The organism is Sinomonas sp. T428B, from assembly GCF_056780155.1.
The window spans coordinates 3,763,194-3,818,249 of the sequence record NZ_JBRAZR010000001.1 but is presented as its reverse complement, the minus strand read 5'-3'; the positions used below and the strand labels follow the sequence as shown (position 1 = coordinate 3,818,249).

Below are 55,056 nucleotides of genomic sequence, written 5' to 3'. Positions count from 1 at the left end.
GGTGCAGCATGACTTCACAGTCGTATCTCCTTCAGTGGCCGGGCTCGGCGAGGTAGGACGCCGGCGCGGGAGTGTGGTGCCGTTCGGCGTTGCGCCCTTCGGCGTAGTGCCACTCGACGGCGCGTCCCTCGAGCGGCGGCATGAGCTCCCCCCGCCGAAGGACAACGGGCGCCGAGGGCATGAACGTGGACAACCAGACCCCGGTCGTAGGGCAGTGTCCCCCGGTCACGGCGACGCGGTCCTCGCGACGCAGGACCACGGGCACGGACGGCAGACGGACGGAACGGGCGGGGGGAAGCTCGTCGAGCAGCAGTGTGGACATGGCTCTCCTGGACTGGAGCCGAAGCGTCATTGCCCCGGCAAAAGGAGCTGAGAGAGCGCCGTTCTTACGGCGCTCTCTCAGTGTGCTTCCGTTATGGTCCTATTGTCAACAATCTGCAATCAGCTACTTTTGCGGATCAAGGAGCTCCGCGAGGTGCTTGCTCTCGCGCTCGGGGTCGAGCTGCCTGACCTGCATCGAGCAGCTGAACCCGTCGGCCAGGACCGGGGTCTCGGCGCCCGTGCGGGCGAGGGCGGGGGCGAGGGCCTGTTCGGCGACCTTCATCGAGACGTCGTAGTGCTCGGCCTCGAAGCCGAAGTTGCCGGCGACGCCGCAGCACCCGGTGGCCTCGGCGACCTCGGCGACGCCGAGGGAGGCGAGGGCCTTGCGCTGGACGGTGGCCCCGAAGGTCGAGTACTCGTGGCAGTGCGTCTGGACCGTGACGGACGGGGGGACGTGGCGGGGCTTCCAGCCGGCGGCGGCCCAGTCGGTGACGGCCTCGGCGAAGCTGCGGATCCGGTGGGAGACCCGTTCGGCGGCCTCGGTGCCGAGGAGCTCGGGGGCCTCCTTCTTCAGGGCGGCGGCGCAGCTGGGCTCGATGACGACGATGGGGGCGTCGGACCCGTCGTCGAGCTTCGCCACGGCCCTGGCGAGCGAGGCCTTGGCGGTGTCGAGCTGGCCTGTGGAGATCCAGGTCAGGCCGCAGCACGCGTCGGCCTCGCACGCGACCGTGCGGCCGGTGTCGGCGACGACGCGGGCGGCGGCGCCGGCGACCTCGGGGCGGAAGCCCCTGGTGAAGGAGTCGACGAAGAGCACGACGTCGGCCTCGCCCGCCGTCGTCCGCTCGACTCCGGCGAGCTCCTTGCGCAGCGCGCGGCGGGAGGCGAACTTGGGCAGTGCGCGCTCGGTCGTGAGGCCGCCGAGCTTCGCGATGACCGTGCCCAGGGGCGTGGCGAGGACGGCGTTGACGAGCGGGCTCACGTGCACGGTGATCTTGAGCCAGAACGGCAGCCAGCCGAGGGAGTAGTGCGACATGGGCCGCACGCGCCCCTCGTAGTAGTGCGAGAAGAACTCGGACTTGTAGGTGGCCATGTCCACGCCGGCGGGGCAGTCGTTCGAGCAGGCCTTGCAGGCCAGGCACAGGTCCAGGGCCTCGCGGACGTCCTGGGACTTCCAGCCCTCGTCGATGCTGCGGGCGCCGCGGACCATGTCCTGCAGGACGCGGGAGCGGCCGCGGGTGGAGTCCTTCTCGTCCCCGGTCGCGCGGAAGCTCGGGCACATGACCCCGCCGGCGTCGGAGCGGCAGCGGCCGACGCCGATGCAGGCCTGGACCGCGTGCACCCAGGGGTCGGCCCCGGCGCGCTCGGCCTCGACGGGCCGCAGCTCGAAGTGGGTGCGCCACTGACGGTCCGGTACGCCCTCGAGGGCCAGGTTCGCGTCGATCGGGTCGGGGTCGGTGAGCGAGCCGGGGTTGAGCAGGCCCGTGGGGTCCCAGATCCGGCGGTACTCCTCGAAGGCCTCGATGATCGTGGGGGAGTACATGGCGGGGAGGAACTCGCTGCGGGCGCGGCCGTCGCCGTGCTCGCCAGAGAGCGAGCCGCCGTGGCGGACGACGAGCTCGGCGGCCGCGGCGGTGAACTTCCGGTAGACCCGCCGGCCCTCGTCGCTGCGGAGGTCGTAGGTGATGCGGATGTGCATGCAGCCGGCGCCGAAGTGGCCGTACATGATCCCGGTCAGGCCGTGCTCGTCGAGCAGGCGCCGGAAGTCGGCGAGGTAGTCGGCGAGGTTCTCGGGGGCGACGGCGGAGTCCTCCCACCCGGCGAGGGACTCGCCGCCGCTGGCCGGCCGCGAGGACAGGCCGGCGCCGTCCTCGCGCACGCGCCAGAGCGTGGCCCGCTCGAGCGTGTCGGGCACGGCCCGGCCGTCGAGCATCCGGCCGTTGGCCCGCAGCCGCTCGAGCAGCCGCGCCGCTTCGGCGGCCACCTCCTCAGGCCGGTCGCCGTCGAGGTCGACGTAGAGGAAGGCCTTCCCCTGGGGCAGCCCCAGCACCGAGTCGTCCCCGCGGCGAAGCCGCATCGTGTCCACGATGGCCTCGTCGATGCCCTCGACGGCGGCCGGCTCGAACTCGAGGATCGTCGTGATGTCCCGCGCGGCGTCGACGACGTCCGCGTAGCCCAGGCACACGAGCAGCGCGCTCGGGGACTTCGGCGCGAGCTTCATCCTGGCCCGGACGACGATCGCGCACGTGCCCTCGGACCCCACGAGCGCCCGTGCGGCGTTGAAGCCGTTCTCCGGGAGCAGGTGCCCGAGATGGTAGCCGGACACCTGGCGCTGGATCCGCCCGAGCTCGGTGCGGAACGGCCCCAGGTTCCTCTTCGCGAGCCCCGTGAGCTCCTCGGTCAGCTCGAAGGCGCGGGTGACCGAGGAGGCGTCTGCGGGATCGGTGGCGCGCAGGCCGCCGTCGTACGCGGTGAGCCGGGCGCCGTCGAGCGTGACGACGTCGAGCTCGGCCACGTGGTCCGAGGTGCGCCCGTAGCGCACGGAGTGGTTCCCGCAGGCGTCGTTGCCGACGGCGCCGCCCACGGTTGCGCGGTTCTTCGAGGACGGGTCGGGGGCGAAGGTCAGCGCCCCGTCCGTGGCCCGCTCGACCTCGCGGGAGAGCACGGCGAGCACGACGCCGGGGTCGACGTCGGCCGTCCCGGACTCCTCGTCGATCGCATGGATCCTGTCCATGTGCCGCGAGAAGTCCAGGACGATGCCGGGGCCGACGGCGTTGCCGGCCATTGACGTTCCCCCGCCGCGGCTCACCACGGGCACGCCCATCTCGCGGCACGCCCGCACGACGGCGACGACATCGTCGACGCTGCGCGGGAAGACCACACCGACCGGGGGAACCCGATAGTTGGACGCGTCGTAGGAGTAGGCGGCCAGCCGATGCCCGGCGGCCTCGACGGGCACGCCCGCGGCTTCGAGCACGGGAAGGATGGCCCCCGGATCCACGGCGGGGAGAACGTCAGCGGTCATCGATTCAGGCCCCGACTCCCGCGGTGGCCGGCCGAGCCGCAACGCCGACGACCGCGCCCACGGCCGCCTCGAACCGCTCGAGGCCCGCGGCGATCTCGTCCTCGGTCACGACGAGGGCGGGGATGAGGCGCACGACGTTGCCCTCCGGGCCGCAGGTCAGGGTCAGGAGGCGCTCAGAGATGGCGGCCTGCTGCACGGCGGCGGCGGTGGCGGCGTCGGCGGCGCCGTCCGGCGCGGTGAACTCGATGCCGGCCATGAGGCCGATGCCGCGGACGTTCCCGATCACCGGGAAGCGCGTCTGGATGTCCGCCAGGCCGGCCAGGAGCTGGTTGCCGCGGAGGCGGGCGTTCTCGACGAGGCCCTCCTCCTTGATGACCTGGAGCGTCGCGACACCAGCGGCCGCGGAGACGGCGTTGCCGCCGTAGGTGCCGCCCTGGGAGCCGGGCCAGGCCTTCGACATCGTCTCGGTGGAGGCGGCGATGGCGGAGATCGGGAAGCCCGAGGCGATGCCCTTGGCCGTGATGATGATGTCCGGGGAGGAGTTCGAGTGCTGGTGGCCCCAGAACTTTCCGGTGCGGCCCACGCCCGCCTGGACCTCGTCGAAGATGAGCTTGATGCCGTGACGGTCGGCGCGCTCGCGCAGGCCGTCCATGAAGGCGGGAGGCGTCGGGAGGTAGCCGCCGTCGCCGAGGGCCGGCTCGATGAGGAACGCCGCCGTGTCCTCGGGGGCCGTGCGGGTCTTGAGGAGGTAGTCGAGCTCCTTGAGCGCGAACTCGACGGCGGTGGCCTCGTCCATGCCATAGCGGTAGGCGTAGGGGAAGGCGGCCATGTGCACGCCGGCCATGAGCGGGGCGAAGCCCGCGGCGAACTTGGTGCCCGCCGTCGTGAGGGAGGCGGCCGCGACGGTGCGGCCATGGAACCCGCCCTGGAAGACGACGATGTTCGGGCGGCCAGTGGCCATGCGGGCGAGACGGATGGCCGCCTCAACGGCCTCCGAGCCGGAGTTGGCGTAGAACACCGAGTCGAGGCCGGCCGGGAGGACCTCGCCGAGCTTCTCGGTGAGCTCGAGGAGGGGCTTGTGCATCACGGTCGTGTACTGGGCGTGGATGATCTGGCCGACCTGCTCGCGGGCCGCGGCCACGACCTTCGGGTGGCAGTGGCCCGTGCTGGTCACGCCGATGCCCGTGGTGAAGTCGAGGTACTGCTCGCCGTCGGTGCCGAAGATCCAGCTGCCGAGGGCGTGGTCGACGACGACCGGGGTCGCCTGCTTGAGGATGGGGCTGAGAGTGGCCATAGTTCTACCTACTTTGGGGTCAGAGGGGTTGTGTCAGAGGTGGGTGCGGCCAGCACCTCGGGGACGCTCCGGCAGGGAGGGTCGGAGGCGGCGGAGGTGCTGGCCGCGGCTTGTGGGGTCCGTCTCAGCCGGCGGTGGCCGGCTGCGGGACCGCGGCGATGGCGAAGTCTGCCATCGAGTTGAAGGTCCACTCGGGGTGGATGTCCGTGCCTGGGTCGGGGGTCGCGCCCCAGCCCGGCCGGTCGTGGCGGCGGTTGATCCACACGCCCTTGAGTCCGGCCTGCTGGGCCGGGACGTGGTCGTGGAACAGGCTCTGGGCCACGTGCAGGACCTTGAGGCCCTGCCCGTCCGCGTACTCCTTGAGCGCGTCGAAGTTCCTCTGAGACGGCTTGTAGCTGCCCACCTCCTCGGCCGTGATGATGCGGTCGAAGTCGACGCCGAGGCGGGCGTTGCTGCCCTCGAAGCTCTTCTTGTCGACGTTGGAGAGGATGATGAGCTTGAAGCGGGTGCTGAGCCTCTTCAGGGCCTCAGCCGAGTCGGGGAAGGCCGGCCAGTCGGGGACCGACGAGCCCAGCCGCGCGGCGTCGTCGTCCGAGACGGGGATGCCGAGCTTGGCGCCCGTGGCGCGGAAGGCCTCGGCGAGGACCTGGGGGTAGAGGGCCGTCGGGTTCTCCCGCTCCACGCGGGCCTCCTCGTCCGCGTAGGCCAGGAGGAGATCCTCGTCGGTCAGCTCGGGACGTGTGGCGCGGCCCCACGGGGCCAGGACGGCCGCGATGCCGGCCTCCCAGTCGATGAGCGTGCCGTAGCAGTCGAAGCTGAGGGCATCGAATTCTTCGAACATGTGCTTCCCTTCGGCTTGTGCGTTCGTGTCGGACGGGGCTCGTTATCCGTGGAGCGGGAGCAGCCGTCCCAAGGCATCCGCCTTGTGCAGTTCCAGCTGCTGCATCGCGAGTTCCCCGTTCCCCTCGCGGATCGCCTCGGCGATTGCGCGGTGCTCGGCGACACGGATTGACTCGTCGTCGTACCGCCCCTCGAGCCGGTTGAGGCACATCCGCGTCTCGGTGAGCAGGGTGGCGTGCATGCGCGAGAGCCTCGGGCTGGCCGCCATCTCGACAAGCTTCTCGTGGAAGGCGATGTCCGCCTCCGACATGGCCCCGAGGTCCTCGGCCGCGTTGGCCTCCGCCATCCGCTCCACGCAGCGCAGCAGCTCGTCGCCAGCCCGGACGTGGTCACGGGAGAAGAGAAGCCAGGCCGCAGACTTCTCCACGGCGGTCCGGGCCTCATAGATGTCGAGGAGGTCATCCGTCTCGAACTCCGAGACGAAGACCCCCTTGTTCCGGATGCTGACGACGAGGCCTTCCTGGGTCAGGCGCTGGATCGCCTCGCGGACCGGCCCTCGGCTCACGCCCAGCTCATGGGCGATCTCCATCTCGACGAGCTGCTCTCCCGGCGCGAGGGTCCCCTCGGCGATGTGCTGCCTGAGCTGGGCCGCGATGAGCGACGGCGTGGACTCCTGGGCGATGGGCTGGAGGGCCTGACGAGCGTTCATGCTGCCCTTCCTGACGGCAGATCAAGGTTGTCTACAATCATACAGTAGACGGGCGGCGCTTCTGCAAGAGCGGCCCCGGACATTTGTCCGGGGCCGCGGGGTGAGGTCGAGTGGTCAGACGGTGAGGTGGCGGTGGAAGGCGGAGCGGACCTCGTCCATCGATCCGCTGCCGATCATCTCGGCCATCATGAGGTGCGTGGTCACGGAGCTCGAGGCGGGGTAGGACTGCTCGAGGTTCCGCATGCACATCAAGGTCTCGGCGGCCAGGGTGGTGTAGGCGCGCAGCAGACGGGAATTCCGAGATTCCGAGACCAGTGTCGTGTGGAATTCCAGATCGAGCCTGAAGACGTTTTCCCAATCGTCTTCTCCTGCGGCTTCTGTGAGCCGCACGGCGACCTTCCTGAGCTCCTCGGCGACTTCCTCTCGCCGCTCGGCAGGCTGGGCCATGATGATCTGGGCTGCACCGAGCTCGAGGATCTCGCGGACGCCATAGATCTCGTCCACGTCTTTCGGCGTCAGCTCGACGACGAACACGCCGCGGTTGGGCTTGCTGACGAGCAGTCCCTCCTGGGTCAGTCGCTGCAGGGCCTCCCGGACGGGACCCCGGGAGAGGTTCAGCTGGCTAGAGACGAGCGATTCGTTGATCTGCTGGCCAGGGGCGAAATAACCGTCGATAATGCGTTCGCGCAATTGATCCGCGACTCTGGCGGAGGTCGATTGGGGCGCCAAGGCGATGAGGCCAACTGATTCCTTCATTCCGCTCACTCTCCCTTCCTCGGACGATGGCCGCGAGCTTGAGCCCTTAGAAGGTAACTACGGGCACTGGACAAATATATCACTATTGTAAATAGTTGACAATGATCTGGCGCGATCTCTTTCTCAACCGGGTTGGTGAACGCGGAAGAGGCCCTGGCGCCTGCGCAGCAGGTGCCAGGGCCTCGCCGGTGCCCGGAGCGTCAGATGGCGTTGCGCGAGAGGTTGTTCGGGGTGCCGAACCGGTGGGCGGTGATGGAGACCGCCTGCTCCCGGAGGAAGGTGAGCAGCTCGACGCGGCCCGCGGCGACGACGTCGTTCGCGTAGACCGCGACGTCGGGCTTGCCGTTCGCGGCCTCCGCGGTGGCGAGCGCCGAGCCGCCGATGAGGCGGATGCGGGCGCCGGAGTCGGGGCCGGTCTGGGCCGCGAGGCGCGCGGCGCGCTTGGCCCAGGCCGCGGCGTCCTCGACGACCGGGGCGAGCCCGGCGGCGCGGAGGGCATGGTCGACGTCGGCCGGGAGCGGTGCCGCGGTGCTGACGACCGCGCCCTGCGGGACGCTCTGGCCCCACGCGGTGAGGGCGGCGGACGCGACGCGGAGCAGCTCGGCCACGCCGTGCCCGCTCGTCGGGGCCTCGTAGCGTATCACCGCGGGGACGGGCGCGTAGCGGAACACGTTGCGCTCGGCCTCGAGGCCGGAGACGTCCCGGGCGGCGCCGAACTCGGCGCGCCACGCCTCGGCGTCGGAGGCGAGGGCGGCCTCGAGCCAGGCGAGGTCGGCCGGCGTCGTGCCCGCCGCGCGGGCGGCGGCGAGCAGCTGCCTGGCCTGCGGTGCGAGCGACGCCGGGCGGGCCTCGCGGACCGGGGCGTCCTTCCAGGAGCCGAGCCCGACGAGATAGTTCGGGCCGCCGGCCTTGGTGCCCGCGCCGACCGCGGACTTCTTCCACCCGCCGAAGGGCTGGCGGCGCACGATCGCGCCCGTGATGCCACGGTTGACGTAGAGGTTGCCGGCCTGGACGTTCTCGAGCCAGTACTTCAGTTCGGCCGGGTCGAGGGAGTGCAGGCCGGAGGTGAGGCCGTAGTCGATCTCGTTGACGATCGCCACCGCCTCTTCGAGCGTCGCGGCGGTCATGATGCCCAGGATCGGGCCGAAGTACTCGGTCTTGTGGTACTCGCTCCCGCGGCGGACGCCGGCGCGCACGCCCGGGCTCCAGAGCTGGCCGCTCTCGTCGAGCTTGCGAGGCTCGAGGACCCAGTTCTCCCCGGCGCCCAGCGTCGTGAGGCCGCGCAGGAGCTTGCCCTCCGCGGGCTCGATGATCGGGCCCATCTGCGTCTGCGGATCGACCGGGTAGCCGACCTTGAGCGAGCGGGCCGCGTCGACGAGCTGCTGGTTGAAGCGGCGGGAGGTCGCGACCGAGCCGACGAGGATGACGAGCGACGAGGCGGAGCACTTCTGCCCAGCGTGGCCGAAGGCGGACTGGACCACGTCCCGCGCGGCGAGATCGAGGTCCGCGCTCGGCGTGACGATGATGGCGTTCTTGCCGGACGTCTCGGCCAGGAGCGGCAGGTCCTTGCGGAAGGAGCGGAACAGCTCGGCGGTCTCGTAGCCGCCGGTGAGGATGACGCGGTCGACGGCGGGGTGCGAGACGAGGCGGGTGCCCAGCTTCCGCTCCGAGACCTGCACGTACTGCAGGACGCCGCGGTCGACGCCGGCCTCGTCGAAGGCCTCCCACAGGGCCTCGACCATGACGGCGCCCGAGCGGCGCGCCTGCCGCGCGGGCTTGATGACGACGGCGGAGCCCGCGGCGAGGGCGGCGAGGGCCGAGCCGGCCGGGATGGCGACCGGGAAGTTCCACGGCGGGGTCACCACGGTGAGCTTCGACGGGACGAACTGCGCGCCGTCGACCGCGTCGAGCTCCTTGGCGAGCTCGGCGTAGTAGTGGGCGAAGTCGATGGCCTCGGAGACCTCGGGGTCGCCCTGGTCGAGGGTCTTGCCGCATTCCGACGCCATGACCTCGAGCAGCTCGGCGCGGCGCGCCTCGAGGCGGACGCCGGCGAGGTGCAGCACGGCGGCGCGCTCGGCGCCGCTCAGGGCGCCCCACTCGGTGCCGCGGGCGACGGCGGTGTCCAGGACGGCGTCGAGCTCGGCCTGGGTGCCGAGTTCGTGGGAGTCGGCGGTGGCCTGGCCCAGCGTCGAGGACGGGACCCGGGCGAGGATCGACCGGCCCCACGCGAGGTTGGCCGGGAGGTCCGGGTCGGTGTCCGGGGTGTTGGCGAAGCTCGCCGTCGGGCCGCCGTAGGCGTTCACGCCGATCTGGCGGGTCAGCTCGGCCCGGCGGGTCTCCTCGGCGAGGGCGGCCGCGGCGTCGAACGCCGTCCGGTCCTGGTTCCGGTTCGGGCCGGGGACCTGCCCGGTGAGCGCGTCGAGGGAGGCGAGGAAGCGCTGCTTCTCGCGCTCGAAGAGGGGCTCGTTCTTGTCCAGCTCGAACACCGCGGACATGAAGTTCTCCTGGCTCGCGCCCTCCTCGAGGCGGCGGATCAGGTAGGCGATCGCGACGTCGAACTCGCCCGGGTGGACCACCGGCGTGTAGAGGAGGAGGGAGCCGACGTCCTTCTTCACGGCCTCGGCCTGGCCCGTGGCCATGCCGAGGAGCATCTCGAAGTCGAGGCCAGAGCCGATGCCGCGGGCCTGGGCGAGGAGGTGGGCGAGGGCGACGTCGAAGAGGTTGTGGCCGGCGACGCCGATGCGCACGTTCGCGATCCGCTCGGGGGTCAGAGAGTAGTCCAGCACGGCCTTGTAGGAGGTGTCGGAGTCCTGCTTGGTGCCCCACGTGGCCAGCGGCCAGCCGTGCAGGTCGGCGTCGACCCGCTCCATCGGCAGGTTGGCGCCCTTGACGACGCGGACCTTGATCGGTGCGCCGCCGGCGGCGACGCGGGCCTCGGCCCACTCCTGGAGGCGGATCATCGCGCCGAGCGCGTCCGGCAGGTAGGCCTGGAGCACGATCCCGGCCTCGAGGTTCCGGAACTCGGGGCGGTCCAGGAGCCGCGTGAAGACCGCGATGGTCAGCTCGAGGTCCTTGTACTCCTCCATATCCAGGTTGATGAACTTCTGCGGGCTGGAGGATGCCGCGAGCCGGTAGAGCGGGGCGAGCTTGGCGATGATGTGCTCGACGGCCTCGTGGAAGGCCCAGTGGTTGTGCGGGGCCACGGTCGAGGAGACCTTGATCGAGACGTAGTCGACGTCGTCGCGCGCGAGCAGGCGCCGGGTGCCCTCGAGCCGGCGGGAGGCCTCGCCCTCGCCGAGGATCGCCTCGCCGAGGAGGTTGACGTTGAGGCGGACGCCGTCCTTCTTGATCTTGGCGATCGAGCGGCCGAGCTTGGCGTCCGTCGCGTCGACGATGAGGTGGCCGACCATGTCCCGCAGCACGCGGCGGGCCACGGGGATGACGACGCCGGGGATCACCGGCGCGAGCGTCCCGCCGAGGGCGACGGCGGACTTCATGTACCAGGGCAGGAAGGCCGGGACCTTGGGCGCGAGCGCCTTGAGGTTGCGGGCCGCGACGGACAGGTCCTCGGGGCGGACGACGCCGTCGACGAACCCGACCGTGAAGTCGAGCCCGTTCGCGTCCTGCAGCACGCCGGCGAGCTGCGCGGCGGAGGCGTCGACGGGGACCTTGGCGCCCTCGGCGAGCCAACGGCGGACCAGGGCGACGGCGTCGTCCGCGAGGTCCTGCGGCCGCACGAGTCGGCTGCCGCCCGGGGCACTGGTGATCGTCATGGGTACTCCTCGAAACAGGCACAGCGCAGAGACGACTGACCCATGCACGGGTGCTGGGTCGCCGCCTGGCTGGCACGTGAAAGCCGCTCCCCGAGGGGCCGTCGAGCGGCGAGTTGATGCCCGGATGCGCTTCCGGGCCGGCCCAACTGATCCCAGTATGGCCAAACAGGCGATTAACGAAAAGCGATGATTCCCGGACGATATTCTTCGGGTTTGGCGATGTATTGGAGGGCCGGGCCGCGAGCCGCTGCTAGGTAGCCAGTGCTACGCGAGGCGCCTGAGCGCCGCCTGGGGATCCTGCCCGGCGTCGGCCGCCGCGAGCAGCACGAGCGAACGGGCCTCCTCCGCGCACGCCGCGCACGCGCCGAGGTGGGCGCGCATCCCGGGGAAGGTGTCCGGCCGGCCGGCCAGGAGCCGCTCGACGTAGAGGTCGACCTGCTCGAAGCACGCGTCGCAGGAGAGCCAGGGCTCGGCGGCGACCGTGAGCCGCTCGAGGGTCTCGGGGGTGATGTCCCGGTGGGGCGTGGTCATGGCGTTGCCTTCTGCTGGGGAGCGATGGGGAATCCGGCGGCGCCGAGGTGCTGGCGCAGGCGCGCCCGGGCGTCGTGGAGGGTCTTGTAGAGCGCGTTGCGCGTCGTGCCCAGGCGCTCGGCGAGGACGTCGATGGGCACCTCGTCGACGAGGAGGGCGACGACGACGCGCTGCTGGTGCGTGGTCAGCGCGTCACGGATGGCGGCGTGCACGGCGGCCGAGAGCTCGAGCCCCTCGGCCGCCTGCTCGGGCGAGGTTCCGCGGGCCTGCGGCTCGGGCACCGACGTGAGATCTACGTCCCGGTGCCGCCACAGGTTCCGCCGGACCTCGACGGCGGCATACAGGATGCCGAACTTGTAGGCCCACGTCGTGAAGCGGCTGCGGCCCTCGAAGGTGGGCAGCTTCGCGAGCACCGCGACCATCGCCTCGTCCGCGGCCTCGTTGACGAGCTCCTCGACGCGCACCCGCCCGATCGGCGGCAGGTGCGAGGCCATGAGGGAGATCTGGTGGCGGCATGCCTTCGTCAGGAGCTCGTGCAGGCGGGCCAGCGCCTCGGCGTGCCCCGGCCCGGGCGAGCTGAGCAGCGTGACCCAGTCCCCGCCGTCGTGCGCCGCGTGCGCGGGCGAGGTCCCCGCGCTCGGGGAGCCCATGCCGTCCACGCCCTCACCTCCCGGGCTCGAGCGGCCCGGCGATGCGGACCGCGAGTTCCGGCGGGCAGCCCCGGTCCACGAGGTTGAGGAGCTCGTGGATGTCCACGCCCCGCGTGGCCGCCATCCGTGCCGCGAGAGTAGCAGGGAACCCGGCGTCGCGGAGCAGGCGGGCGCGCCACGCCACGATCCGTTCCCCTTCGTCGCGGGGCGCCTCGGCCCCGCTGCGCGTTTCCGCGTCCCACTGGATGCTCATACCCCATGAGTGTCCGCCGAGGCGCGGTTCTTACCTCCGGTAAGACCGCAGTTCTGCGCGCCACTAAGGAGGCACGGGCGAGCGCCCGCAACGAGAAAGGAGGCCATCATGGAACACCGGGCTTCGGACGGGCGGCTGGCCGCCGCCGCGCTCATCGCCTCGCTCGCCGTCGGCGGCGGGCTCGCCGGCTGCGCAGCGCAGCCGACGGCGACGGGTCACCACGGGCAGCACGCGGTCGCCGCTGCGGTGGGGAGGTCGGCGACGCCTCCGTGCCGGCGGCGCAGATGCGGCTCCGGATGGACATGCGGCTGCTGTGGAACCAGCACATGGAGTGGACGCGCATGGCCATCACGGACTTCGCCGCGGGCTCGCCGGGGTTCGGGGCCACCGTGGACCGGCTGCTCGAGAACCAGGCCGACATCGGCGCCGCGATCGCGCCGTTCTACGGCGACTCGGCGGCGAACCGCCTGACCGCGCTCCTGCAGGAGCACATCGCGGGCTTCGTCACCCTCCTGCAGGCCGCCAGGGCAGGCGACACCGCCGGGGTGGCGGCCGCGGCGTCGGCTGCGTATGCCAACGCCGACGCGATCGCGGACTTCCTGTCCTCGGCCAACCCGAAGAACTGGCCGCAGGCGGAGATGCGGGACATGATGAAGGGCCACATCGACCAGACGACCGTGTACGCGGCTGACGAGCTCACCGGCAACTACGCCCACGGCATCGACGTCTACGACGAGGCCGAGGCGCACATGCTCATGCTCGCGGACGACCTGAGTGGCGGGATCATCGCGCAGTTCCCGGGGGCCTTCCGCTGATCCGCGTGCCGCCTGCTATCGGCGGGGCCGGGTCATCCAGCCTGCAGAGAGGCCCCCGCCGCCGAGCGTCATGAGGCCCAGCCCGCCGGCGAGGGCGAGGTGGGTCTCCGACAGCAGCGTGCAGGCCACTCCCGCTGCCAGGATCAGGACCATCGCGGTCATGTAGACGTGGAACATGGGGGTGTCCGCCGAGTTCTCTTGTGCTGCTGCTCTGCGCGGCTAATCCGTCTCGGGTCCTGAGCAGTACACGCAGGAGGCGTCCTCGCAGTGGAACGTGCCTCGGGAGGCCGCGTTCATCGGCGCCGAGATGACGCTCTCCTGGCCGATCAGGGGGAGCGAGATGGTGGAGGTATCTGACTGCTTCATTGCATCAGCCTCTCGTGAGGGGTGGGGCGAGCCGTTGGAGGGAAGGGGAGCAAGGCGGGCAGCCGCCCTGGGGAGAGAAGCGGGCGGTCAGCCGAAGGACGGGGCGTCGCCCGGTCCGAGGGCGAGCATGGTCACGTCCCTGTCCGCGCCGCGGTCGATGGCCACGCAGCCCTCGCTGTTGAGGAACATCCAGTCCTCCCCGGAAATGCGGGAAGTGGGAGTGTGGATGCCGTGGCTGTGTCCCAGCGGGAGTCGCTGGGCCATCTTCCGTTGTGCGCAGAGGGATCGCGATTTCATGATGCCGCTCCTTTGTTTCCTCAAGTATCTCGCGCCAACAGTTGATTGTCAACAATTTACTGTTGGCTAGATCACATCCGAACGAGTGCCGCTGGACAGTGCTGTGTCAAGGGAGGTGGGAATCTCGGGCTCTTCGTCTCGGCGCAAGCGCCATCGAGGGAGCCGCTGGTGTGCCGGGGAAGGTGTCTCGGTGTCTACGGGAGCGCCAGGAACGTGAAGCTGGACTTAACGGTATGGCCAAGGCGATTCGCGTTCCTCTTGCAGGTAGGAGTTCCTAGCGTGGGTGACGAAAATCACTTCGGCTTCAGGAGGTACCTTGATCAGGCTCACGCCAACACTCCGCCTCGCACGGCGAGGGACCACGACGACACGAAACAAGCTTCACATCGCTGCCGCGGCCTTGGCCCTCCTCCTGACCCTGACCGGCTGCGGCAACGCTGCCGGCGCCACGGCTGCGAACCCCAGCTCCACCGAACGCGGCCTGAGGGACATCTCCGAGGGCGTCCAGCCGGACCCGAAGGCTGTGAGCCTGGTCCCGCAGTCGATCAGGGACAAGGGCGAGCTCACGGTTGCAACAGACCTGCACGACCCGCCGACTGACTTCCTCGCCGAGGACAACCAGACCCCCATCGGTCTCAACCCGGACATCGCGCGGCTCATCGCCAAGAAGCTCGACCTCAAGCTCAGGTTCGTGGACACGAAGTTCGACTCGATCATCCCGGGCCTTGATGGCGGCCGTTTCGACTTCACCGTCTCGACCATGGCGAAGACCGAGGAGCGGCTCAAGGTCCTGGACATGATCGACTACTTCAAGGGCGGCACCTCCATCGGAGTGAACGCGGGCAACCCGCAGAAATTCACCAACGAGACCCTGTGTGGGAAGAACGTTGCCGTCACCCAGGGCTCCACCGGGCAGCTGCTGCGGCTCCCCGCCCTGAGCGAGAAGACCTGCACCTCCCAGGGCAAGCCGGCCATCAACCCCGTGACCCTGCCGAACGTCCAAGAGGCCCTGGTCCAGCTGCATGCCAAGCGGATCGACGCGATCCTGTACGACACGACTGCACTCGCCTGGGCGCAGAAGCAGCAGCCGGGCTCGTTCCAGATGCTCACCCCGCCGCTCAACGTCGGTGGCACCGGTATCACGGCCGTGGGCTTGAAGAAGGGCTCGCCGCTGACCCCCGCCATGCAGGCCGCCATCCAGTCGATCCTGGGAACCCCGGAGTACAAGGAGGCCCTCGAGACCTGGGGTCTTGAGTTCGGGGCCGTCGCCGACGCCAAGCTCAACTAGCGCGCAGGTCACCGGTCCCCGCCCACGGCCGCAGCGTCGTGGGCGGGGAGGCCCACCTCGTCACCCTCCCGGCGCGCGCCCTCAAGGGGCGGAAGGAGCCTGGAGATACCCGAGCACCGCGGCCACGGCTGGTCGGTTCTGGGCTCCCGGGCGAACTACTGCATAGACGTCTCGGTGGAGTTCAGTGACGGAGCTCTGCGGCCAGTCGAAGCGGTACGTCGGTTCCTGGAGTGGGACGCTCGAGCCGCCGAACAGCATGTCGGGAAGCAGGGCTGCGGCCATCCCTGCCACCGCGAGGCCATGGTGGAGGCGCAGATCGGGTGATTCGAATCGGACAAGGGGCTCGAATCCGGCCTCCCGGCACAGACGCCTCGCCCAGTGTGCCGCATCGGTCTCGGCGGGCTCGAACACCCAAGGCAGCCGGGCCAGCTCGTGCAACGAGCCCACCTCGTGGGGGACGAAGGCAGTGAAGCCGTCTCGCAGAAGGTGGAAGCGCCTCACTTCTGAAGCGACACGATGCGGGGAGTGCGGGTACTCGTCGATCACCGCGATGTCCGCGCGTCTCCCGGTCACCACGTCGAGGGCCGCAGCGGGTTCCAGCTGGTCGAACTCCAGGACGACATCGGGGTGCGTCTCGGCCAAGCGACGCACCACGTCCGGCAGATATCGCAGTGCGAAGGTGCTGAATGCAGCAAGCCGCACGACGCCCTGCACGCGGCTCCGCCGCCCTTCGAGCTCTGCTTCAGCGTCCTCGAGGACAGCGACAACCTGATCGGCGGTGCGGGCGAGCTGACGTCCGGCCTGGGTGAGATGCACGTGCCGGCCGACCTGCTCGAGCAGGCGCAGGCCGACCTCGTCTTCGAGCTTGGCAAGCTGTTGTGAGATGGCTGAGGAGCTGATGCCTACGGAGCGGGAAACAGCCGCGATGCTCCCGCGTGCTCCCAGTTCCCGCAGCAGCACCAGCCGCCGAACATCAAGCATGATCTGTCCATCCTCGTGAGCCCTTGGCATACCCGCATCGTGAACTTTGGCTTAAGGATATCGCCAAGACGATGCCCGTTCCTCTTACGGGTTGGTGTTCGTAGCGTTGGTGAGGAATCACTTCGGCTCCAGGAGGTACCTTGACCACGCCAACACTTCGCCTCGCCTCGCGGGCCAGCCTGCTCGGGGGCTCCGTGATCGATTCCTCCACGTCGCTGCTCGCGAGCCAGACGCACGACATCGTGCGCTTTGCGATGGGCGCCCCCAACGCAGAGCTCGTCCCCGAGGCGGACTTCGCGCGTCTCTTCGCGGCCGCTCCCGCCGGCAGTTTCGACTACGGGGCGACCGAGGGGGAGCCCGAGCTCCTTGCCCAGGTGCAGTCCTACCTGCAGCGCCAGGGCCTCGAGGCTGATGCAGGCCGTCTGCTGATCACGACCGGCGGCATGCAGGGTCTCGACATCGCCTTCAAGCTGCTGGTTGATCCGGGCGACCTCGTGGTGGTCGAGGCGCCGACCTACACGAATGGCATCGGCACTGCGCTGAGCTACGAGGCCAGCCTGCTGGAGGCGCCGATCGACGACGACGGGATGATCGTCGAGGCGCTCCCAGACCTCGTCGCCCGCACGGGCAAGACCCCCCGGGTCATCTACACCATCCCGAACTTCCAGAATCCCTCGGGGGCCACGCTCTCTGAGCCCCGCCGTCGGCTCCTGCTCGACCTCGCCGAGGAATGGGACGCCGTCATCATCGACGACGACCCGTACGGGGCCCTGCGCTTCGACGGCACGGACGTTCCCGGCTTTGGGGAACTGAGTCCCGGCAATCCGCGCGTCGTGCAGGTCCGCACCTTCTCGAAGATCCTGGCCCCCGGCCTGAGGATCGGCTGGATGGACCTGGACCCTGCGCTGCGACAGCTCGCGGTCAACGCCAAGCAGGCCATGGACACCTGCACGAACGTGCCGCTGCAGCACGTCGTGGCGGCCTACCTGGCCGAGGGGGCCCTGGATGCCCACCTTTTGCGCCTGCGCGCCGTCTACCGCGACCGGAAGGAAGCGCTCCTGGGGTCTCTGGGCGAGCGATTCGGCAGCGAGGTCGTCGCCACCCATCCCGAAGGCGGCTTCTTCCTCTGGCTCACCCTTGACGGCCGCTACCGGGACATTGACACAGAGAAGCTCTTCCCCAGGGCGCTGGCCCATGGCGTGGCCTATATCCCCGGGCCCGCGTTCGCGGCTTCAGGCGGTTTCCACAACGCCCTCCGGGTGTGCTTTGCCACCTCGACGCCCGAGCGGATCAGGGAGGGCGTCGAGCGGCTGGGTGCGGCCCTCGATGAGGAGCTGCTTGTCGCCGCGGGGGAGGCCGCCCGATGACCGCGGCAGCCCAGCCGGCGCGGACCGCACTCGTCACCGGCGCCACCTCAGGCATCGGGATCGCGATCGCGAAGCGGCTGGCGGCCGACGGGCTCACCGTCGTCGTCAGCGGCCGCTCCACAGAGCGCGGCGAAAGCGTCGCCCGCGAACTCGGGCGGGACGCGCACTTCCTTCGGGCCGACCTCGCAGAGCCAGATGCCGCAGACGCCCTCATCGAGAAGACTCTGAAGCTCGCCGGCCGTCTCGACGTCCTCGTCAACAACGCGGCGATCGACCATGTCGGCCCCCTGCTGGACGTCCCGGCACACGAGATCGTGCAGACCTTTGAGACGAACACGTTCGGTGCGATCTCCTGCCTCCAGGCGGCAGGCCGCGCGATGAGGGACAGGGGCGACGGCGGGGCGATCATCAACATCACCTCGCGGCTGGCGAGCATCGGCGTGCCGACGATGTCGATCTACAGCGCCAGCAAGGGGGCCATGCTCGCTCTGACGAGGGCCGCTGCCGTGGAACTCGCCCCGCATAACATCCGCGTCAACGCGATCGCACCGGGAATGACCAACACCCCCCTCTATGCCGAGTGGGTGTCGAACCAGGAGGACCCCGAATCGACCATGCGCCGCGTGGCTGACGCCATCCCGCTCAAGCGCATCGCGGAGCCGGACGACGTCGCCGCCGCGGTCGCCTATCTGGCCAGCCCGGAGGCCTCCTATGTCACCGGAGTCTCGATTCCGGTCGACGGCGGATATCTCGCGCAGTAGTCGAGGACGCTACTGCTCTACTGCTCGGCCGGGACGAGCCTCATGAGGGCGTCGTCCTTGTGGGCGTCCAGCCGCTTCATCACGAGAGCCTCCTCGCCGTCCCGGATGGCCTCGGCGATGCCTCGATGCTCGGCCACCCGAGCCGCCTCGTCCTCGTAGCTGCCCTCGAGCCGATTGAGGCAGATGCGTGTCTCCGTGAGCAGGGTGGCGTGCATCCTCGAGAGCCTCGGGCTGGCGGCCAGAGCCACGAGCCGCTCATGGAAGGCGAGGTCCGCCTCGGAGATGGCCTCGAGGTCGTCTGCCTTCCTGGCCTCGTCCATGCGCTCGACGCAGAGGAGCAGCTCCACGCCCGCGGCCGCGTGGTCGCCGGCGAGGAGGATCTCCGAGGCGCCCTTCTCCAGGGACGTCCGAACGTGATAGATGTCCCGCAGATCGTCGGGGCCGAAATCGCGGACGAAGACCCCCTTGTTGCGGATGCTCTCGACGAGGCCCTCTTGGGCGAGGCGCTGGATCGCCTCACGGACGGGCCCCCGGCTCACCCCGAGCTCGCCCGCAATGTCCATCTCCACGAGCTGAGACCCGGGAGCCAGCGTCCCGTTGGCGATGAACTTCCTCAACTGGTTGGCGATGAGGGTCGGCGTGGACTCTTGTTTGATCGGCTGGAAGGCCTGCTGCGCTGTCATGTTCCCCTGACCTCAACGAGATACAACCTTGTCAACAATCATAGGAGACGGGATACCGGCAGCTCATCCGGCCACGAGCACCGCCCGCGGCGCCTGGAAGGACAGCAGGCGCACCCACTCCGGCTCGGGATCCGCGAGCCGGACGGCGGGCAGGGCTGCGGCGGTCTCCTGGACGACGACGGCGGCCTCCAGTTCCGCGAGCTTCGCGCCGAGGCAGCGGTGGACGCCCGAGCCGAACGCGAGGGAGTAGTCGGTGGCCCGAGCGCCGCTGGCTGCCCCGTCGCTGGCCGTATGGTTTCCGGTCAGCTCGAGGAGGATCTCGGCCCCGGCCGGGACCGCCTGCCCGCCGATCGTCGTCTCGTGCGCGGCGACGCGGCGCCACGTGGGCACCGAGGACTCGATGGCCAGGATGTGCCGCACGGCCCGCCGCGCGCCGTCAGCCCCCGCGCCGTCAGCCCCCGCGGCCTCGGCCCACGTGACCGGGCACGACCCCTCGGCCAGCCGGAACAGCACGGTGCTGATGAGCTGCGTCGTCGTCTCCTGCCCCGCGATGAGCAGGAAGTAGCCCAGCGAGCAGATCTCCGGGGTTGAGAGCCCGTGCCTGTCCAGCGCCGCGAACAGGTTCCGCTCGGGGGAGGCCACGGACGCCTTCACGAGGTCCCGGAGCCAGCGGTAGAAGTCCGCAGCGCCGCGGGCGAGCTCGAGCTGCCGCGCGTCGTCGGGCCAGCCCCAGAACAGCTCGAGCGAATCCCGGCTCCAGGCCTTGAGCGCCGAGAGCTCGTCGTCGGGGACCCGGAGCCCGAGCAGCTCGAGCATGACCTGGGCGGGCGGGAGCGCCGCGACGGCCTCGACGAGGTCCACATGTCCCCGCGCCGCGAGCCGCGCCGCGGCCGCGCTCGCGGACTCCCGGGCGAGCTCCCGGATGCGCGGCTCGATCCCGGCGACGGTCGCGGGCGTGAAGAACCCCGCCACGACCTTCCGGATGCCCGCGTGCGTGGGCGAGTCGTTGCTCGCGAGGATCGGCGGCAGCGCGAACCGCGCCCCCTGCAGGACCCGCAGCGACGGCCCCGTGAGCGGCGTGACCGCGACGAGGGCGTTGGCCGGGCTGAAGTCCTGCGGCCGGTGCAGGACTTCGCGCACCAGATGCGGCTCGCGGACGACGACGAAGCCCGCCGGGGCGCTCACGCCGGCACCTCTTCATCGATGAGCGGCCCCTCGGCCAGCTCATCCACCAGCCCCCCGAGCCACGTGGACGCCTCGGCCCGGAAGCGATCCGGCTCGAGCTCCGAGGCCCGCTCCGGGATCGCCCCGAGCAGGGGGACGATTCCGCTGGAGAGGGTCGCGAGGTTCCCGCGCTCGGCCAGGCCGGGCTCGCCGGGCCGGGAACCCACGACGAGCCCCACGACGGGGAGGCCCCTTCGCTCGAGCGCCTCGAGCGTGAGCGCCGTGTGGTTGAGCGTGCCGAGGGCCGCGCGGGTGACGAGGACGAAGCCGTGGGCGCCGACGCCGGCCCCCAGCGCGAAGGCGAGGTCCGCGAGGGTGGCGCCGTCGTCGTCGAGCTCGACGAGGAGCCCGCCCGCGCCCTCGACGAGAACGTGGTCGTGGGCGGCGGCGAGCTCGGCGATGCGCGCGGCGTGCTCGACGGCGGCCGGCAGCCGCGCGGCGTCGAGCACCGCGGCGGGGCGCGGGGCGAGGGGCTCGCCGAGCACGGCGCCCGCCTCCGCCGTCGCGATCCCGGAGAGGCGGAGCACCTCGGCGATGTCCGAGTCGCCGTGGCGGGCGCCGGTCTGGCACGGCTTGTAGACGGCCACGGCGCGGCCGCGGGCCGTGAGCGCGGCGGCGAGGGCCGCCGTCGTGATCGTCTTGCCGACGCCGGTGTCCGTCCCGGTGACGAACAGGATGCGGGGGAGGGTCATGCCGGTGTCCTCGCGCTCTCAGAGACGGCACTGCCCAGGACGGAACAGGCCTCCTCGATGTCTTCGGGGGTGAGCCCGGCGTGTGCCGTGAGGCGGAGCCGGGAGATGCCGTCCGGGACCGACGGCGGGCGGAAGCAGCCCACGCGCACGCCGGCGTCGGCGGCCGCGCGGGCGGCGGCGGCCGCGGCCTCGGCCGAGGGCATCGCGAGCGACTGGACAGCGCCAGCCCCCGCCGAGACCGGCCCGAGCCCCGCGAGGCCGGACGCGATGAGGCCCGCGTTCGCGCGGACGCGCTCGGCCCGCCACGGCTCGTCGCGGACGATGCGAAGGGCGGCCAGCGCGGCCGCGGCCGAGGCGGGGGCGAGCGCGGTGTCGAAGATGAAACTCCGCGAGCGGTTGACGAGGTGCTCGCGCACGAGCGCCGAGCCGAGGACGGCGCCGCCCTGGCTGCCGAGGGCCTTGGAGAGCGTCGCGGTCACGATCACGTGCGGGCTCCCGGCCAGCCGCGTGCCGGCCACCGCGCCGCGGCCGCGGAACGCCCCCGTTCCGGCCACGCCGAGGCTGTGCGCCTCGTCGACGAGCAGCACGGCGTCATGCTCCTCGGCCACCGCGAGCAGCCGCTCGAGGGGCGCCGCGTCCCCGCCGACGCTGTAGATGGACTCGACGGCGATGAGAGCGCGCGGTTCGCCCCGCTCGGCGAGGAGGCGCGCGACGTCGTCCGCGTCATTGTGCGCGAACGTCACCACCCGTGAGCGGGAGAGCCGGCAGCCGTCGACGAGGGAGGCATGGCAGTGCTCGTCGGCGAGGATGAGCGTCCCGGGCCCGCCAAGCGCGGTGACGACACCGAGGTTGGCCAAGTACCCCGAGGAGTAGACGAGACCGGCCTCCAGCCCCGTGGCCGCGGCGAGCCCGGCCTCGAGCGCGAGGTGCAGCTCGGTGGTGCCGGCGACGAGCCGGGACGCGGTCGAGCCGGCGCCCCATGTGCGGGCGGCGTCGGCGGCGGCCTGGGCGAGGCGCGGGTCCCGGGCGAGGCCGAGGTAGTCGTTGCTCGCGAGGTCGATGCTGCGCTCGCCGGCCCGCCGGGCCACGGGGCGGCGGACGAGCCCGCGGCGCTCGCGGACGTGGGACTGCTGCTCGAGCCAGCGGTTCATCGAGTGGCTCATGCGGTGACCCTCTCGTGGACCTCTTCCACGGCCCCGATGATCCCGGCGGCGATCGTCGCGACGTCCTCCGCCGTGCTGATGTACGGCGGCATCGTATAGACGAGGTTCCGGAACGGGCGCACCCACACCCCGCGCCGGAGGGCCGCGCGCGTGACGGCGGGGACGTCGACGTCGTGCGCGAGCTCGACGACGCCCACGGCGCCGATCGTGCGGACGTCGGCGACGGCGTCGAGCGCCTGTGCGGGGGCGAGCCGGCAGGCGAGGCCCGATTCGATCCGGCGGACGTCCTCGCGCCACGCGCCGCCCCCGATGATGCCGAGGCTCGCGTTCGCGACGGCGCACGCGAGTGGGTTGGCCATGAACGTGGGCCCGTGGAGGAGCGCGCCGGCCGAGGAGACGGCGGCCGCGACCTCGCCCGTGCACAGCATCGCGGCGAGCGTGAGGTAGCCGCCCGTGAGCGCCTTGCCGACGCACAGGATGTCCGGCACGACGCGGGCGTGGCCCGCGGCGAAGAGCTCGCCCGTGCGGCCGAAGCCGGTCGCGATCTCGTCGAGGATGAGCAGGAGGCCGTGCCGGTCCGCGACCTCGCGCAGGATCCGGACGCACTCCGGCGGGTAGGCGTGCATGCCACCGGCGCCCTGCAGCACGGGCTCGGCGACGATCGCCGCGAGCCCGTCCGCGTGGGCCGCGGCGAGGCGCTCGACGGCGTCGCGCCAGGCGGCGACGTCCTCCGGCGTCGCGGTGGCCGCGGCAGGCGGTCGGGGCGCGAAGACATTCGCGGGCACGAGGCCGCCGAAGGCCGCGTGCATGCCGTCCACGGGGTCGCACACGGACATCGCACCGACGGTGTCGCCGTGGTAGCCCCCGCGCAGGGCGAGGAACTTCTGCCTGTTCGGCCGGCCCGCCGCGGCCTGGTACTGGACCGCGAGCTTGAGCGCGACCTCGACGGACACCGAACCCGAGTCGGCGAGGAAGACGCGCTCGAGCGCGGGCCGCCCCGGGTCTGCGGGCGCCATCGCGACGAGCCGCTCGGCGAGCTCGACGGCCGGATCGTGCGTCAGTCCGCCGAACATGACGTGGCTGAAGCGCGAGAGCTGGCGCTTGGCCGCGGCGTCCAGGAGGGGGTTGCGGTAGCCGTGGATGATGGACCACCACGAGGACATCGCGTCGACCGCCTCGTGGCGCGCCCCGCCGTCGTCCCTCAGCCGGAGGGTCACGCCCTCGGCGTCCTCGACCTCCCACAGCGGCAGCGTCGGCGAGGCCGCGGCGTACGGGTGCCAGAGGGCGGCGCGGTCGCGGGCAATGAGGCTGGTCACGAGACTGCCCCCGGTGCGGTTCCCGCGGTGAGCGTCCCGTGCCGCGAGCACTCGGCCGTCCAGCCCATCGGCGTGACCTGGACCTTCATTCGGCGCCGGCAGGACGCACAGTAGCGCGGCGGCTCCATCGCGAGGCGCTGCTTGCAGCGCTCGTGGCCAGGAGACGGCGGGTTGGCAGACGACGGCGGGTTGGCAGACGACGGCGGGTGCGCGCCCGGCGTCGTGCGCTCGCCGCAGTGCCCGCAATACAGCTGGGTGGAGGCCTCCTGCATCAGAGCGACTTCTGGAGTTCCCGGATGGGCATGTTGAGCTCGACGAGGAGGTCGAGGTCGGCGTCGGCGGGGCGGCCCAGGGTCGTGAGGTAGTTGCCGACGATCACGGCGTTGATGCCTCCGAGCAGGCCCTCGCGTGTGCCGAGGTCCCCGAGGGTGAGCTCGCGGCCGCCGGCGTAGCGGAGCACGGTGCGGGGCATGGCGAGCCGGAAGGCCGCGATCGCGCGTAGGGCGTCCTTGCCGTCCATGACGGACAAGTCCTCGAGCGGGGTGCCGGGGCGGGGGTTGAGGAAGTTGAGCGGGACCTCGTGGGGCTCGAGGGCGGCGAGTTGGGCCGCGAGCTCGGCGCGCTGCTCGACGGTCTCGCCCATGCCGATGAGGGCGCCGCAGCACAGCTCCATGCCCGCGTCCTTGACCATGCGGCACGTCTCGAGGCGCTCCTCGTAGGTGTGCGTCGTGACGACTTCGGGGAAGTAGCTGCGGGCCGTCTCGAGGTTGTGGTTGTAGCGGTGCACGCCCCATTCCGCGAGCTGGTCGACCTGACGCTGCGTGAGCATGCCGAGAGAGCAGGCGATGTTGATGTCCACCTCCTCGTTGATCCGGTCGATGGCGAACTTGATCTGGTTCATGAGCTTGATGTCCGGGCCGCGGACGGCGGCGACGATGCAGAACTCGGTCGCGCCCGTGGCGGCGGTCTCCTTGGCCGCCTTGACGAGCTCGGGGATGTCGAGCCACACGCCGCGCACAGGGGAGTCGAAGAGGCCGGACTGGCTGCAGAAGTGGCAGTCCTCGGGGCAGCCGCCGGTCTTGATCGAGATGATGCCCTCGACCTCGACGTCCTCGCCGCAGTGCTCGATCCGGACCTCGTGCGCGAGCTGGAGGGCCGCGGGGATGGCCTCGTCGGGGAGGCGGAGGACCTCGAGGATCTGCGCCTCGCTGAGCCCGAGGCCCTCGTGCAGAACCTGCTTCCGGGCCGTCTCGAGAATGGCGTAGCCGCTGGTCATCGTTGATCCTCCAGGTCCGTCGCTTCCGCCGGCGGCCGATCTGGCTGCCGGTCACAAGCGAAGGTAGCCGCGCGCGGGGAGGGCGATTTTGTGGGGGGTCTACAAGAGGACTGGCGTGGTTTTGACCGTGGGCAGCAGTTGCGCTCAGAGGTGCATCAGCGGATGCCGGTGTCGCAAGAGATGTCCGCGCGGGTCGAGGAGCCCGGTTGCACGGTGACCGGGGTGTCAGGGCAGAGCGGCCAGCCGGAGGAGGTGACGACCACCAGCGCGTAGCTTCCCGGCGACAGGTCGAGAACGTAGCGACCGGAGGAATCGCTGTGGGCTGACGCCACGGTGATGCCGCTGGAGTTCCGGGCGTCAATGCCTGCCGAAACAGGCTGCGGAGGGCAGGGCTGGTCTGGCCTCTCGACGGGGCAGGTGGGGCCCGCCGTCACGTAGCCGTACGCGCCTTGGCCTGATGGGGGCGTGATGGGAGGGGCCGAGGCTGTCCCTGTGGGGCTCGGTGGGAGGGACGTGGCCGAATGCGGCGGCGTGGGCGAGGACGAGCCGGAACCGTTAGTGCCCGCGCTAGCCGTCCCTGAACCAGCCGTGCCCGAGCTAGCGGTGCCGGAACCGGCCCCCGACGAGCTGCTGCCGGTCGCTCCCGAGAGGCCCCCGCTGCCGCACGACGCCAGGAACAGGGCCGCCGCGATGACTGGGGCGGCCAGTGCCGTTCCGGGTCTCATGGCGCCCCATCGTTTCACTGCGTGGTCAGCGCGTCGAGGATTGCCGGGCAGCTCAGAACGGTGGTGGTGGGTCGGCGTGGGGGCAGGTGATGTAGCGCTTGCCCGAGGGGCCGGTCCATTCGAGGGTTCCGGGTGGGGCGCCTGGCGGATCGACTCCGGTCGGTTGGTCGTTCGTCTCGTCCGTCCCGGTCGAGGCTGCCTCGTTCTCGGTCGGGGTCCCCGCCACGGCGTCCGCCCCGATGTGGCGGACGGTCCAGAGGCCGAGGGTCTTGAGGCGGTGGTGCTCGGGGCACAGGAGGGCGAGGTTGCCGACGTCGGTCTCCCCGCCCTGGGACCATTCGTGGGTGTGGTCGGCCTCGGTCGCGGCGGCGGGCTTGTCGCAGCCCGGGAAGCGGCAGGTGCCGTCGCGCAGGGCCAGGAAGCGGCGCATCGCCGCGGTGGGGGCGTAGCGGACCCGCCCGATCGCCAGCGGCGCCCCGGTGAGGGGCGCGACGACGAGCCGGGTCCAGAGCTGGGTCTGCGCGGCGAGCCGGCGGGCGGCCTCGGGGTCGATGGGGCCGTAGCCGAGGATCTCCCCCGGCGCCTCCGAGGCCCCGGCCAGGGTCGCGGCCGGCACGGTCACGACAAGCTCCATGCGCACCCCGCCGGCCGGCGTCGGGACACCCGCGGCACCGTCGCCGACGGACCCAGGGCCGCCGACGGCGGCAGGGAAAACGGGCGAGCCGGTTCCGGTGCCGGTGAGGAGGTCGATGAGGGCGTCGGCGCGGAGCTGGTTGACAGTCCGCGCCTCCCCGGGGGCCTGGAGGGAGCGGGCGATCGCGGTCAGGCGGGTGTCGATCAGCGCGCCGGTCTCCAGCGGCAGGTAGGCGGTGAGGTGGCACATGCCGTCCCCGGCCGGGACGAGGTCCACGCGCCGGTCGGCGGCGGCCTTGGCCTTCCGCACGGCCAGGGGCTCGTCGGCGTAGTCCTCGGCCAGGCGCCGCAGCCGCCGCCCCAGCGCCGGGACGGTGGGGACCCGGTCGGGGTCCTGCGGGGCGGCGATCGGGGCCGCGGCCGCGGCGAAGTCGGCCAGCCGGGACGCCGGGACCGGGATCGCGGCGTCAAGGACCACGGCGGCGCGGCGGCGGGTCAGCCGGCCGGCCTGCATGGCCTCGAACACCGGGGCGTACGCCGGGGCGGTCAGGGCCGGGGATTCCTCGACCAGGGCCCGGGCGCTGCGCTGGGAGGTCCTGAGCCGGGCGGCGATCTCGGACGCGGCCAGCCCCGGGGCCTCGAGCCGCTCCCCGGGGTCCTCGGAGTCCCCGCCGTAGGCGTGCACGAGCCCGGCGATGCCGAACGCCCGCCGGCCTCCAGCCGGGCGACGGCGGCCTCGGTCCCGGCGATGGAGTCGACCAGGGATGCCGCGTGCAGGACCCTGGCCCGCGGCATCGCGCCCAGGGCCGGGCTGGTCAGGGTGCACTCCATCAGGTCCGCGTCCGGGTCGAAGTCCGGCACGTCCCGGGTAAGGACCGCCAGCTCCGCCTCGTCCCGGGCCTCCATCATCCGCTCGTACCCCGGCTCCCCCGGGTCCATCCGGTCCGGATCGACATACCGGGCCGGGTCCTCGTCCCACGGCGCCGGATCCGGCGGCACGGACGCCAGCCACCCATCCGGATCCTCCCGGCCCGGCCCTTCGTCGAAGACGTCTTCCCCTCCCATGGACCAACCCTCGCACGCACCTCCGACAATTCTCGCCGGAGGCCATGGACTCCTGGGTGGACCGGGAGCGCAACCCGGCCCACCGCCGTCGTGCGCATGCTGCCCCGCCAGGACGGAGCTCAGCGCCGCATGAAGGTGCGTTCGGCGCTGCCCCCCGGCCCCGGCCTCGGCGTCCCCGCCTGCGCGTCGAACCCGGCGACCGATTCACGCAGAAGCCGGGCGACGGTGTCGACGGGCATGCTGATGGGCCGCCGCCGGGCGAACCGGCGCAGGACGATGCGCCGCGTGCCGAGGCCGGGGACGTCGAGGACGTCGACGCCGTCCTGCACGACGCCGATCAGGGCCAGCGCGGGGACGACGGCCGCACCCTCCCCGGCCGCGACCAGCGCCAGCGCTGTCAGCGTCTCCTGGTACTGGTGGACGGTCTCGATGCGGGCACCCGTCGCGCGCCACAGCCTGCCGAGGACCGACGTGCTGGCGGACTCCGCCACGACGCCGAGCCACGGAATCGGCAGGCGGGCCAGGTCGACGTTCTCCGTGTCGAGGAGGGCGCCGGACGGGACGACAAGCTTCCACGGCTCGTCCAGCAGGGGCTCCTCCGACATCCCGGCGGGAAGTGAGCGCTGCTCGGCAGCCATGGAATCGAGCTCGACGACGACGGCGTCGAGCTCGCGCTGGCGGAGCTGCCGCGTCAGTGACGCAAAGTTGTCCTCGATGACCTGGATCCGCAGCTGCGGGTACTGGACGCGCCACTCGGGCAGGCGTGGGATGACCATCGTGCGGACGAAGCTCGTGAAGCCGCCCAGCCGCACGACTCCCGCAAGCTCCGCCCCTCCCTCCATGCGGGAGCGGGCGGTGTTGAGCGCGCGCTCGATCTCCTCGGCGGCCTCGGCCATGGCCAGGCCGGCGGCAGTCAGGACCGAGCCGCGCGGAGTCCGCACGACCAGGGCATGGCCCGTCTCCTCCTCCAGCCTGTTGAGCTGCTGGGACACGGCCGACGGCGTGATCCCCAGCTCGTCGGCGGCGGCGAGAACGCCTCCGGTGCGGGCTATGGCGAGCAGGATGCGCAGCCGGCGAGGGTCGATCTCCATATTCAGTAGTGATAAACCATGTCTGCAGCAGAGTGCAATTGATCTAAACGCCTGATCTCGCGATCATTGCTGCTGGAACCACTGTGCGAGGAGGGAGACGCGATGCTGGCCGCAGCTCTGGGCTGGATGGGGACGGCCGGGACGTTCATGGCATACGTGATGCTCTCGAGAGGGCGGCTCGCGGCGGAATCCCGGATGTACGCGACTCTGAACATGGTCGGCGGCCTGCTTGGCGGGACCGCGTGCGTGCTCTACGGCGCCTGGCCGAGCGCCGCGGCGAACTTCGCCTGGGCGGGCCTTGGTCTTCACGGCATGGTCAAGGCCTTTCGCCGCGTGAGTCCAGCTGAGGCTGAACCGAGCCCGGCACCGAGCCATGCCGGTTCGCCAGACGCCCGTCTCTCGCAGGCCTGAACGCCAAGTGCCTCTGATCTGGCCTTTCTAACGCTCCGCGTCGCGGTTGCCCTCCATGTAGGCCTTGACCGCCTCAAGCTCCTTGCGGATGCCGCGCTTGAACTCGCCCTCCATGAGCGGCTGCATCAGGCGCCACCAGCCTTTGAGTTGGGCGGTGCCGGCCATGGTGAATTCCGAGCCGCCGCTGGCCGGAGCGAGGGTGAAGCGGCCTTGGTAGTCCATGGCCGGGGACGTAGCCGTGAATCCCATCATGGAGCCAGGGGCAAACTCGGTGACCTCGCAGTTCGCCGTGGTGCGGCGCGGCCCCATCTTCACGTCTTCGGTGAAGCGCGTGCCCACCCTGGTCGGTCCCGGCGTGACGACCGTGGAGGTGACGACCTCGGACTGCCACTTGCGGATGTTGTTGAGATCGGCGATGAAGGCAAAGACGTCCTCCGCTGGCCGCGCGATCGTGATGCGGTCCTCGATGCTGATCACGGAAGCATCTTCCGGCAAGGGCACACTCGGGGCCATAGTTCGATGTGAGGTTCTTCGATGTCGTCACCTGCCCCACACCCGAGGTCCACATAGAGTGGTCGGCATGGCGGAGGATCTGGCAGCAGGGCCGCTCGAGGAGCTGGCCGCAGCACATCGCGTGAGCACGTCCTTCTATGGCTGGGACGGGGTCCAGCGGAGGGTCTCCCCGGAGACCCTGCGCTCGGTCCTGGCGGCGCTCGGGGTGCCAGCGGAGTCGCCGGCGGAGGTGCGGGCGTCCCTCGACGACGTCGCGCTCGCGCCGTGGCGGCGCACTCTGCCGCCGGTCGTCGTCGTGCGCGAGGGCGAGGCTCGCACCGTCCCGGTCCACGTCCCGCACGGCAGCCGGGTGCGGGTGTGGATCGAGGCTGAGGACGGCTCGCGCCACGAGATTGCGCAGGTCGACAGCTGGGACGCGCCGCGAGAGGTCGACGGCGTCGTGACCGGCCGCGCGCTCTTCGCCGTCCCCGAGCGCCTGCCGCTGGGCTGGCACACGCTGAACGCGGCGCACGACGGCGGGGCGGCGGCGTGCGCGCTCGTCGTCACCCCCGCGCGGCTCGCCACGACGGACGCGCTCCGCGACGAGCGGCACTGGGGCCTCATGGCCCAGCTCTACTCGGTCCGCTCCGAGCGCTCGTGGGGGATCGGCGACTTCGCCGACCTCGCGGACCTGGCCGCCATCTCGGCCGCCGAGGGCGCGGGCTTCGTGCTCGTCAACCCGCTGCACGCCGCCGAGCCGGCGCCGCCGCTCGAGGACTCGCCCTACCTGCCCACCACGCGGCGCTTCGTCAACCCGATCTACGTCCGCCCCGAGGAGATCCCCGAGTACGGCTACCTCGACCCGGCCGAGCGCGCCGCCGTCGCGGACCTCGCGAGCCGCCTCCACGCGGCCAACCGGGCGCCTGGGCTGCTCGAGCGGAACGAGGCCTACGCGGCGAAGCTCGCCGCCCTCGAGCTCATCCACGCCGTCCCGCGCAGCCCCGCGCGGCAGCGGGCGTACGAGCGGTTCACTGCCGAGCTCGGCAAGGGGCTCGAGGACTTCGCGCTGTGGTGCGCGCTCACGGAACGGGCTTCGGCGGAGCGCGTGGGCGGAGCCGGCGCGCACGACGGCGCCGCAGCCGCTGAAGCGCTCGCCGCCGGCCCGGCGTCGGACGCCGCGCGCGGCCAGCGGGCCGAGCTCGCGGACCGCGTCGAGTTCCACATGTGGCTGCAGTGGATCTGCGACACCCAGCTCGAGGCCGCCCAGGCCGCCGCGCACAGCGCGGGGATGGGGCTCGGCGTCGTGCACGACCTCGCCGTGGGCGTCAACGCGGCGGGGGCCGACGCGTGGACGCTCTCCGACGTACTCGCCAAGGGCGTCACGGTCGGCGCGCCGCCGGACATGTTCAACCAGCAGGGCCAGAACTGGAGCCAGCCGCCCTGGCACCCGGGCCGGCTCGAGGCCTCCGGCTACGCCGCGTACCGGGACATGCTGCGCACGATCCTCCGGCACGCGGGCGGGCTGCGCATCGACCACATCCTCGGCCTGTTCCGGCTGTGGTGGATCCCCGTGGGGGCGGGGCCGCAGGACGGCACGTACGTCTACTACGACCACGAGGCGCTCATCGGCATCCTCGCGCTCGAGGCGCAGCGCGCGGGCGCCATCATTGTCGGCGAGGACCTCGGCGTCTTCGAGCCCTGGGTGCGCGACTACCTCTCAGAGCGGGCCATCTTCGGCACCTCGATCCTGTGGTTCGAGCACGACGCCGGCGGCCCCCTCGCGCCCGAGGTGTACCGGCAGGCGTGCCTCACCTCGGTCAACACGCACGACCTGCCGCCGACGGCGGGCTACCTCGCCGGGGAGCACGTGCGGCTCCGGGAGTCGCTCGGCCTGCTCCGCCGGCCTGTCGAGGAGGAGCTCGCCGCGGCGCTCGCCGAGCAGGAGGCGGTGCTCGAGCGTCTCCGGGAGCGCGGGCTCCTGCCGGCGTCCACGGACCCCCACGCCGGGTTCGCGGACCGCAGCCCCGAGGAGGTCCAGCGGATCGTCGAGGCGCTCTACGCATACACGGCCCTCACGCCGTCGTCCCTGCTCGGCGTTGCGCTCGTCGACGCAGTGGGTGAGACGCGCACGCAGAACCAGCCCGGGACCTCGGACGAGTACCCGAACTGGCGCATCCCGCTCGCCGGGCCGGACGGGAAGCCCGTGCTGCTCGACGAGCTCGCGGGGAACCCGCGGTTCGGCTCGCTCCTCGCTGTGGTGCGGGAGGCGATGGGGGAGCGGCGGGGCTAGGGCGTGCCCGCCTGGATCTGGACCTGGTGTTGCCCTTGGATCATGACGTATCACTGACCGAAACGTGTGTATTCCCCGCTCGGATGCTGAGCCACAGCGATCGCTGTCAACTAGCCAGTTACTTCCCATGCTGGGGGAATGGCGAGAGATGCAGAAGCAACCAGGCAGCGGATCCTGAAGGCGGCAGAGGGGGAGTTCGCCCGCTATGGAATAGCGGGGCGCGGGTGGACCGCATTGCTGAGGCGGCGCTGGCCACCAAGGCCATGCTGTACCGGTACTTCGGCAGCAAGGAGCGGTTGTTCGACGAGCTCTTCTCCCAGCGGGTGGTTGCAGTCGTGCAGGAGACCGAATTCGATGCGCTGGACCTGCCGGCCTATGCGGCCAGGACCTTCGATCTCTGCCAGAAGGACCTCAATGTCCTGAGGCTCACCAACTGGTACATCCTTGAACGCCAGGCGGCCGACCTCGAAGCCCTCGTGGCCTCACACAGGGAAAGCCTCTCCCGGATCGAAAGCGCCCAGAAGGCCGGCCACCTTCGCGCGGACCTCACGCCCATCGCGCTGCTGACCAGCGTGCGCGCCCTGGCCATGACCTGGCACACCCTCACGCCAGAGATGGCGCGGTCAAAACTTCCCAGCGTCGAGCGCCGCCGCGAAACCATCAAGGAGAACGTACGGAGGCTCCTTGACTAGGGCGTCGAGCACGTTGCGGCTCCAGCAGCACGCGCCGAGGCCGAGCGCATGCCGCCCCGGACTGCCACCCGCCGTCGTCCGCGAAGAGGAAGCAGAGCCGCCGTGACCACCGTCCCAACCCTCACTGCCGTCGATCCCGCCTCCGCCCAGGAGCGGGAGAGCGCCCTGGCCGACCCCGGCTTCGGGAGGTACTTCACCGACCATATGTTGTTCCTCGCAACGGAAGCTAGAATCGCTGGTCCTACGAGGATTGCAGGAGGGCTTCCGTGGACCTCGAATCCGTCCTGAAGGAGTACGACGTGAGTCTGGACGCCTTTGCCAGGGGTGACGCTGACCCTCTCAAACGCCTTTGTTCCCGCGCAGATGATGTCGTCCTGGCCAACCCGTTCGGTCCTGCAGTCCGAGGCTGGACGGACGTCGATGCCCGGCTCGACTTCGCCGCCGCACGGTTTCGCGACGGAGCGATGGCTCCTTCCAGCATGGTTTCGTCCTTCACCTCCGGAAATCTGGCGGTCGTTCACACTGTCGAGGACTGGTCAGCCAAGGTCTCGGGACGCGCGAATGCCGACAGCTTCCGGCTCCGCGTGACGACCGTGTTCCGCCTGGAGGACGGGGCTTGGCGCGTCGTGCTCCGTCACGCGGATCCGATCAGCAATGAAAACGAGGACGGGCCGATCAGGGGCCGGCTGGGTTAATCAGTGTCAGTCGAAGGGCGAGACGCGGATCAGGTTGCCGTCCGGGTCGGAGATGACGAAGGTGCGTCCGAAGACCTCGTCGTGCGGCTCCTCGACGATGTCGACGCCCTTCTCGACCCATTGCTCGAAGAGGCCGTCGACTGAGGCGGACGATCTCGGCAGCATCAGGCCGACCTCGGAGGAGCGCGGCGTCTCCTGCGTGACGGCCTCCCCTCGGCCGTTCCACAGCGCGAATAGGACCCCCGGGGCTACCTCGAAGGGCACGTAGCGCGGGGTCAGCATGAGCGGGGCGATCTCGAACAGGCTGCTGTAGAAGTTTGTGGCCCGCTCGATGTCGGTCACGTAGACGAGGAAGAGGTTCGGAGCTGGCATCGGTTCTCCTGGGGATAGGGGGGAGTGCAGATTCGAAGCTCACGTGCGTGTTGTCCCTCACCCTAGCCAGTCGCGCAGGCTTCGCGGCCGTACGCAACGGGTAGAGTCACGTCCCGTGACCAGTTCCCTCGGCCGTCGCTCCATGGCCCTCCTGCTGGTCCACTCGGCGCTCATCCAGGCAGCCACGTTCCTGATCCGCCCGGCCACCACCTACCGGGCCCTCGAGCTCGACGTCCCGGACTTCGCGCTCGGCGCGCTCGCGGCCACCTACGCCCTGTTCCCGCTCCTGCTGGCCATCCCCACGGGGGCGCTCGTGGACCGGCTGGGGGAGAAGCGGCTCATGGTGTTCGGCTCCCTCGTGGTCCTCGCGTGCTCTGCGTTCCTCCTGCTCTGGGGGCAGTCCGTGCCCGCGCTCATCGTGGGGAACGCCCTCCTCGGGGCCGGACAGCTCGCGTGCGTCGTGGGCCAGCAGGCGGCGATCGCGAACAACACCGCCCCCTCGCGGCTCGACGCCGCGTTCGGGTACCTGACCTTCGCCGCGTCCCTGGGCCAGGCGCTGGGCCCGCTGGCCATCGCCGCCGCCGGAGGGGCATCCGTCCGCCCCGACACCCAGGCGATCTTCGTGCTGGGGGCCGCGATGGGAGTCGTCCTCACCGCCACGGCGCTGGGCGTCTCCGGCAAGGCCACGAGGAGGCGCGCCCTCGCCGGAGGCACGCCGCTCAACGGAAGCGCCCTCTCGCTCCTCAAGACGCCGGGCGTCGCGAAGGCCCTCGTGACGAGCTCGGTCGTGCTCGCCGTCGTGGACCTGACGGTGGTCTACCTGCCGGCACTGGGCGAGGAGCGGGGCATCAGCGCCGGAACGATCGGCCTCATGCTCGCCGTCCGCGCCGCCTTCTCCATGGTGTCCCGGCTGGGCCTGGGAGCGCTCACGCGGCGCATAGGACGCACGCGGCTCCTCGTCTCAAGCCTCGTGCTGGCCACCCTCACCCTCGCCGCGGCCGCCGTTCCCATGCCGACGTGGCTGCTCTTCATCGTGCTGGCCGGCCTCGGCCTGGGCCTCGGGATCGGCCAGCCCCTGACCATGTCCTGGCTCTCGGGCAAGGCCCCGGAGGGCCAGCGCGGGCGGGCCCTGGCCCTGAGGCTCGCCGGAAACCGTGTCGGCCAGCTCATCCTGCCGACCGCCGTCGGGGCGATCGCCGCCTCCCTCGGGGCCGCTGGAGTCCTGCTCGCCTCGGCCGTCGTCGTCGGCGCGACCCTCCTGACGGTCAGGGGAGTGCGGCTCGACGAACCGTGACGGGCTACTCCCCGTCCCGCCAGAGGTACCGCCGCTCGGGCCGTCCGACGCCGCCGTAGCGCAGCTGGACGGCGACCTGGCCCTCCTCGGTCAGGTACTCGAGGTACCGGCGCGCGCTCACCCGGGAGGTTCCGAGCTGCTCGGCGGCCTCCGTCGCGGACACGTCGCCGGGCGCCTCGCGCAGCATCGCCTTCACGAGCTGGAGCGTCTCCGGGCTGCAGCCCTTGGGCAGCGGCCGCGCGGCCCGCTTGATCCCGAAGACCTCGTTGACGTCCTCCTGCTCGGCCTGCCCCTCGGACTCCGCGAGCGAGTGGTACGTGCGCCGGTAGTGCTCGAGCCGCTCCTTGAGGTCCTCCCCGGAGAACGGCTTCATGAGGTAGTGCACGATCCCGCCGCGCAGCGCGCGCCGCACGGTGTCCACCTCGCGGGCGGCGCTGATCACGAGCGCGTCGAGGTCCGGCTGGGCCTCGCGCAGCTGCTGCAGGAGGTCGAGCCCGCTGATGTCCGGCAGGTGGATGTCCAGGAGCACGAGGTCCGGCGTGAGCCGCCGGGCCTCCTCGAGCGCCTTGGCGCCGCTGTGCGCGACGCCGACGACGGCGAAGCCCGGCGTCTGCCGCACGAACCCGGCGTGGACCTTGGCCACCATGAAGTCGTCCTCGACGATGAGGATCCTGATCATGACGTGCGCGCTCCGCTGTGGTTGGTAGGGCCGCGGTCGGTCGCGGTGCGTTCGAGCCGGGCCGTGAAGACGGCCCCGCCGTCATTGTGCACCTCGACCCCGCCCCCGCGGCGCAGGCACACGAGCCGGGTGAGGGCCAGGCCGAAGCCGCGCCCGCCGTCGTTCGCCGAGGACTTGGTGCTGAACCCCTGCCGGAAGATGTCCTCGAGCCGTTCCACCTGGACCCCCGGCCCGGAGTCGCGGACAGTCACCCGGATCTCCCCGCCCCGCTCGGCGAGGGCGACGGCGACCGCCGCGCGCGGGAGCCCGGAGACGGCGTCGATCGCGTTGTCCACGAGGTTGCCGACGACGGTCGTGAGGTCCCGGGACAGCGCGTCGTCGTCCGTCCGGCCCAGGTGGGACCCCTCGTCGAGGCTCAGGGCGACGCCGCGCTCGGCCGCGAGGCTCGCCTTGGCGATGAGCAGTGCCGAGACCGCCGGGTCCTCGACCTTGCTCGTGACGTCGTCGTAGAGCTGGGTCCGGCTCAGGCTCACGCCGTCGACGAACTTCACGACGTCGTCGTACTCGCCGAGCTGGATCAGCCCCGAGATCGTGTGCAGCTGGTTGGCGAACTCGTGGGTCTGCGCGCGCAGGGTGTCCGTGGTGCTGCGGGTGGCGCCGAGCTCCTTCTCGAGCGTGGACAGCTCGGTGCGGTCGCGCAGCGTCGTGACCGAGCCGATCACGCGCCCCCGGGAGCGCATGGGCCGCCGGTTGGCGACGACGACGCGCTCGCCGACGAGCACGAGCCGGTCCGGCTCGGCCTGGTCCATCGTGAGGACTTCGCGCAGGGCCGGGTCCACGCGCAGCTCGTCGAGGCTGCGCCCCACGCAGTCCGGGGGCAGGTGCAGGAGGTCGCGCGCGGCGTCGTTCGCGACAGTGACCCGCTGCTGCGGGTCCAGCGCGATGACGCCCTCCTTGACCCCGTGCAGGATCGCCTCGCGGTGCTCGACGAGGTTAGCGATCTCGTCCGGCTCCATGCCGAGCGTCTGCCGCTTGACCCGCCGTGAGAGCAGCAGCGAGCCCGCGGCGCCGAGGGCGAGCGAGACGCTGAGGTAGGTCAGCAGGTTCGGGGTCGCGGCGACGAGCCGCTCGAGCGCGGAGGGGTAGTGGCGGCCGACGGCGGCGATCCCCGCCATGCGCCCGTTGTCGTCGAGCACCGGGACGTGGGCGACAAGGTACTCGACGCCCTCCATGACGACGACGCCCGTCCACGCGCGCTCCTGGCGGATCGTGCTCTCGCCGACCGCGAGCGGGGTGCCGATCTGGTCCGGGTCGGCGGAGGTCACGACCGTCAGGTCGGGTTTGGCGAGGATGGCGAAGCTCGAGCCGGAGACGCCGCGGACGGACTCCGTTGCGGCGGGCAGCGCCGCGCCGAGGCGGGGCTCGGCGTCGGGCATGAGCGAACGCACGACCGGCATCGCGGCCAGCGACTCGGCGGCGGAGAGGACGCGGCGGCCCTCCTCGCGCTGGAAGGCCTGGGCGGACTGGGCGAGGGAGATGGCGACGACGCCGACCAGCACTGCGAGCACGATGAGCAGCTGCAGCACGAGGTACTGCCCGGCCAGCGACAGCCGGCGCCGGTGGGGGCTGCGCTGCCCTCCGCTGTGCGTGCTCACGAATGAACCCTTTCCTCGTGTCGCGTCCATTATCTGGCTCCCCGCAGCCCGGGGGCGTGAACTCAATGAACACAACGTCCTTTGCGAACACAAGAGTGACGGGCGTCACGGGCGGTCCTACCGTGAAATCACTCGCACCCCAACTTTTGAGACGAGGAAAGCAACGATGCTTCGCAAGAATTTCAAGGCCCTCCGCCTGGCCGCGGCCGCCGTCGGCCTGGTCCTCGCGGCGACCGGCTGCGGCGTCACCAGCGGTGGAGGGGGCGGCACGACCTCCGCCGCCGCCGACCAGCCGCTGACCGGCCTGAGGATCATGGTCCCCAACACCGCGGGCGGCGGCTACGACACGACGGCCCGCACGGCCGCGAAGGTCATGGAGGAGACCAAGGTCGCCAAGGGCGTCGAGGTGTTCAACCTCGCCGGGGCCGGCGGCACCGTGGGCCTGGCACGCACGGTCAACGAGAAGGGCAACGGCAACCTCGCGATGCTCATGGGCCTGGGCGTGGTGGGCGCGAGTTACACCAACAAGTCCGAGGCCAAGCTGACGCAGACGACGCCGCTCGCGCGCCTCATCGAGGAGCCCGGCGCCATCATGGTCTCCAAGGACTCGCCCTACAAGACCATCACCGAGCTCGTCGACGCCTGGAAGAAGGACCCGTCCAAGGTCGCCGTCGGGGGCGGCTCCTCCCCGGGCGGCCCGGACCACCTCCTGCCGATGCAGCTCGCCCAGGCCGTCGGCCTGGACCCAAAGCAGGTCAACTACGTGGCGTTCGACGGCGGCGGCGACCTGCTCCCGGCGATCCTCGGCAACAAGCTCGGCTTCGCCGCCTCCGGCGCCGGCGAGTACCTGGACCAGATCAAGACCGGCGAGGTCCGTGTGCTGGCCATGAGCGGCGACGAGCGGCTCGAGGGCGTGGACGCCCCGACGCTCAAGGAGTCCAACATCGACCTGGTCTTCACCAACTGGCGCGGCATCGTGGCCCCTCCGGAGGTCTCCGACGCCGACCGCGACCGGATCGTGGCGGCCCTGACGAAGATGCACGGCACCCAGGAGTGGAAGGACGCCCTCGCCAAGAACGGCTGGAGCGACGCCTTCATCACGGGAGACGAGTTCGCCTCCTTCCTCAAGGACCAGGACAAGCGCGTCGCTGACGTGCTGACGAAGCTCGGCCTGGCATGACCACCCTCGCCTCCCGGCTCAAGGGCCGCGCCGAGCTGGGCTTCGCCGCCCTGCTCGGCGCGGTCGGGACGGCCGTCCTGATCGATGCCGCCCGCCTGTCCGTCCCGTACTCGCAGTCGGACCCGGTGGGCCCGAAGACGGTCCCGTTCATCGTGGGAAGCCTGCTCGTGGCCTGCGCGGTGCTGCTCGTCATCGACGTCCTGCGCGGCGGCCGCGGCGAGGCCGAGGGGGGCGAGGACGTGGACCTCACGCACCCGACTGACTGGCGGACGGTCCTGCCGCTCATCGCGGCCTTCGTGGTGAACATCCTCATCATCAACATCGCCGGCTGGGTCATCTCCGGGGCCCTGCTGTTCTACGGCAGCGTCTGGGCCCTCGGCAGCCGGCGGTACGTCCGCGATGCCATCATCTCCCTCGCCCTGTCCCTCGCGACCTTCTACGGCTTCTACCTCGGCCTGGGCATCAAGCTTCCGGCCGGCCTCCTGACGGGGGTTCTCTGACATGGACACTCTGAACCTGCTCATGCAGGGCTTCGCCACCGCGGCGACGCCCATGAACCTGCTCTACGCCTTCCTCGGCGTGCTGCTCGGCACCGCCGTCGGCGTGCTGCCGGGCATCGGCCCCGCCATGGCCGTGGCCCTCCTGCTGCCGCTGACCTACGGGCTCGAGCCCACGAGCGCGTTCATCATGTTCGCCGGCATCTACTACGGCGGCATGTACGGCGGCTCGACGACCTCGATCCTGCTCAACACCCCCGGCGAGTCCGCCACGGTCATCACGGCGATCGAGGGCCACAAGATGGCCAGGGCCGGGCGCGCCGCCCAGGCGCTCGCGACCGCGGCCATCGGCTCGTTCGTCGCCGGCACCATCGGCACGGCCCTGCTCGTGGCGTTCGCTCCGCCGGTCGTGGACTTCGCGGTGAGCCTCGGCCCGTCGAGCTACCTCGCGATCATGGTGCTGGCCTTCATCGCCGTCACAGCGGTCCTCGGCTCCTCCAAGCTGCGCGGCTTCGCCTCGCTCGGCCTCGGCCTGGCCATCGGCCTGGTCGGCATCGATCCGGTCACCGGCCAGCAGCGCCTCGTCTTCGGCCAGCCCCTGCTCGCGGACGGGCTCGACATCATCGTCGTCGCCGTGGCGATCTTCGCCATCGGCGAGGCGCTCTGGATCGCCGCCCATCTCCGCCGCAACCCGCTCTCGACCATCCCGGTCGGGCGGCCCTGGATGGGCAAGCAGGACTGGAAGCGCTCGTGGAAGCCGTGGCTGCGCGGCACCGCCTTCGGCTTCCCGTTCGGCGCCCTCCCCGCCGGCGGCGCCGAGGTCCCGACCTTCCTCTCCTACGTCACCGAGAAGAGGCTCTCGAAGCACAAGGAGGAGTTCGGCCACGGTGCGATCGAGGGCGTGGCCGGGCCCGAGGCGGCGAACAACGCCTCGGCCGCCGGGACCCTGACCCCGATGCTGGCCCTCGGCCTGCCCACCAACGCCACGGCCGCCGTCATGCTCGCCGCGTTCACGCAGTACGGCATCCAGCCCGGGCCGCTGCTGTTCGAGAGCGAGCCGGAGCTCGTGTGGGGGCTCATCGCGAGCCTGTTCATCGGCAACACCCTGCTGCTCCTGATCAACCTGCCGCTCGCGCCGATGTGGGCCAAGCTGCTGCAGATCCCCCGCCCGTACCTGTACGCCGGGATCCTGTTCTTCGCCACGCTCGGCGCCTACGCGGTGAACCTGCAGGCGTTCGACCTCGTGATCCTGCTGGTCCTCGGGCTGCTGGGCTTCGCGATGCGGCGCTTCGGCCTGCCGATCCTGCCGCTCATCATCGGCCTCATCCTCGGCCCCCGCGCCGAGGGCCAGCTGCGCAAGGCCCTGCAGCTGTCCGGCGGCGATGTCTCCGGGCTCTGGAGCGAGCCGATCGCGGTCGGCGTGTACATCGCCGTCGTCCTCCTGCTCGCCGTGCCACTCATCCTCGCGCTGCTGCGCCGGCGTCGTCCGGAGGCCGCCGCGGTGCTCGCCGCCGCGGAGGGCCCGACGGCGGCCGCGGCCCACGTCTCGGAGGAGCCGCCCGCTGATGGCACTCGGGAGGGGCGGCACGCCTGGCACGAGCGGCCAGCGCACGACGGCGTCGGGGAACCGCCCGCGCAGGGCGCACCGGCCGCTCCCGCCCCGCCTGAAGACGAGCACAAGCACCGCAACAACGACGGCCCCCACCGTGAGAAGGAGACCCTGTGAGCATCGTCGTGGGCTACATCCCCACCCCGGAGGGCGAGGCCGCCCTCGACCGGGCCATCGTCGAGGCCGCGAAGGGCCCCGCGAAGCTCGTCGTCATCAACTCCTCGCGCGGGGACGCCGTCGTCGACCAGCGCTTCGCCCAGGAGGAGCAGGTCGCCGAGCTCGAGCGGCGGCTCGATGCGGCCGGCGTCGAGCACGTGCTGCTGCAGCCGCTGCGCGGGCACGACGCCGCGGAGGAGGTGCTCGATGCGGCTGAGTCCCACGGCGCGGAGCTCATCGTGATCGGCCTGCGCAAGCGGACCCCGGTGGGGAAGCTCATCATGGGCAGCACCGCGCAGCGGATCCTCCTCGAGGCCCGCTGCCCGGTGCTGGCGGTGAAGGCGGGGTAGGTTTCTGCAGGGAGTGCCGGAGCGTCAGGGAGGACTGCAGATGCGCAGCGTGACCTATTCGATGAACGTCTCGCTCGACGGCTACATCGTCGGGCCGGACGGCGAGTTCGACTGGACGACGCCCGATGCCGAGGTCTTCCGCTTCTGGATCGACGAGATCCGCGGGGTCGACGTGCATCTGCTGGGGCGGCGGCTGTACGAGACGATGCTGTACTGGGAGACCGCCGACCAGGACCCGTCGCTCGACGACGCGGACCGCGAGTGGATCGCGCTCTGGAACCCGCTCCCGAAGGTGGTCTTCTCCACGACGCTCTCGGAGGTGCAGGGGCATGCCCGCCTCGCCTCCGGCGGCCTGGCGGAGGAGATCGAGCGGCTGCGGGCCGAGCCGGGGGACGGCGAGATCGCGATCGGCGGCGCGAACCTCGCCGCCCAGGCCGCTGAATTGGGTCTCATCGACGAGTACCGGGCCATGGTCTACCCGGTGCTCGTGGGCGGCGGGACTCCCTTCTTCCCCCAGCACGAGCGCCGGGTGGACCTGGACCTCGTCGAGACCCGCACCTTCGGCTCGAAGGTCGTGTACCTCCGGTACCGGGTGGCGCGGTAGGGGGAACCCGATCTCCAGGCTCTTCAGGGGCGACGGCATTGAGCCGTCGCCCCTGTTTGCTGTTCCGGGAAAGAATGAGCGGCGGAGTCGATTTATGACAACTATGTCAAATAGCGTGACCCGCAAATGATAGTGTTGCCCCCTAGTTTGGAGAACCCGCGTCGAGCCCGACCTCTGGTGGCCTCGCGGGAAGCAAGGGGGGCAACGTGGCCGAAATGACTGGAACCGGAGAAGAGGAATTCCTGAACCTGCTCTTGGAGAGTCCGGACCTCGCCGGATTCCTTCAACGCCTCGCGGAGGCGTGTGCGCGGGAGCTCTCCGGGCCGAGCGAGGCACACTGCAGCATCAGGGTCGAAGGGGAGCGCCGGAAGGCCGTCCTGGCCAGCAGCAGCGTGACGGCCGCCAGAATGGACGAGGTCAAGTACTCGGCCGGCGAGGGCCCCTGCCAGGACGCCCTCGTGACCGGGCAGGCCGTGTACGTCGCGGACCTGCTCACAGACACCCGCTACCCGCGCTATAGCAAGGCCATGGCCGGGAGCCAGGTCCGCTCGGTGATCGGAATCCCCATCCCCCTGCCGGCGTCGGCCCAGGCCATGGCGGTCCTCGGCTGCTACTCCGAAGGCTCGGCCGGCTTTTCGGACGAGCACCGCGCCAAGGCGAAGGAGCTCGCGCGGCACGCCAGCAGGCCAGTGCTCCTGGCGGTGAGGGTCGCCGAGAAGTCGGGCAGGACCGCCGAGCTCGCGTCGTCGCTGAGCCGCTCCCTGCGGCAGGCCCTGCACTGGAAGTGACCCGCCGCCCGGCGGCCATCGGCGCGCCGTCGCCCGCCGCCCCTATGCCAGCGGGACCCGCAGCGCCTGGCCGGGGTAGATGAGGTCGGGGTCGAAGACCGTGTCCCGGTTGGCCGTGAAGATGCGGCCGTGCTGGCTCGGGTCGCCGTAGTACTGCTGCGCGATGCCCGAGAGCGTGTTGCCCGGGATCACCGTGTGGACGAGGAACCCCGAATACGTCCCGCCCATGAGCACCGTCCCGAACGTGATCGGCACCGTGACCGACACGGCGTTCTCAGGGAGCCCGCTCGGGTTGGTGGCCTCGACCGTCACGGTGCCCTCCGGCGTCGTGGGCGAGCCGATGCCGAAGGCGGCGTGGAAGAGCGAGAAGCCGTTGCCGCCGCCGACCAGGTTCGAGGTCGCGACGACGGTCCCGGTCGCGTCGCGGACCGCGACCGATCCGTAGACGGCCTCGAACGCGGCGCCCAGGCCCGCGACGGCGATCTGGGCGCCGAGGATGTCGAAGGGGACCGGCGAGCGGAGGCCGATCGTGGGCAGGTGCGACATGGGTCCAGTCTCGGCAGGTGTGACCCGCGCCACAAGGCTGCAACCAGCCCGCAACCCCCACGCTCCTACGCTCGACTCAGAGCCGGGATGACCGGCACAAGAGACGAAGGAGTTTCGCCATGACCGTCTACGCATTCCCCGGGACCGAGGGCGCCAAGGTCACCTTCAAGGACCGGTACGAGAACTTCATCGGCGGCGAGTGGGTCGCCCCCGTCGGCGGGCAGTACTTCGAGAACATCACCCCCGTCACGGGCAAGGTCTTCTGCGAGGTGGCGCGCTCGCAGGCCGAGGACATCGAGCTCGCCCTCGACGCCGCGCACAAGGCCGCCCCCGGCTGGGGCAAGACGTCCGTGGCCGAGCGCGCGCTCGTCCTGCATCGCATCGCGGACCGCATCGAGGAGAACCTCGAGCTGCTCGCCATCGCCGAGACCTGGGACAACGGCAAGCCCGTCCGCGAGACCCTCGCCGCGGACCTGCCGCTCGCCGTCGACCACTTCCGCTACTACGCCGGCGCGATCCGCGCCCAGGAGGGCTCGCTCTCCCAGATCGACGAGAACACCACGGCGTACCACTTCCACGAGCCGCTCGGCGTCGTCGGGCAGATCATCCCGTGGAACTTCCCACTGCTGATGGCAACGTGGAAGCTCGCCCCCGCGCTCGCGGCGGGCAACGCCGTCGTCCTCAAGCCCGCCGAGCAGACCCCGGCCTCGGTGCTGGTGCTCGCCGAGCTCATCCAGGACCTGCTCCCGGCCGGCGTGCTGAACATCGTCAACGGCTTCGGCGTCGAGGCCGGCAAGCCGCTCGCCTCGAGCCCGCGGATCCGCAAGATCGCGTTCACGGGGGAGACGACGACGGGCCGGCTCATCATGCAGTACGCCTCGCAGAACCTCATCCCGGTCACGCTCGAGCTCGGCGGGAAGAGCCCGAACATCTTCTTCGAGGACATCGCCGCCGCGGACGACGCGTTCTATGACAAGGCCCAGGAGGGCTTCACGCTCTTCGCGCTCAACCAGGGCGAGGTGTGCACGTGCCCGTCCCGGGCCCTGATCCAGGAGGGCATCTACGAGCGGTTCCTGGGCGACGTCGTCGAGCGCACGAAGGCGATCAAGCAGGGCAACCCGCTCGACACCGAGACCATGATCGGCGCGCAGGCCTCGAACGACCAGCTCGAGAAGATCCTCTCCTACATCGAGATCGGCAAGGCCGAGGGCGCCAAAGTCCTCACCGGCGGCAAGCGCGCCCAGCTGCCCGGCGAGCTCGCCGGCGGGTTCTACGTCGAACCGACCATCTTCGAGGGCCACAACAGGATGCGCATCTTCCAGGAGGAGATCTTCGGCCCCGTCGTGTCCGTCGCGAAGTTCTCCGACTACGACGAGGCGCTCGAGATCGCCAACGACACGCTCTACGGCCTCGGCGCCGGCGTCTGGAGCCGCAACGGCAACGTGGCCTACCGGGCCGGGCGCGAGATCCAGGCCGGGCGCGTGTGGGTGAACAACTACCACGCCTACCCCGCGCACGCGGCGTTCGGCGGGTACAAGTCCTCCGGCATCGGCCGCGAGACGCACCTCATGATGCTCGAGCACTACCAGCAGACCAAGAACCTGCTCGTCTCCTACGCCGAGTCCAAGCTCGGCTTCTTCTAAACCCGGTTGTCCCAGCACGTCCGTCCCATGCAAAGGAGCATGTCCATGACCGCCACCGCTACCTCAACCACCAGCCCGACCGCAGCCGCGAGCGGGACCTTCAAGGCCGCCGTCGTCCGCACCCTCGGCGAGCAGCTGAGCGTCGACGACCTCGAGATCCCCACGCCGGGCCCCGGCCAGGCGCTCGTCAAGCTCATCGCCTCCGGCGTGTGCCACACCGACCTCCATGCCGCCCAGGGCGACTGGCCGGTCAAGCCCAAACTCCCGCTCGTGCCGGGGCACGAGGGCGTCGGGACGGTCGTCGCCGTCGGCGAGGGCGTGACCGATCTGACTGATATTGCAGTGGGTGACCTCGTCGGCAACGCGTGGCTCTGGAGCGCGTGCGGCACGTGCGAGCACTGCCGCACGGGCTGGGAGACCCTGTGCGAGTCGCAGTCCAACGGCGGCTACGGCGTCGACGGCTCCTTTGGGCAGTACATGCTCGTCGACGCGAGATTCGCCGCGCGCATCCCCGAGGGCGCGGACCCGTACGAGATCGCGCCCGTGCTGTGCGCCGGCGTCACCGTCTACAAGGGGCTCAAGCAGACCGAGGTGCGGCCCGGGCAGTGGGTCGTCATCTCGGGCATCGGCGGGCTCGGGCACATCGCGGTCCAGTACGCCGTCGCGATGGGCATGCGGGTCGCCGCCGTCGACGTCGCCGACGAGAAGCTCGCGCTCGCGCGCAAGCACGGCGCCGAGGTGACCGTCAACGCGTTCGCCGAGGACCCGGTCGAGGCCATCCAGAAGGCCACCGGCGGCGCTCACGGCGTCCTCGTCACGGCCGTCCACCCGGCCGCGTTCGGGCAGGCGATCGGGATGACGCGCCGCGGCGGGACCATCGTGTTCAACGGCCTCCCGCCGGGTGACTTCCCGGCGCCGATCTTCGACATCGTGCTCAAGGGCCTCACGATCCGCGGCTCGATCGTCGGCACGCGGCAGGACATGGAGGAGGCGCTCGACTTCTACGCCCGCGGCCACATCCACCCGACCTTCCACACCCGCGACCTGGAGGAGATCAACCAGGTCTTCGACGAGATGCACCACGCCAAGATCGACGGCCGCGTGGTCATCAAGTTCTGATGGACGCTCCCGCTGGGGCGGCGCTCCACGCGCGGCCGGTGCGGCCCGGGGAGGACTTCTCCCGGGTCGCGCTGGCCGCGCCGGCGCTCGCGCTCCTCGACTCCCTGTGGGACCGCCATGGGCCTCTCATGTTCCACCAGTCCGGCGGCTGCTGCGACGGGTCCGCGCCGATGTGCTACCCGGCGGGGGAGCTCGTGACGGGCGACGCCGACGTGCAGCTCGGCGTCTTCGACCTCCCCGGGCGGGGCGAGCTGCCGTTCTGGATGTCGCGCGAGCAGTTCGGGTACTGGTCGCACACGCACCTGACGGTCGACGTCGTCGTGGGCCGGGGGAGCGGGTTCTCCCTCGAGGCGCCGGAGGGCAAGAGGTTCCTGATCAGGAGCGAGATCCTCGACATCCCGTAGCGCCCCGGCCCCACCAGTTGCGGGGTCACCTCTCAACGTTCCGGGGTCACGTCCCAACGTTGCGGGGTCAGCTCCCTGCGATGCGAGGTCACGTCCCTGGGGCCCGAGGTCACCTCCCGCGTGCAGGTTTCCCCAGCATTGGCGCTCCGAGACCGCGACATGCCGCGACAATCGTCCGACACGCCACGGGTTGAAGGCTGAAGCTGGGGAAACCTGCACGCGAATGTCGACCTCCCGGCCGCCTCCGCAGTGGAGGCCTTTGCGTGAGTGGTGGGCCAACGCGACCCGACCCGCCGCCGTCGTCCGCCAAGCGAAAGTGACCCCGGATCGCAGGGAGGTGACCTCGCGTGGTCCGGGATGTGGCCACTCAACGTGAAGGATCTGCCACTCAGCCAAGGGGGATGTGACCCCTCGACCAGGGGGATGTGACCCCTCGACCAGGAAGGTTGAGGGGTCACATCCCTGTCGTTGAGGGGTCACATCCCCTTGATCGCGTGGCAGTCTTCTGGACGCAGGCTCCTACTTCGAGCCGTGGACCTTGTTGCCCAGCTCGTGGATCGGGGTCCGGTAGGTCTCCCTCGCCCAGAGGGCGCCGATGACCGCGAGGACCGTCGAGCCGGCCACGATCCAGGCCGCCGGGCCCCAGTTCGCCTTGTCCGCGCCGACGAGGGCGGTGCCGAGCAGCGGGGTGAAGCCGGCGCAGAGGATGCCGATCTGCAGGCCGATGGCCATGCCGGAGTAGCGGACCTTGACGTTGAACAGCTCGGAGAACCAGGCCGGGTAGATCGCGTTGGACGCGGCGTACGTGCCGGCGGTGATGAGCGTGCTGACGAGGAAGATCAGCGGGATCTGGGCCGTGGAGATGGCCCAGAAGTACACGAAGATCAGCACCGTCGAGCCTGAGACGCCCGCGATGAAGACCGGGCGTCGGCCGAACTTGTCCGAAAGGAAGGCGAAGAACGGCTGCGAGCCGATCGCGATGACGTTGCCGAGGATGCTGACCCACAGCATGGTCTGCGCGGGGACGCCCACCGAGACCGCGTATGCGAGGCCAAAGGCCTGCATGAACGTGTTCGTGACGGTCTCGAAGGACATGAGCGCGACCTGGAGGAACTGCGCGGGGTGCGTCTTGAGCATGTCCATGAACGGCAGCTTGACGAGCTCGTGCTGCTCGGCCTTCTCCTCGAAGACCTCGGGCTCCTCGAGCGAGCGGCGCACGAGGTACGCGACGACGAGGACGAGCAGCGAGGACCAGAACGGGATGCGCCAGCCCCACGAGAGGCGGTCGGCCTCGCCCATCGCCGCGACCGGGAGGAACACGAGCGAGGCCATGACGATGCCGGCGGAGATGCCGCTCATCGCGAACGAGGGGAAGAAGGCGCGCCGGCCCACGGGGGACTCCTCCATGGTCAGCGCCGAGGCGCCGGCCGTCTCCGCGCCGGCGGAGAGGCCCTGCATGAGGCGCAGCACCACGAGGAGGATCGGGGCGAGGTAGCCCGCGGTCTGGAAGTCCGGCAGGACGCCGATGAGGAACGTCGCCGCGCCCATGAGCACGAGGGTCATGACGAGCGTGTTCTTGCGGCCGATCCGGTCGCCGAGGTGGCCGAAGAAGATCGCGCCGAACGGGCGGGCCACGTAGGCGACGCCGAAGGTCGCGAAGGAGGCGATGAGCGCGATCGTCGCGTCGCCGGACGGGAAGAAGATCTTCGAGAACACGAGCGAGGCGGCGGTCGCGTAGACGAAGAAGTCGTAGTATTCGAGCGCGCCGCCGAGGAACGCCGCGAGGGCGGCCTTCTTGGCGCGGCGCAGCCGTCTGGCCTCGTCCTCGGGGGACCGGAAGTCGGGATCCAGGCTCGAGAGCTGGGCCTCGGAGGGCTTGGTCATGGCATGCCTTTCGGGCAGAACGGAACTACAAGGGGGGAGGGACGGGACGTCTTAGTCCCGTGCGGGCGCGGGCCCGGTGCTCGCGCGGACCACGAGGTCCCCGGAGAGGTGGACGGTGCTGGCCGGGCGGTCCGGGTCGCCGATGCGCTCGGTCAGCATGCGGAGGGCGACGGCGCCGCCCCGGTCGTACGGAGTGGTCACCGTGGTCAGGGCCGGCCGGGAGGCCGACGCGAGCCAGTTGTTGTCGAACCCGACGACGCTCATGTCCTTGCCGACGTCGACCCCGCGCTCCGCGAGCCGGTTCATGCACCCGAAGGCCATGAGGTCGTTGTGCGCGATCACCGCGGTGACCGGCTCGGCGAGGACAAGGTCCGCGCCCCGGACGCCGGCCGCGTAGGTCGGCTCGGCGTGGGCGAGGATCCTGAGGGTGACGCCGAGGTGGTCGGCGGCCTCCTCTGCGGCGGCGATGCGGACCTGGCTCGAGTAGTTGTCCTCGCGCCCCGCGAGGTACGCGATGGACGTGTGGCCGAGGGCCGCGAGGTGCTCGACCGCCTGCCGCGCGCCCTCGGGGGCCGAGAGCACGACCGAGGGGAGCCCGTCGGTGAGGTGGTTGATGAGCACGACCGGCGAGACGGCGTCGAGCGCCCGCAGGCGCCCGGCACCGAGCCGGGGGGCGAAGATGAGCGCACCGTCGACGCGGCCGATGATCCGCTCGAGCTCCTCGGCGTCCGCCTCGGGATCGTCCTCGCCGTCGACGATGAGCAGCGAGATCGACTGCCGCCGGCAGGCCGCCTGGACGGCCTTGACGAGCGGCGGGTAGTAGGGGTTGGCGATGTCCGGGATGAACAGGGCGATCGTGCCCGTCGTCTCGGCCTTCGCGGGGGCGGGGGTGTAGCCCAGCGAGGCGGCGACGGCGAGGATGCGCTCGCGGGTCTCGGCGTTGACCGAGTCGGGGCGCGTAAAGGAGCGGGACACCGTGGACTTGGAGACGCCAGCGACCCGCGCGATCTCGGCAATGGTCGCCATGCGAACCTCCTCGTCCGGTGTGTCCAGGGGTCTATCAAACCCGATCCTGTGGCCGCTGTCACAGCGACTGCATCAAGACTGACATTTTTTCTGCAACACGTCAACGCGTTGCAGAAACACGTGTACTCTGGATCACATGAGCCTCACCTCCGAGTCCTATCTGGTCGGCCTGATCGGCGACGGCGTCACGCCCTCCCTCACCCCGGCGCTGCACGAGCGCGAGGGCTCCGAGCACGGCCTCCTCTACCTCTACCGGCCCATCGACATCGCCGTCCTGGGCCTCGCCCCCGAGTCCGTCGGCGAGCTCCTCCGGGCCGCGCAGACCCTCGGCTTCAACGGCCTCAACATCACGCACCCGTGCAAGCAGCTCGTGCTCGAGCACCTCGACGAGGTCGACGCCGACGCCGCCCGCCTCGGCGCCGTGAACACCGTCGTCATCCGCCCCGACGGCGCCACGGTGGGCCACAACACCGACTGGTCAGGCTTCCTCTCCGCCTTCCACGCGGGCCTGCCCGGCGCCGCGCTCGGCCGCGTCGTCCAGCTCGGGGCGGGCGGGGCTGGCTCGGCCGTCGCGTACGCGCTGCTCACGGCCGGCGTCGAGCACCTCTCGATCGTCGACGTCGCCCCCGAGCGCGCGCGGGAGCGCGCCGCGGAGCTCGCCCGGCTCTTCCCCGCGGCGTCCGTCGAGGCGCGCCCGACGGCGGAGCTCGCCTCGCTGCTCGGGGACGCCGACGGCGTCGTGCACTGCACCCCAATCGGGATGGCCGCACACCCGGGCACGCCCTTCGACACCGCGCTCCTGACGCCGCGGCACTGGGTCGCGGACATCGTCTACCGGCCGATCGAGACGCAGCTCGTGCGCGAGGCCCGAGCGGCTGGCTGCCGCGTGCTCGACGGCGGGCGCATGGCCGTGGGCCAGGCGGTGGACGCGTTCCGCATCTTCACGGGCCTCGAGCCGGATCCCGAGCGCATGCGGGAGCACTTCCTTGCGCTGATCGACAGGGAGCACGCGGCTGCGCCCCATCCCGAGCGGGCTGGGGCGCGCTGATGCGCACCGGGATCGCGACGGTCTGCCTGTCCGGGACGCTCGAGGAGAAGCTGCGCGCGGCGGCGAAGGCGGGCTTCGGCGGCGTCGAGATCTTCGAGCAGGACCTCGTCACTTCGCCGCTGAGCCCCGAGGACGTGCGCTCTCTCGCCGCGGACCTCGGCCTGGGCCTGGACCTCTACCAGCCGTTCCGGGACCTCGACTCCGTTCCCGCGGAGCTCTACCGCGCCAACCTGCGCCGCGCCGAGGCGAAGTTCCGGCTCATGGGGCGGCTCGGGATCGACACGATGCTCGTGTGCAGCAACGTTGCGACCGCGAGCATCGATGATGACGCCCTCCGCGCCGAGCAGCTCAAGGGCCTCGCCGAGCTCGCCGCGGACCATGGCGTCAGGGTCGCCTACGAGGCGCTCGCGTGGGGCACGTACGTCAACGACTACGAGCACGCGTGGCGCCTCGTCGCCGACGCCGACCACCCGAACCTCGGCACGTGCCTCGACACGTTCCACATCCTCGCGCGCCTTGCCTCGGGCGGACCCGACCCCGCCGGCATCGAGAAGATCCCCGCCGAGAAGATCTTCTTCGTCCAAGTCGCCGACGCCCCCAAGCTCTCCCTGGACGTGCTCTCCTGGAGCCGCCACTACCGCGTGTTCCCGGGCGAGGGGCAGTTCGACCTGCCCACCTTCCTGGGCCATGTAGCACGTACGGGCTACAACGGGCCCGTCTCGCTCGAGGTCTTCAACGACACGTTCCGGCAGGCCGACGTCGAGCGCACCGCCGTGGACGCGATGCGCTCGCTCATCTGGCTCGAGGAGCGCACGGCGCAGCGCGTCGGGAGGGAGGGGCTCGCCATGCCCCTGCGCACCCTGCCCGAGGTCGCCCCGCCCGCGGGGGTGAACTTCGCCGAGGTCAAGGCCGAAGGCACAGCCGAGCTCGCCCGGCTCCTGGCCCAGCTCGGCTTCGAGTCCCGCGGCGAGCACCGCACCAAGCCCGTCTCGCTCTGGACGCTCGGCGACGCGCGGATCGTGCTCAACCGGCAGCAGGCCCGCGGCGTCGCCCCGGCGATCTCAGCGCTCGGCTTCGATGTCGCGAAGGCGGTCTCCGCCGTCGCCCGCGCCGTGCAGCTCAAGGCCGTGCCCGTCCCACGCCTGTCCCAGGCGGGCGAGGAGGTCCTCCAGGCCGTCAAGGCGCCGGACGGAACCGAGGTCTTCCTGTGCGAGGACACGCTGTGGATGGACGAGTTCGGCGAGCACGCGCCGTCGTCCGCGCCACCGCAGACAGGCCGGCCTGCCCGCATCGACCACATCAATCTGGCCCAGCCGTGGCAGCACTTCGATGAGGCGGTGCTGTTCTACTCCTCGGTGCTCGCGCTGACGCCGCAGCCCTCGCAGGACGTCTCGAGCCCGACGGGGCTCGTGCGCTCGCAGGTCATGCAGACGGAGGCCGTCGGCGCCGGGGCGGCGGACCGGGCCGTGCGGCTCGCGCTCAACCTCGCGCCGTGGGTCCAGGCGGACTCCGTCCGTGGGACCGTGCAGGACACGTTCCAGGAGCACATCGCGATCGAGGTTGAAGACCTCATCGCGCACGCCCGGGCATGCCGGCGGCGCGGGCTGCCGTTCCTCGCGATCCCGGAGAACTACTACGAGGACCTCGACGCGCGGTTCGCCCTCGAGCCGGAGTTCCTCGCGACGCTGCGCGAGCTGAACCTGCTCTACGACCGGGACGCCGAAGGGGAGTTCATCCACTTCTACACGGCCACGGTGGGCAGCGTGTTCTTCGAGGTCGTCCAGCGGATCGACGGGTACGACGGCTTCGGGGCGCCGAACGCGCCGATCCGGCACGCGGTGCAGCACGCGCACCGGCAGGGACGGTAGGTCCGGGTCTGGGCGGACTGTCTATGAATCCTTCGGCAGCAGGTTCCCGCGCCGAAACTCCCCGGCTTTCCCGCCGGACCTCCCCGCGATTTCGGGCAGGTGCCCCGGGATGGCGCGGCTGGGGCACGGTTGGGGGAGAACTTGAAGCCTCAAGCAGGGGAACTGCGGCGGACGCCCGCATCGCTCCGCTCAGCCGGTCGTTCAGGTGCACGTAGCACCTGCATGCCCCCGGGGGGCAGAGCAACCGCGATGCGGACTGTGTCGTTATGATTTTGATATCAACCATTTGTCTGCTTTACGGTGGACGGATGGCAGACACCCCCCAATTCCGTGATCGGTCGCGGGCGGCGCGCAGGAGCGGTGCCGTCTCCGGCCGCCGGGCCCTCAAGAAGCTGTCCCGCGCGCGCCTGGTCGGCGGCCCGGCCCTCGCCCCGGTCGTGGGCTCTGGCGCGCTCCTCGCGCTGGCCGTGCTCAGCGGCCCGACCGTCGCTGCCCCGGAGCTCCAGAGGTTCCTCGAGTCGCAGTCCGAGTCGACTGCTGGCGAGCCCTCCGCGGCAGCCGCTGAACCCTCCTTCGGGGACGTCGCCGCCGCGCGTCCGTTCGCGCCGGCCCCTGCCTCGACTCCCGCCGAGGGGCAGGCACCAAGCGGCGAGAGCTCTGCTGCTCAGCCGGCGGGGGCCCCCGAGGCCGCCGCGCCTGCCCCGACAGTCGACGGCGTGCCCGCGCCCGCCGCTGGGCCGGTCGCCCTCGCGAAGCCCGCGCCTGCGGCATACACCCAGGCTGCGTCCACGGAGCCCGGGACGGCCGAGCCCGCACCGGCGCCGGCCCCTGCCCCCGCCCCCACTCAGCCGGCCCCGGCCCCTGCGCCGGCTCAGCCCGCGCCTGCACCAGCCCAGCCTGCGCCGGCCCAGCCGGCCCCTGCCCCCGCACCCGAGCCAGCCCCCGCGCCTGCTCCGGAGCCCGCGCCCACGGCCGAGCCCGCGCCGTCGGAGTCTGGGCCCGCCGCGGAGCCGTCGGCGCCAGGGAAGAGCGGCACCGCGCCCGGCCGGCAGAACCAGCCTCCGGCGGCCGCCGCCAGGCCCTGAGCCCGGCTGGATCACAGGCCACAGGAGGCGCCCCCTCATGACGACGCGGACTCTGTCCGCGTCGTTATGATTTTGATACCAATTGTCTGTGTGGCCTACCCTTGATGCCCGATGGCAGACTCTCTCCGATCCCGTGGCAGGTCCCGGGCCGCGCGGACGCGCGGCCCGGTGTTCGTTGACTCGTCCGGAAGGAGCCTGGGCCGCGTCCGCATCATCGGGGGGATCGCTCTCGCGGCCGTGACCGGCTACGTCGTCCTCTTGGTCGTCGCTGTGCTCGGGGGGCCCAACGTCGCCGCCCCGTACCTCCTCCAGCCGCCGGTCGCGGCGCCCGAGGCAGCCCCCACCCCGACCCACGCACCCGTCCCGTCGACCCCGGCGTCGGGCGCTCATCCAGCCGTCGGCCCCGAGGCGGCGCCCGCCGTCGTCGCCGGCCCTGCCGTCCCCCGCCCGGCGGTTCCCGCCGCGGTCCCGACCACGCAGGCCCCGGCCGCGGTCCCCGCCCAGCAGGCCCCGGCCGCCCCCGCCCCGGCCGAGAGTGCGCCCGCCGCCGCGGTCGATCCGGGCAAGAGCCAGTCGGCCCCCGGCCAGCAGGCCACGCGTCCCACGGCCCCCGCGAAGCCGTGAGCCCGCGCCGCTCCGGCGAGGCCGAGGGCACCCGGCGCGCCCGGATAGCGGCCCCGCGCCGCCCGCAGCGCTCAGGCCCGCCGTCGATCAGGGCCCACTGGGCCGTCCTCGTCGCCCTGCTCTTCGCGCTCGGCGTCGCGCTCGCCGTCGAGGGCTACATGCACCACGTCTCCGGCATCGGCGACGGCGGCCCGGTGTCGGCCTCCCAGCTCCACACGAGCGTCCCCGACGCCGTATCCCACGGCGGGCCCGTCGTGGATGCCCGCGGCGGCGTCCAGACCGTGCGGCCGCCCGAGCGCACCATTGCCCTGACCTTCGACGACGGCCCGGACCCGGAGACCACGCCGCAGGTCCTCGACGTCCTGCGCAAGCACGGGGTGCACGCGACCTTCTTCGTCGTCGGCTCCGAGGTCATCGACCACCCCGAGCTCGCCCGCCGGATCGTCGACGAGGGCCACGAGATCGGCGTCCACACCCTGACCCACACCGACCTCGGCGCCGCCCCAGCCTGGCGGCAGCACCTCGAGGTCCAGGGCGCCCAGCAGGCCCTCGTCGACGCGACCGGCCGCGCGGCCTCGCTCCTGCGCCCGCCGTACAGCTCCACGAACGCCGCCGTCACCGACGGCACGTGGGCCGCGATGCGCGCCGCGGCAGACCAGGGCTACCTCACCGTGCTCAGCACCGTGGACAGCGAGGACTGGCGCCGGCCCGGCGTGCCCGAGATCGAGCGGAACCTCGGCCTCGCCGGCGGCGCGGGAGAGATCGTCCTCATGCACGACGGCGGGGGAGACCGGGCGCAGACCGTCGCGGCCCTGGACGCGGCGCTCACCCAGTGGGCCGACGAGGGCTACCGCGTGACCGGCGTCGGCGAGGCGATCGGCGTCGGCACGATGCGGGACGCCACCCCGGCCGAGCAGCTCAGCGGCTCCGCCTTCGCGTGGGGCGTGCGGTTCAGCGACTGGGTCGTCGAGGCGCTCTCGTGGGCCCTCCTCGCGAGCGGCGTCGTGACCTTCATCCGTGCGGTCCTGGTCATGGGCGTCGCCGCCCGGCACAGCCGCCAGTCGCAGATGCTCCGCGCCGAGGGCCGCGGGCGCCGCCGCGTGGACATCCCGGTCCGGCCCGATATCACAGAGCCGGTCACGGTGATCGTCCCGGCCTTCAACGAGCGGCTCGGCATCGAGGCCGCCGTCCGCTCCATCGCCGCCTCGACGCACCCGGTGGAGATCATCGTCGTCGACGACGGCTCGACCGACGGCACCGCGGACCTCGCCGAGGCGCTCGGCCTGCCCTGCGTCCGGGTGCTCCGGAAGGAGAACGGCGGCAAGCCCTCGGCCCTCAACGCCGGCCTCGAGGCCGCCTCGCACGAGATCGTCGTCATGGTCGACGGCGACACGGTCTTCGAGCCGGACACCGTCCGGGCGCTCGTCCAGCCCTTCGCTGACCCGCGGATCGGGGCCGTCTCGGGCAACACGAAGGTCGCCAACCGGGGCGGGATTCTCGGGGCGTGGCAGCACATCGAGTACGTGGTCGGGTTCAATCTGGACCGGCGGCTCTTCGACGTCGGCGAGTGCATGCCCACCGTCCCGGGGGCGATCGGGGCCTTCCGCCGGGACGCGCTCCTGGGCGTGGGCGGCGTCAGCGACGACACGCTCGCCGAGGACACGGACCTCACGATGTCCCTGTGCCGCGCCGGCTGGCGCGTCGTCTACCAGGACGACGCCCTGGCCTGGACCGAGGCACCGGCGACGCTCGGCGCCCTCTGGAAGCAGCGCTACCGCTGGTGCTACGGGACGCTGCAGGCCATGTGGAAGCACCGCGGCGCCGTCGTCCAGCGCGGGGCCGCGGGCAAGCTCGGCCGGCGCGGCCTGGGCTACCTGCTCGTGCTGCAGGTCCTGCTCCCGGTCTTCGCCCCCGTGGTCGACGTCTTCGCCGTCTACGGGCTCATCTTCCTGGACCCCCTGAGGATCGCGGCCCTGTGGCTGGTGTTCCTCGCGGTCCAGCTGTTCATGGCCGGCTACGCGTTCAGGCTCGACGGCGAGCGGCTGCGCCCGCTGTGGACCCTGCCGCTCCAGCAGCTCGTCTACCGCCAGCTCATGTACCTCGTGGTCATCCAGTCCGTGGTGACCGCGTTCGCGGGCGTGCACCTGAGGTGG

53 protein-coding genes (1 of these 53 cut by a window edge) are annotated in these 55,056 nt (G+C 71.3%); 23 read left to right on the top strand and 30 right to left on the bottom strand.

The window, feature by feature from the left end; translation table 11 throughout:
* Positions 1-31: 31 nt before the first annotated feature.
* From ACUYMY_RS17690 to ACUYMY_RS17645, 10 genes are all read right to left on the bottom strand, one after another.
* Positions 32-322 carry a hypothetical protein gene (locus ACUYMY_RS17690; protein ID WP_481704823.1) on the bottom strand — a complete coding sequence of 97 codons (291 nt, stop codon included), beginning with the start codon at positions 320-322 and terminating at the stop codon, positions 32-34.
* Positions 323-445: 123 nt separating this feature from the next.
* Positions 446-3,343 (bottom strand): FAD-binding and (Fe-S)-binding domain-containing protein, encoded by a 2,898-nt coding sequence (locus tag ACUYMY_RS17685; RefSeq protein WP_481704822.1) that lies wholly within the window; start codon positions 3,341-3,343, stop codon positions 446-448.
* A gap of 4 nt (positions 3,344-3,347) precedes the next feature.
* Positions 3,348-4,637 (bottom strand): aspartate aminotransferase family protein, encoded by a 1,290-nt coding sequence (locus ACUYMY_RS17680; protein WP_481704821.1) that lies wholly within the window; start codon positions 4,635-4,637, stop codon positions 3,348-3,350.
* Positions 4,638-4,761: 124 nt separating this feature from the next.
* Entirely contained in the window at positions 4,762-5,478 is a 717-nt protein-coding gene (locus tag ACUYMY_RS17675; RefSeq protein ID WP_481704820.1) for a haloacid dehalogenase type II, read from the bottom strand.
* Between the two features lie 42 nt (positions 5,479-5,520).
* A complete protein-coding gene (locus tag ACUYMY_RS17670) occupies positions 5,521-6,186 on the bottom strand; it encodes a GntR family transcriptional regulator (RefSeq protein WP_481704819.1) in 666 nt (221 codons plus the stop codon).
* A 114-nt stretch (positions 6,187-6,300) separates the two neighbouring features.
* Positions 6,301-6,942, bottom strand: a complete 642-nt coding sequence (locus ACUYMY_RS17665; protein ID WP_481705099.1) for a GntR family transcriptional regulator — start codon at positions 6,940-6,942, stop codon at positions 6,301-6,303.
* A 200-nt stretch (positions 6,943-7,142) separates the two neighbouring features.
* Positions 7,143-10,715: a proline dehydrogenase family protein gene (locus ACUYMY_RS17660; RefSeq protein ID WP_481704818.1), complete on the bottom strand. Its 3,573-nt coding sequence runs from the start codon at positions 10,713-10,715 to the stop codon at positions 7,143-7,145.
* A gap of 264 nt (positions 10,716-10,979) precedes the next feature.
* Positions 10,980-11,246, bottom strand: a complete 267-nt coding sequence (locus ACUYMY_RS17655) for an acyl-CoA dehydrogenase family protein (protein ID WP_481704817.1) — start codon at positions 11,244-11,246, stop codon at positions 10,980-10,982.
* Positions 11,243-11,896, bottom strand: a complete 654-nt coding sequence (locus ACUYMY_RS17650) for an RNA polymerase sigma factor (protein ID WP_481705098.1) — start codon at positions 11,894-11,896, stop codon at positions 11,243-11,245. Before ACUYMY_RS17650 ends, ACUYMY_RS17655 begins: the two co-directional genes overlap by 4 nt.
* A 13-nt stretch (positions 11,897-11,909) precedes the next feature.
* Positions 11,910-12,149 carry a hypothetical protein gene (locus tag ACUYMY_RS17645; RefSeq protein WP_481704816.1) on the bottom strand — a complete coding sequence of 80 codons (240 nt, stop codon included), beginning with the start codon at positions 12,147-12,149 and terminating at the stop codon, positions 11,910-11,912.
* A 269-nt stretch (positions 12,150-12,418) separates the two neighbouring features.
* On the opposite strand from ACUYMY_RS17645, the gene ACUYMY_RS17640 reads away from it, so the two are divergent.
* Positions 12,419-12,964, top strand: a complete 546-nt coding sequence (locus tag ACUYMY_RS17640) for a hypothetical protein (RefSeq protein WP_481704815.1) — start codon at positions 12,419-12,421, stop codon at positions 12,962-12,964.
* A 15-nt stretch (positions 12,965-12,979) separates the two neighbouring features.
* On the opposite strand, the gene ACUYMY_RS17635 is transcribed toward ACUYMY_RS17640, so the two are convergent.
* The 3 genes from ACUYMY_RS17635 to ACUYMY_RS17625 all read right to left on the bottom strand — a co-directional run bounded on the left by ACUYMY_RS17635 (position 12,980) and on the right by ACUYMY_RS17625 (position 13,627).
* Complete coding sequence (locus ACUYMY_RS17635; protein WP_481704814.1) at positions 12,980-13,141, bottom strand: hypothetical protein; 162 nt, start codon at positions 13,139-13,141, stop codon at positions 12,980-12,982.
* Between the two features lie 42 nt (positions 13,142-13,183).
* Complete coding sequence (locus ACUYMY_RS17630; protein ID WP_481704813.1) at positions 13,184-13,330, bottom strand: hypothetical protein; 147 nt, start codon at positions 13,328-13,330, stop codon at positions 13,184-13,186.
* An 87-nt stretch (positions 13,331-13,417) separates the two neighbouring features.
* Positions 13,418-13,627 carry a hypothetical protein gene (locus tag ACUYMY_RS17625; RefSeq protein ID WP_481704812.1) on the bottom strand — a complete coding sequence of 70 codons (210 nt, stop codon included), beginning with the start codon at positions 13,625-13,627 and terminating at the stop codon, positions 13,418-13,420.
* Between the two features lie 400 nt (positions 13,628-14,027).
* Between ACUYMY_RS17625 and ACUYMY_RS17620 the strand changes: the two genes are divergently transcribed.
* Complete coding sequence (locus tag ACUYMY_RS17620; RefSeq protein WP_481704811.1) at positions 14,028-14,915, top strand: ABC transporter substrate-binding protein; 888 nt, start codon at positions 14,028-14,030, stop codon at positions 14,913-14,915.
* Positions 14,916-14,996: 81 nt separating this feature from the next.
* On the opposite strand, the gene ACUYMY_RS17615 is transcribed toward ACUYMY_RS17620, so the two are convergent.
* A complete protein-coding gene (locus tag ACUYMY_RS17615) occupies positions 14,997-15,896 on the bottom strand; it encodes a LysR family transcriptional regulator (RefSeq protein ID WP_481704810.1) in 900 nt (299 codons plus the stop codon).
* A 140-nt stretch (positions 15,897-16,036) separates the two neighbouring features.
* Here ACUYMY_RS17615 and ACUYMY_RS17610 point away from each other — a divergent pair, with 140 nt between their 5' ends.
* Together ACUYMY_RS17610 and ACUYMY_RS17605 are read left to right on the top strand one after the other, a co-directional pair.
* Positions 16,037-17,263, top strand: a complete 1,227-nt coding sequence (locus tag ACUYMY_RS17610; RefSeq protein WP_481704809.1) for an aminotransferase-like domain-containing protein — start codon at positions 16,037-16,039, stop codon at positions 17,261-17,263.
* Positions 17,260-18,024 (top strand): SDR family NAD(P)-dependent oxidoreductase, encoded by a 765-nt coding sequence (locus tag ACUYMY_RS17605; RefSeq protein ID WP_481704808.1) that lies wholly within the window; start codon positions 17,260-17,262, stop codon positions 18,022-18,024. Before ACUYMY_RS17610 ends, ACUYMY_RS17605 begins: the two co-directional genes overlap by 4 nt.
* Before the next feature lie 17 nt (positions 18,025-18,041).
* Here ACUYMY_RS17605 and ACUYMY_RS17600 read toward each other — a convergent pair whose 3' ends face one another.
* The 9 genes from ACUYMY_RS17600 to ACUYMY_RS17560 all read right to left on the bottom strand — a co-directional run bounded on the left by ACUYMY_RS17600 (position 18,042) and on the right by ACUYMY_RS17560 (position 27,892).
* Positions 18,042-18,707, bottom strand: coding sequence for a GntR family transcriptional regulator (locus tag ACUYMY_RS17600; RefSeq protein WP_481704807.1), 666 nt, complete (start codon positions 18,705-18,707; stop codon positions 18,042-18,044).
* 63 nt (positions 18,708-18,770) lie between these two features.
* Positions 18,771-19,892, bottom strand: a complete 1,122-nt coding sequence (locus ACUYMY_RS17595; protein WP_481704806.1) for a cytochrome P450 family protein — start codon at positions 19,890-19,892, stop codon at positions 18,771-18,773.
* The gene (gene bioD / locus ACUYMY_RS17590; protein ID WP_481704805.1) at positions 19,889-20,623 is read right to left on the bottom strand and encodes a dethiobiotin synthase; all 735 of its coding nucleotides are present in this window, start codon (positions 20,621-20,623) and stop codon (positions 19,889-19,891) included. Before bioD ends, ACUYMY_RS17595 begins: the two co-directional genes overlap by 4 nt.
* Positions 20,620-21,774: an 8-amino-7-oxononanoate synthase gene (locus tag ACUYMY_RS17585; protein WP_481705097.1), complete on the bottom strand. Its 1,155-nt coding sequence runs from the start codon at positions 21,772-21,774 to the stop codon at positions 20,620-20,622. The genes bioD and ACUYMY_RS17585 overlap by 4 nt, the downstream gene beginning before the upstream one ends.
* An 8-nt stretch (positions 21,775-21,782) precedes the next feature.
* Positions 21,783-23,102 (bottom strand): adenosylmethionine--8-amino-7-oxononanoate transaminase, encoded by a 1,320-nt coding sequence (locus ACUYMY_RS17580; RefSeq protein WP_481704804.1) that lies wholly within the window; start codon positions 23,100-23,102, stop codon positions 21,783-21,785.
* A complete protein-coding gene (gene bsaP, locus ACUYMY_RS17575) occupies positions 23,099-23,374 on the bottom strand; it encodes a biotin synthase auxiliary protein BsaP (protein ID WP_481704803.1) in 276 nt (91 codons plus the stop codon). Before bsaP ends, ACUYMY_RS17580 begins: the two co-directional genes overlap by 4 nt.
* The gene (gene bioB, locus ACUYMY_RS17570) at positions 23,374-24,378 is read right to left on the bottom strand and encodes a biotin synthase BioB (RefSeq protein ID WP_481704802.1); all 1,005 of its coding nucleotides are present in this window, start codon (positions 24,376-24,378) and stop codon (positions 23,374-23,376) included. The genes bsaP and bioB overlap by 1 nt, the downstream gene beginning before the upstream one ends.
* A 777-nt stretch (positions 24,379-25,155) precedes the next feature.
* Complete coding sequence (locus ACUYMY_RS17565; RefSeq protein ID WP_481704801.1) at positions 25,156-26,421, bottom strand: HNH endonuclease signature motif containing protein; 1,266 nt, start codon at positions 26,419-26,421, stop codon at positions 25,156-25,158.
* Positions 26,422-26,920: 499 nt separating this feature from the next.
* Entirely contained in the window at positions 26,921-27,892 is a 972-nt protein-coding gene (locus ACUYMY_RS17560) for a LysR family transcriptional regulator (protein ID WP_481704800.1), read from the bottom strand.
* Positions 27,893-27,994: 102 nt separating this feature from the next.
* Here ACUYMY_RS17560 and ACUYMY_RS17555 point away from each other — a divergent pair, with 102 nt between their 5' ends.
* Complete coding sequence (locus ACUYMY_RS17555) at positions 27,995-28,303, top strand: CBU_0592 family membrane protein (RefSeq protein ID WP_481704799.1); 309 nt, start codon at positions 27,995-27,997, stop codon at positions 28,301-28,303.
* A 27-nt stretch (positions 28,304-28,330) separates the two neighbouring features.
* On the opposite strand, the gene ACUYMY_RS17550 is transcribed toward ACUYMY_RS17555, so the two are convergent.
* On the bottom strand, positions 28,331-28,780 hold the full coding sequence (locus ACUYMY_RS17550) for an SRPBCC family protein (RefSeq protein ID WP_481704798.1): 450 nt from the start codon (positions 28,778-28,780) through the stop codon (positions 28,331-28,333).
* A gap of 103 nt (positions 28,781-28,883) precedes the next feature.
* Here ACUYMY_RS17550 and malQ point away from each other — a divergent pair, with 103 nt between their 5' ends.
* The 3 genes from malQ to ACUYMY_RS17535 all read left to right on the top strand — a co-directional run bounded on the left by malQ (position 28,884) and on the right by ACUYMY_RS17535 (position 32,472).
* On the top strand, positions 28,884-31,085 hold the full coding sequence (gene malQ, locus ACUYMY_RS17545; protein WP_481704797.1) for a 4-alpha-glucanotransferase: 2,202 nt from the start codon (positions 28,884-28,886) through the stop codon (positions 31,083-31,085).
* Positions 31,086-31,309: 224 nt separating this feature from the next.
* Positions 31,310-31,777: a TetR/AcrR family transcriptional regulator gene (locus ACUYMY_RS17540; protein ID WP_481704796.1), complete on the top strand. Its 468-nt coding sequence runs from the start codon at positions 31,310-31,312 to the stop codon at positions 31,775-31,777.
* Between the two features lie 266 nt (positions 31,778-32,043).
* On the top strand, positions 32,044-32,472 hold the full coding sequence (locus tag ACUYMY_RS17535; RefSeq protein WP_481704795.1) for a YybH family protein: 429 nt from the start codon (positions 32,044-32,046) through the stop codon (positions 32,470-32,472).
* A gap of 6 nt (positions 32,473-32,478) precedes the next feature.
* Here ACUYMY_RS17535 and ACUYMY_RS17530 read toward each other — a convergent pair whose 3' ends face one another.
* Complete coding sequence (locus tag ACUYMY_RS17530) at positions 32,479-32,844, bottom strand: VOC family protein (protein ID WP_481704794.1); 366 nt, start codon at positions 32,842-32,844, stop codon at positions 32,479-32,481.
* A gap of 115 nt (positions 32,845-32,959) precedes the next feature.
* Between ACUYMY_RS17530 and ACUYMY_RS17525 the strand changes: the two genes are divergently transcribed.
* Positions 32,960-34,138 carry an MFS transporter gene (locus tag ACUYMY_RS17525; RefSeq protein ID WP_481704793.1) on the top strand — a complete coding sequence of 393 codons (1,179 nt, stop codon included), beginning with the start codon at positions 32,960-32,962 and terminating at the stop codon, positions 34,136-34,138.
* Between the two features lie 4 nt (positions 34,139-34,142).
* Here ACUYMY_RS17525 and ACUYMY_RS17520 read toward each other — a convergent pair whose 3' ends face one another.
* Positions 34,143-34,817: a response regulator gene (locus ACUYMY_RS17520; protein WP_481704792.1), complete on the bottom strand. Its 675-nt coding sequence runs from the start codon at positions 34,815-34,817 to the stop codon at positions 34,143-34,145.
* Complete coding sequence (locus ACUYMY_RS17515; RefSeq protein WP_481705096.1) at positions 34,814-36,427, bottom strand: sensor histidine kinase; 1,614 nt, start codon at positions 36,425-36,427, stop codon at positions 34,814-34,816. Before ACUYMY_RS17515 ends, ACUYMY_RS17520 begins: the two co-directional genes overlap by 4 nt.
* Positions 36,428-36,638: 211 nt before the next feature.
* Here ACUYMY_RS17515 and ACUYMY_RS17510 point away from each other — a divergent pair, with 211 nt between their 5' ends.
* From ACUYMY_RS17510 to ACUYMY_RS17485, 6 genes are all read left to right on the top strand, one after another.
* The gene (locus ACUYMY_RS17510; RefSeq protein ID WP_481704791.1) at positions 36,639-37,652 is read left to right on the top strand and encodes a Bug family tripartite tricarboxylate transporter substrate binding protein; all 1,014 of its coding nucleotides are present in this window, start codon (positions 36,639-36,641) and stop codon (positions 37,650-37,652) included.
* Positions 37,649-38,152: a tripartite tricarboxylate transporter TctB family protein gene (locus ACUYMY_RS17505; protein WP_481704790.1), complete on the top strand. Its 504-nt coding sequence runs from the start codon at positions 37,649-37,651 to the stop codon at positions 38,150-38,152. Before ACUYMY_RS17510 ends, ACUYMY_RS17505 begins: the two co-directional genes overlap by 4 nt.
* A 1-nt stretch (position 38,153) precedes the next feature.
* Complete coding sequence (locus ACUYMY_RS17500; protein WP_481704789.1) at positions 38,154-39,875, top strand: tripartite tricarboxylate transporter permease; 1,722 nt, start codon at positions 38,154-38,156, stop codon at positions 39,873-39,875.
* Positions 39,872-40,264: a universal stress protein gene (locus ACUYMY_RS17495; RefSeq protein WP_481704788.1), complete on the top strand. Its 393-nt coding sequence runs from the start codon at positions 39,872-39,874 to the stop codon at positions 40,262-40,264. The genes ACUYMY_RS17500 and ACUYMY_RS17495 overlap by 4 nt, the downstream gene beginning before the upstream one ends.
* Positions 40,265-40,304: 40 nt before the next feature.
* Positions 40,305-40,868, top strand: a complete 564-nt coding sequence (locus ACUYMY_RS17490) for a dihydrofolate reductase family protein (protein WP_481704787.1) — start codon at positions 40,305-40,307, stop codon at positions 40,866-40,868.
* A gap of 215 nt (positions 40,869-41,083) precedes the next feature.
* Complete coding sequence (locus ACUYMY_RS17485; RefSeq protein ID WP_481705095.1) at positions 41,084-41,656, top strand: GAF domain-containing protein; 573 nt, start codon at positions 41,084-41,086, stop codon at positions 41,654-41,656.
* Between the two features lie 42 nt (positions 41,657-41,698).
* Here the strand turns inward: ACUYMY_RS17485 and ACUYMY_RS17480 are convergent, their stop codons facing one another.
* Positions 41,699-42,202, bottom strand: coding sequence for a LysM peptidoglycan-binding domain-containing protein (locus tag ACUYMY_RS17480; RefSeq protein ID WP_481704786.1), 504 nt, complete (start codon positions 42,200-42,202; stop codon positions 41,699-41,701).
* Positions 42,203-42,321: 119 nt separating this feature from the next.
* Here ACUYMY_RS17480 and adh point away from each other — a divergent pair, with 119 nt between their 5' ends.
* The 3 genes from adh to ACUYMY_RS17465 are packed head-to-tail and all read left to right on the top strand — an operon-like array spanning position 42,322 to position 45,368.
* On the top strand, positions 42,322-43,845 hold the full coding sequence (gene adh, locus ACUYMY_RS17475; protein WP_481704785.1) for an aldehyde dehydrogenase: 1,524 nt from the start codon (positions 42,322-42,324) through the stop codon (positions 43,843-43,845).
* A gap of 45 nt (positions 43,846-43,890) precedes the next feature.
* Positions 43,891-44,964 (top strand): alcohol dehydrogenase AdhP, encoded by a 1,074-nt coding sequence (gene adhP, locus ACUYMY_RS17470; RefSeq protein ID WP_481704784.1) that lies wholly within the window; start codon positions 43,891-43,893, stop codon positions 44,962-44,964.
* A complete protein-coding gene (locus ACUYMY_RS17465; protein WP_481704783.1) occupies positions 44,964-45,368 on the top strand; it encodes a DUF779 domain-containing protein in 405 nt (134 codons plus the stop codon). The genes adhP and ACUYMY_RS17465 overlap by 1 nt, the downstream gene beginning before the upstream one ends.
* Before the next feature lie 519 nt (positions 45,369-45,887).
* Here the strand turns inward: ACUYMY_RS17465 and ACUYMY_RS17460 are convergent.
* A complete protein-coding gene (locus ACUYMY_RS17460) occupies positions 45,888-47,252 on the bottom strand; it encodes an MFS transporter (RefSeq protein ID WP_481704782.1) in 1,365 nt (454 codons plus the stop codon).
* Positions 47,253-47,303: 51 nt separating this feature from the next.
* On the bottom strand, positions 47,304-48,278 hold the full coding sequence (locus ACUYMY_RS17455; protein WP_481704781.1) for a LacI family DNA-binding transcriptional regulator: 975 nt from the start codon (positions 48,276-48,278) through the stop codon (positions 47,304-47,306).
* A gap of 136 nt (positions 48,279-48,414) precedes the next feature.
* Here ACUYMY_RS17455 and ACUYMY_RS17450 point away from each other — a divergent pair, with 136 nt between their 5' ends.
* From ACUYMY_RS17450 to ACUYMY_RS17430, 5 genes are all read left to right on the top strand, one after another.
* Positions 48,415-49,326, top strand: a complete 912-nt coding sequence (locus tag ACUYMY_RS17450; protein WP_481704780.1) for a shikimate dehydrogenase — start codon at positions 48,415-48,417, stop codon at positions 49,324-49,326.
* The gene (locus ACUYMY_RS17445) at positions 49,326-51,194 is read left to right on the top strand and encodes a bifunctional sugar phosphate isomerase/epimerase/4-hydroxyphenylpyruvate dioxygenase family protein (protein ID WP_481704779.1); all 1,869 of its coding nucleotides are present in this window, start codon (positions 49,326-49,328) and stop codon (positions 51,192-51,194) included. Before ACUYMY_RS17450 ends, ACUYMY_RS17445 begins: the two co-directional genes overlap by 1 nt.
* A 308-nt stretch (positions 51,195-51,502) precedes the next feature.
* Entirely contained in the window at positions 51,503-52,279 is a 777-nt protein-coding gene (locus ACUYMY_RS17440) for a hypothetical protein (RefSeq protein ID WP_481704778.1), read from the top strand.
* 111 nt (positions 52,280-52,390) lie between these two features.
* Positions 52,391-52,903, top strand: coding sequence for a hypothetical protein (locus ACUYMY_RS17435; RefSeq protein WP_481704777.1), 513 nt, complete (start codon positions 52,391-52,393; stop codon positions 52,901-52,903).
* 44 nt (positions 52,904-52,947) lie between these two features.
* A protein-coding gene (locus ACUYMY_RS17430) for a bifunctional polysaccharide deacetylase/glycosyltransferase family 2 protein (RefSeq protein ID WP_481705094.1) crosses the window boundary here: on the top strand, positions 52,948-55,056 show its 5' portion. 117 nt of this gene lie beyond the right edge of the window; the window shows 2,109 of its 2,226 coding nt (coding positions 1-2,109); its start codon is at positions 52,948-52,950; the stop codon falls past the right edge of the window.

Coding starts and splice junctions, on each gene's coding strand:
- ACUYMY_RS17690 (WP_481704823.1), bottom strand. CDS start 322: ATGTCCACACTGCTGCTCGACGAGCTTCCCCCCGCCCGTTCCGTCCGT.
- ACUYMY_RS17685 (WP_481704822.1), bottom strand. CDS start 3,343: ATGACCGCTGACGTTCTCCCCGCCGTGGATCCGGGGGCCATCCTTCCC.
- ACUYMY_RS17680 (WP_481704821.1), bottom strand. CDS start 4,637: ATGGCCACTCTCAGCCCCATCCTCAAGCAGGCGACCCCGGTCGTCGTC.
- ACUYMY_RS17675 (WP_481704820.1), bottom strand. CDS start 5,478: ATGTTCGAAGAATTCGATGCCCTCAGCTTCGACTGCTACGGCACGCTC.
- ACUYMY_RS17670 (WP_481704819.1), bottom strand. CDS start 6,186: ATGAACGCTCGTCAGGCCCTCCAGCCCATCGCCCAGGAGTCCACGCCG.
- ACUYMY_RS17665 (WP_481705099.1), bottom strand. CDS start 6,942: ATGAAGGAATCAGTTGGCCTCATCGCCTTGGCGCCCCAATCGACCTCC.
- ACUYMY_RS17660 (WP_481704818.1), bottom strand. CDS start 10,715: ATGACGATCACCAGTGCCCCGGGCGGCAGCCGACTCGTGCGGCCGCAG.
- ACUYMY_RS17655 (WP_481704817.1), bottom strand. CDS start 11,246: ATGACCACGCCCCACCGGGACATCACCCCCGAGACCCTCGAGCGGCTC.
- ACUYMY_RS17650 (WP_481705098.1), bottom strand. CDS start 11,896: ATGGGCTCCCCGAGCGCGGGGACCTCGCCCGCGCACGCGGCGCACGAC.
- ACUYMY_RS17645 (WP_481704816.1), bottom strand. CDS start 12,149: ATGAGCATCCAGTGGGACGCGGAAACGCGCAGCGGGGCCGAGGCGCCC.
- ACUYMY_RS17635 (WP_481704814.1), bottom strand. CDS start 13,141: ATGTTCCACGTCTACATGACCGCGATGGTCCTGATCCTGGCAGCGGGA.
- ACUYMY_RS17630 (WP_481704813.1), bottom strand. CDS start 13,330: ATGAAGCAGTCAGATACCTCCACCATCTCGCTCCCCCTGATCGGCCAG.
- ACUYMY_RS17625 (WP_481704812.1), bottom strand. CDS start 13,627: ATGAAATCGCGATCCCTCTGCGCACAACGGAAGATGGCCCAGCGACTC.
- ACUYMY_RS17615 (WP_481704810.1), bottom strand. CDS start 15,896: ATGCTTGATGTTCGGCGGCTGGTGCTGCTGCGGGAACTGGGAGCACGC.
- ACUYMY_RS17605 (WP_481704808.1), top strand. CDS start 17,260: ATGACCGCGGCAGCCCAGCCGGCGCGGACCGCACTCGTCACCGGCGCC.
- ACUYMY_RS17600 (WP_481704807.1), bottom strand. CDS start 18,707: ATGACAGCGCAGCAGGCCTTCCAGCCGATCAAACAAGAGTCCACGCCG.
- bioD (WP_481704805.1), bottom strand. CDS start 20,623: ATGACCCTCCCCCGCATCCTGTTCGTCACCGGGACGGACACCGGCGTC.
- ACUYMY_RS17585 (WP_481705097.1), bottom strand. CDS start 21,774: ATGAACCGCTGGCTCGAGCAGCAGTCCCACGTCCGCGAGCGCCGCGGG.
- bsaP (WP_481704803.1), bottom strand. CDS start 23,374: ATGCAGGAGGCCTCCACCCAGCTGTATTGCGGGCACTGCGGCGAGCGC.
- bioB (WP_481704802.1), bottom strand. CDS start 24,378: ATGACCAGCGGCTACGCCATTCTCGAGACGGCCCGGAAGCAGGTTCTG.
- ACUYMY_RS17560 (WP_481704800.1), bottom strand. CDS start 27,892: ATGGAGATCGACCCTCGCCGGCTGCGCATCCTGCTCGCCATAGCCCGC.
- ACUYMY_RS17555 (WP_481704799.1), top strand. CDS start 27,995: ATGCTGGCCGCAGCTCTGGGCTGGATGGGGACGGCCGGGACGTTCATG.
- malQ (WP_481704797.1), top strand. CDS start 28,884: ATGGCGGAGGATCTGGCAGCAGGGCCGCTCGAGGAGCTGGCCGCAGCA.
- ACUYMY_RS17530 (WP_481704794.1), bottom strand. CDS start 32,844: ATGCCAGCTCCGAACCTCTTCCTCGTCTACGTGACCGACATCGAGCGG.
- ACUYMY_RS17520 (WP_481704792.1), bottom strand. CDS start 34,817: ATGATCAGGATCCTCATCGTCGAGGACGACTTCATGGTGGCCAAGGTC.
- ACUYMY_RS17510 (WP_481704791.1), top strand. CDS start 36,639: ATGCTTCGCAAGAATTTCAAGGCCCTCCGCCTGGCCGCGGCCGCCGTC.
- ACUYMY_RS17505 (WP_481704790.1), top strand. CDS start 37,649: ATGACCACCCTCGCCTCCCGGCTCAAGGGCCGCGCCGAGCTGGGCTTC.
- ACUYMY_RS17500 (WP_481704789.1), top strand. CDS start 38,154: ATGGACACTCTGAACCTGCTCATGCAGGGCTTCGCCACCGCGGCGACG.
- ACUYMY_RS17490 (WP_481704787.1), top strand. CDS start 40,305: ATGCGCAGCGTGACCTATTCGATGAACGTCTCGCTCGACGGCTACATC.
- ACUYMY_RS17485 (WP_481705095.1), top strand. CDS start 41,084: ATGACTGGAACCGGAGAAGAGGAATTCCTGAACCTGCTCTTGGAGAGT.
- ACUYMY_RS17480 (WP_481704786.1), bottom strand. CDS start 42,202: ATGTCGCACCTGCCCACGATCGGCCTCCGCTCGCCGGTCCCCTTCGAC.
- adh (WP_481704785.1), top strand. CDS start 42,322: ATGACCGTCTACGCATTCCCCGGGACCGAGGGCGCCAAGGTCACCTTC.
- adhP (WP_481704784.1), top strand. CDS start 43,891: ATGACCGCCACCGCTACCTCAACCACCAGCCCGACCGCAGCCGCGAGC.
- ACUYMY_RS17465 (WP_481704783.1), top strand. CDS start 44,964: ATGGACGCTCCCGCTGGGGCGGCGCTCCACGCGCGGCCGGTGCGGCCC.
- ACUYMY_RS17460 (WP_481704782.1), bottom strand. CDS start 47,252: ATGACCAAGCCCTCCGAGGCCCAGCTCTCGAGCCTGGATCCCGACTTC.
- ACUYMY_RS17455 (WP_481704781.1), bottom strand. CDS start 48,278: ATGGCGACCATTGCCGAGATCGCGCGGGTCGCTGGCGTCTCCAAGTCC.
- ACUYMY_RS17450 (WP_481704780.1), top strand. CDS start 48,415: ATGAGCCTCACCTCCGAGTCCTATCTGGTCGGCCTGATCGGCGACGGC.
- ACUYMY_RS17445 (WP_481704779.1), top strand. CDS start 49,326: ATGCGCACCGGGATCGCGACGGTCTGCCTGTCCGGGACGCTCGAGGAG.
- ACUYMY_RS17440 (WP_481704778.1), top strand. CDS start 51,503: ATGGCAGACACCCCCCAATTCCGTGATCGGTCGCGGGCGGCGCGCAGG.
- ACUYMY_RS17435 (WP_481704777.1), top strand. CDS start 52,391: ATGGCAGACTCTCTCCGATCCCGTGGCAGGTCCCGGGCCGCGCGGACG.